Source organism: Flavobacterium sp., from assembly GCF_044349645.1.
Classification (GTDB): domain Bacteria; phylum Bacteroidota; class Bacteroidia; order Flavobacteriales; family Flavobacteriaceae; genus Flavobacterium.
In genome coordinates, this window is the sequence record NZ_JBIKQP010000015.1 from 1 (window position 1) to 47,233 (window position 47,233).

Consider the following 47,233-nt stretch of genomic DNA (forward strand, 5'->3'; position numbering starts at 1 on the left):
CATCGTCAGATTCAATATTGAAAACAGAAACGCAATTTTCTACTGCTTCTTCTGTTCCCACTCTTTGGATAGTATTGATAATTATTTTCTTAGCCTCTTGTTGTGCAGTTAACTTGGCTTCTTCAATGGTGTCTTGAATTTGTGCCATCGCCTTGGTTTTAGCTTCTGCTTTTAAACCTTCAATTAACTGGTTGCTTGCTTCTTCCGCCGATAAACCTGAAATTACTTCTAATTGGTTTAGCTGGCTTTTATGCATTTTATCAACTTCAATTTGCTTCTTGTCTAGAATTTCAATTTTAGAAGTGTATTCAGCTGTTTTTGCCTCAAAATCGTCGTTGACTTTTTTAGCTTTTGCCAACTCGTTTGAAACTTGAGATTCTTTATCTCGAATTCTTTTTTCTACTTCGGCAACCTTTCTTTCTCTTCCTAGAATTACTTCTTCGTGTTCCGATTTTAATTCGATAAATCTTTCTTTAGCTTGAAGAATTTTATCTTTTTTGATGTTTTCTCCTTCTAAATTTGCGTCTTTTAAGATCGAAGCGGCTTCCTTTTTAGCATTTTGAACTAAACTAGAAACACTGCTTTTTTCCATCACTTTTGCAAGAATAAAACCTCCTGCAATACCAACTATTCCCGAAATAATTATAATTAATGTACTGTCCATGTTTGTGTAAAATTTATATATAAAAAAAGCCCACATTAGATTTCTTGAATAAACTCGGAAATACAAGTTTTGAGCTAACTCATTGTTCAAGCTTTCACGCAATGGTGACATGCTATAGTAATGAAGATTCGCTCATTCTAAATTGTTAGTGTTGAGTTTACCAAATAGGAACTAATGTAGGCAGTATCTTAGTTATGTTAAGAACGTATTATTTATCAAGATAATTGGCTAATAATTCATTGATTTTCTTAAGTCGCTCGTTAGTTTCTACATTATCGACTGACTTGTCAATTTGCTTTTGTTCTAATTGAGAGGCAAATTGTAAGGCGCACATTGCCAATACATCTTGTTTATCTCGAACAGCATAATTTTCTTCAAATTGCTTAATCATAATATCAATTTTTTTAGAAGCACTTCTTAGTCCTTCCTCTTGAGACATATCTACCGTTAACGGATAAACTCTGTCTGCAATTGATAATTTAATTTTAAGCTTCTCATCCATAGTTTTCTAATCAGATAACTGCGATATACAGTAGTCAATTTCACGGATTAATGAATTTATTTTTAGCTTCGTATCTCTTTTGTTTTCTTCACTGCCAAGCAACGAATTAGCCATTTTGATTGAATTGTATTGCGATTTTAAAAGCTCAATCTCTTTAGATTGGTTTTTAATTGTCTGAGCAGAATCGTTTAATTCTCTACTTAAGATAGTATTATTTTTCTCTAAAGTATCTATTTTACTAAAGAGTTTTTCAATATTACTTTCTAGAGTTTTAATTATTTCTGCAAATTCACTCATTCTGAAACTAAATCATTACTTAATCTACAAAGTTACTATTCCTATTTAATTAATCTGCTATTTTGTCAATTTTTTTTTGCCAATTATTATAATATTTTTTAATATTTTGAAATTTAGTAGTTTATAGTACTTTTTCTTTTTTAGATGTGAAACTTTTTTTAATTTAGCGGAAACCTTTAAAATGAAATACAACCTCTTATTTTTACTTTTATCTGCCTCTGTTTTTTCGCAAATTAATTATCCTAAAGATTTTTTTTCTTCTCCTTTAGAAATTCCAACTCAGTTATCAGGAAATTTTGGTGAATTAAGACCCAACCATTTTCATGCGGGATTTGATTATAAAACTCAAAAAAAAGAAGGTTTAAATGTTCATGCGGCTGCTGAAGGGTATGTTTCTAGAATAAAAATTTCCACTTTTGGTTATGGAAAAGCAATTTACATCACCCATCCAAACGGCTTTACAACAGTTTACGGGCATTTAAGCTCGTTAAGTCCTAAAATTGATACTTATGTAAAAGCGGAACATTATAAATTAAAATCCTATGAAGTTGATTTGTATTTAAAACCAACAGATATTTTGATTTCAAAAAATGAAATTGTAGCACTATCCGGAAATACGGGAGGTTCTGAAGGGCCACATTTGCATTTTGAAATCAGAGATTCTCAAACTGAAAAAGTCATTAATCCTGCTTTTTTTGGTCTTGATGTCGATATTAAGGACACGCAAAAACCTGCTATTACCAATTTATTTGTTTACCCATTAGACGAAAATTCTGTTGTAAATAAATCGAAAAACCCCTTCATGATTAATCTATCTTTACAAAAAGATGGAAACTATAATTGCGATAAAATTTTAGCAAAAGGACCAATAGGTTTTGGAATTAACACCTACGATTTGTCGGATTTATCTTGGGATAGAAATGGCGTTTATAAAGTAGAAACTTTTTTAAACGGCAAAACAATTTTTGGGTATCAATTTGATACTTATGCCTTTGATGAAATGCGTTATATCAATGCTTTAATTGACTATGAAAGGTACAAAAAAACGGGTCAAAGAGCTCAAAAATTATTTATGAAAACTCCTTTTCCGTTGAGTATTATTAATAAATTCGATGAAAATGGGAAGATTGATGTTTCGCAAAATACCAACATAAATTACCGCATTGAAGTATCTGATTTATACTCAAATAAAACAACCATAACAATTCCAATTGAATTTTCTAATGAAGAAGCAACCGATACTTTAAAAGTAAAAAAGACTAAGTTTTTAGTAAAATCAGACAATGAATATAATTTTGAAAAGGGGAACTGGTCTTTTTATGTTCCAAAGGGTACTTTCTACGATGACTTTTATTTGAATTTTGAAGAAAAAAGCAATTCCTTATTATTAAATAATGAGAATATTCCTGTTCATTCTAATTTTTTAGTTTCTGTAATTGATTCTATTTCTTCTAAAGAAGATAAAGAAAAAATGTTTATCGGTTCTATCGACGATAAAAAAATTAATTTCAATTATACCAAATTAAAAGACAATACGTTTTCAACTTATACCAAAAATTGGGGTAAATTTTCATTAATAAAAGATGTAGTTCCGCCTACAATTAAAATTGCTAAAAGCATTGAAGGTAAATGGATTAGCGATAAAAAATCAATTGAATTTACAATATCCGATGCTTTATCTGGAATAAAAACATACGATGGATATTTAAACGGAAATTGGATTTTATTCGAATACGATTATAAAACAAAAAAAATAGTTCACTATTTTGACGATGGAATTGTGGCTGAAGGGCAAAATAATTTAAAAGTAGTAGTTTCCGATAATGTTGGAAATTCTACTATCTTTGAAACACAATTTTTCAGAAGTCAAATAAAAAAATAAATTTTCTTGAAAATCAAAAACCTACTTTTTACCATAGCGTTATTATTCATAGTAAATTCTGTTTTTGCTCAATTTGCTAGGGTAAAAGGAATAATTTTAGATGACAATAATAACCCTGTCGAAAATGTAAATATTTCATATCAAACGAAATCTACAATTACCAACGCAAATGGTTTTTATTCTTTGACTGTGCCAGCAAATAAAAAAATCACCCTTGTTTTTACTCATATTTCACTTAAAAAAGCCACAGCCACATTAGAATTAAAAACCAACGAGGATTTTGAATTCAATGTTACTATGAATGACAATGCTGAGCAAATGGGAGAGGTGATTATTACTGCAAAAAACAGAAAACGAATTCAAGGGATCACTACGATTGAACCTGAAATGATTCGAAAAATTCCAGGTGCAAATGCAGGTGTTGAAAATATTTTGAAAACACTACCTGGTGTATATTCAAACAATGAATTGAGTACACAATATGCTGTTCGTGGCGGAAATTACGATGAGAATTTAGTTTACGTTAATGAAATAGAAGTTTACCGACCGTTTTTAGTTCGATCAGGTCAACAAGAAGGGTTGAGTTTTACCAACACTGATTTGGTTCAAAATGTCGATTTTTCCGCTGGTGGTTTCCAATCTAAATATGGTGATAAATTATCTTCTGTTTTAGACATTACATATCGTCGACCAACAAAGTTTGGAATTACTGCCGAAGCAAGTTTATTAGGTGGAAGTTTGGCTATTGATGCCGTTTCAAAAAATCAAAAATGGTCAGCAATTACAGGAGTTCGTTACAGAGATAATAGTTTGTTAGTCAATAGCCAACAAACAGAAACTAATTTCAGACCTACCTTTGCCGATCTTCAAACGAATATCATTTATAATGCGTCAACCAAGTGGCAATGGAGTTTTTTAGGTAATATTTCTCAAAATAAATACAACTACCAACCGATTTCAAGACAAACAAATTTTGGAACTATAAATGAACCAATTGCGTTACAAGTATATTATGAAGGTCAAGAAAAAGATAAATACGACACTTTTTTTGGAGCTTTTAAAACAACTTATAAACCGACAGATAATTTCACATTAAAATTCATATCTTCTGCTTATCATACCCTAGAGCAAGAATATTTTGACATTTTTGCAGGATATTATTTAGGCGAAGTTGATACCAATATTGGCTCTGAAACCTTTGGTGGTGTAACTTTCAGTCGTGCAATTGGGACTCAATTAAATCATGCTCGAAATGATTTGGATGCCTTAATTGTTAATGCAGAGGTTAAAGGTTTTCATGATTTGAAAAAAAATCAAGTGGAATGGGGCTTCAAATATACTCGCGAAGATATTCGTGATAGAGTAGTGGAATGGGAAGTAATCGATTCTGCAGGTTTTTCAATCAACCCACCGAATTTGAATTTAACCATAAATGACCAACCTTATCATCCTTATATCGGTCCGTTAGTGCCATTTCAAAACGTTAGAGCTTTAAATTTTTCAACCATCGATAGACTTTCGGGTTACGTTCAGTTAAATAGAAAAACAAAGATAGGAAATCATGATTTTTGGTTTAATATAGGTTCTAGAATGCACCATTGGAAAGTAAATGTAGCCAATCAAGTGGGCAAAAGTCAAATAGAGTTTAGTCCACGAGCTCAATTTGCTATTAAACCCGACTGGGAAAAAGACATCGTTTTCCGATTTTCAACTGGTTTGTATGTTCAACCTCCATCCTATAGAGAACTTAGAGATTCAACAGGAACAGTACTTCCAAACGTAAAAGCTCAGAATTCAATGCATTTTGTTCTGAGTAGCGATTATAGTTTTAAGATGTGGAATCGCCCTTTCAAACTGGTTTCAGAAGCCTATTATAAGATATTAAATAATGTGAATACCTATACTTTGGATAATGTCCGAATTCGATATGCAGCAGATAATAATGCTGTTGCTTATGCTCAAGGTTTGGATCTTCGATTGAACGGTGAATTTGTTCCAGGAACAGAATCATGGTTTAGTTTTGGCTATTTAAAAACAGAAGAAAATATTGATAATAGAGGCTATATTTCAAGACCTACTGATCAAACCTTGAAATTCGGGATCTTATTCCAAGATTATATGCCGAACCTTCCAAGTGTTAAATTATACATGAATTTGGTTTATAATACTGGTCTTCCAGGTGGTTCGCCTTCTTATGCAGATCCGTATTTGTATCAAAATAAAATGAGAGATTACCGTCGTGCTGATGTTGGATTTTTTAAAGTATTCACTGATAACAACAAGAATTTACCAGATGGTCATTGGTTAAAAAAATTCAAGGATTTATCCGCGGGAATGGAAATTTTCAATTTGTTTAATAATATGAATGCAATTACCAATACTTGGGTTCGCGACGTTTATACTAAAAACCAGTATGGAATTCCTAATTATATGACTACTAGAGTTTTCAACTTTAAAATATCGGCTAAATTCTAAATTAGAATATCGCTTTCCAAATCGGATTTTTCTATTTTAAAATCAAATCCCAATCGTTGAACCAATTCAATTACTAGATTTTTATACCAGTTTTCGGATTTTGGATGGATGTAAATCTTTTCAATTAATTGGTTAATATCAACATCAATTTTCAAACCGTTATCAATTTTTAAATCAAATTCAGTAACGTCAGTAATTATTCGAATTTCTCGTTCGTATTGGAAACTCTTCCGTTTAAACAAAAATGGGAAAAAGGCATTATCAAAAGGGATGTACTCTTTTTTATAATCGATATAATTTACCTCACCGATGTGTTGTTCATAGGTTTTATCTAAATGTAAAGCCTCTTGAATTCTTCCAACAGTCGATTGAATTGCCAATCCTTCGCTTTTTTGAGTAAAAATTTGCCACATAGCAAAAGATTCATATTCATTTATGTGCCAACTACTTATCACCACATTTTCACGATGTGATTTATAATAATCTAAAAACGCTGGATTATTGATGGATAATTTCCGAATTTCTTCAAATGTAGGCTCGCTAAATGTGCCTTCATATTGGTCTTCAAATTTATCCGAACGAGAGAGAAATAATTTTCTATAAAGTAATAAATCAACAAATTTTGACAAGTCCAAATACTTCCAAACAATAGTGTCCGGATCTTCAGGAAGCTTGATATTTTTGTCGTTTATAAACATTTATTGAATTTAACATGAACAATATTTTACTCAAAACTCTGCATTGAAACCAGTTTGTTGTAAGTTCCATTTAAGGCAATTAATTCGTCGTGGGTCCCTTGTTCTACAATTTTTCCTTTTTGTAAAACCACAATTTTGTCTGCTTTTTGAATCGTAGAAAGTCGGTGCGCAATTACAATCGAAGTTCTGTTTTGCATCATATTTTCTAAAGCAACTTGAACAAATTTTTCACTTTCTGTATCTAATGCTGAGGTTGCTTCATCCAAAATCATAATTGGCGGATTTTTCAAAACTGCTCGTGCAATTGATAATCTTTGTTTTTGACCACCTGAAAGTTTGTTTCCGCTGTCGCCAATAGTAGTATAAATACCATTTGGTAACTCTTTTACAAATTCATAGGCATTTGCGATTTTCAATGCTTCGATAATTTCCTCATCTGTTGCGTCTAATTTACCTAACGAAATATTTGCTTTTATTGTATCGTTAAACAAAATACTATCTTGAGTAACTAATCCCATTAAACCACGTAAAGATTGTAAATTCATGTCTTTAATTGCAACAGAATCAATTTCTATTTTACCATCATTTACATCATAAAAACGAGTCAGTAAATTAGCAATAGTACTTTTTCCGCTTCCCGATTGCCCTACTAAAGCTACTGTTTGTCCTTTTTTTACTTCCAATGAAAAGTCTTTTAAAACATATTCCTCTTCATATTTGAAATTGATGTTTTCAATATTGATTTTATCATCAAAACTCGATTTTTCAATTGCATTTTCTTTATTTACAATTGGATTTTCTTGTTCCAATATTTCTAGAATTCGTTCTGCTGCGGCATTTCCTCTTTTAATATTATAGGAAGCTTTTGAAATTGATTTTGCTGGTGTTAAAATATTGTAGGCCAATCCCATATAGGTAATAAAAGCAGCCCCATTTAATGTATGTTCGATTAATACCATATGTCCGCCAAACCACAATAATACCGCGATAACCATAATGCCCATAAATTCACTCATTGGAGATGCAAGATTTTGTCTATTGCCAATGGTGTTTGATAAACTAAAAAATTTATCTGTTGAATTTTGAAATACTTTCCCGAAGTACTTTTCTGAATTATAGCCTTTTACTACTTTAAGACCTCCAAGGGTTTCTTCAATAATTGAAAGAAAAATCCCCTGTTCTTCTTGCGCTTTAGTAGATTGCTTCTTTAATTTTTTTCCAATAAGTGAAATTACCGTTCCTGAGATTGGAATAAAAATAAATACAAAAATCGTCAGTTTCACACTGATGGTAAACATAGCTATAATCGTAAATAGAATAGTTAATGGTTCTTTTACAATTAATTCCAATATTGATAAAAAGGAACTTTGAACTTCATTTACATCACCGGCAATTCTTGAAATAGTGTCTCCTTTACGTTTTTCTGAAAAGAAGGCTAATGGCAAATCAAGGGTTTTCTTGTACATCGCATTACGGATATCTTTTAGAACACCATTTCTAAGAAAAGTAATAAAAAATAAAGCTAAATAATCAGAGAGGTTTTTTAATAAAAATATGGTAATAATTCCCGCTACTAGTACTCCTAAAGTATAACCAATTCCATAAGTGTCGGTCATGTTTGTTAAATAGTAACTTGAATAATCAGAAAGATATTTTTTTAATTCAAAAATTCCGGAATAAGTAGGTTCAATATAATTTTGCTTTGCTTGACCAAACAACACATCCATCATTGGCATCAATGATATAAAGGAAAGTGTTCCAAAAAGAGCGTATAAAACATTAAAAAAGATGTTTAAATAAGCGTACTTTTTATAAGGAAGTACAAAGGGAACTATTTTCTTAAAATTACTCATTAATCAATATTTAAATCCTCTAAAATCCTCTTGATTTTAGTATCTAATTGTAAGTTTACTTCTTTAAAATCATCAACTGAATCCAAAGTGGTATTGACACTTACATAAAATTTTATTTTAGGTTCTGTTCCACTTGGTCTAGCAGCAATTTTCGAACCTTCATCGGTATAATAAATCAACACATCTGATTTTGGAATGGACATGGTTTCTTTTTCACCCGTCAATAAATTGGTTGCTACAGAAGTTTGATAATCTTCCATCATAATGATACGTTCACCATTAATTTCCTTCAGTGGATTGGTTCGCATGTCAACCATCATTTGCTTAATTTCCTCTAAACCTTCAATACCTTTTTTGGTAATTGAAACCAAAAATTCTTTATAAAAACCGAAATCTACATATAAATTTAATAATTCTTGATAAACCGAACTTCCATTTGCTTTAGCGATTGCAGCAATTTCGCAAATTAGTAGTGTAGAAGCAACGGCATCTTTATCGCGAACGGCGTCTCCAACCATAAATCCAAAACTTTCTTCACCACCACCGATGAATTCTAGTTCAGGAAAATCGTTAATCATTTTTGCAATCCATTTAAATCCTGTTAATCCCACTTTGCATTCTACGTTGTAAGCTGTTGCTAATTCCATCATCATCGGTGTAGAAACAATTGTAGTTCCGACAAATTGATTTCCAGTTATTTTTCCTGCATTTTGCCATTTTTCTAATAAAAAACCAGTCATCAAAACCATTGTTTGATTTCCGTTTAAAAGCATCATTTCTCCTTCATTATTTCTTACAGCAACTCCCAATCTATCACAATCTGGATCGGTTCCTATGACAATATCGGCTTGAATTTTATCGGCTAATTCCAGTGCCATTTTCAACGCTTCTGGCTCTTCAGGATTCGGAGATTTAACGGTTGGAAAATCACCATTTGGCTCTGATTGTTCGGCAACCAAATTCACATTGGTATAACCGGCTTGTGCTAAAGTTTCAGGAACAGACATTATTGATGTTCCGTGTAATGAAGTGAAAACAATTTTCAAATCACTTTTTGCAGCAGCAGGAATATTGAAGCTTGCGTTTTCAATGGATGATTTAATAAAAGCTGCATCTATTTCTGAATCGATGTATTCAATTAAATCTTCGTTTGCGGCAAACTTAATTTCGTCGTATTTAAGTTCTTCAATTACATTAATTATTTCGGCATCTTGCGGTGGAACTAGTTGTCCGCCATCTTCCCAATACACTTTGTATCCATTGTATTCCGGAGGATTGTGAGATGCAGTTAAAACAATTCCAGCTTGACAATTTAAATATTTTAGGGCGAAACTCAATTCAGGTGTTGGTCGCAAATCGGAGAACAAATAGACTTTTATTCCATTGGCAGAGAAAACATCAGCAACTACTTTTGCTAACGATTTACTATTATGACGACAGTCGAATGCAATCGCCACTTTTAAATCTTTGTTTGGAAACACTTTTCGCATGTAGTTTGAAAGTCCTTGCGTGTTTTTTCCCAAAGTATATTTATTGATTCTGTTGGTTCCAATGCCCATAATTCCGCGCATTCCTCCAGTTCCAAATTCTAAATTTTTATAGAAACTCTCCTCTAAATTTTTTGGTGATGAGGTCATCATTTCTTTGATTTCATCGTGAGTTTCTTTATCGAAAATGGGTGTTAACCATTCGTTTACGGCAGTTAGTATTTTTGTTGGTAGTTCCATTAATTTATGAGTTTAACTCAATACTTTTGAAATTTTATATCGTTCTTCGTTATTCTTTGTTCTTAAAATGATTTCACCTAAAAATCCAGCTAAAAATAATTGTGTTCCAATAATCATGGTGGTTAATGAAATGTAAAACCAAGGATTATTTGTTACCAATTCATAAGGCATTCCGTGGTATAATTTATATAACTTGAAAAACCCGATAAATCCGGCAGCTAAAAACCCAATCAGGAACATAATTGAACCTAAAGCGCCAAATAAGTGCATGGGTCTTTTTCCAAAACGAGAAAGAAACCAAATGGTTATTAAATCTAAAAAGCCATTGATAAATCGTTCCATTCCGAATTTAGTTTCACCATATTTTCTGGCTTGGTGCAAAACCACTTTTTCGCCAATTTTTCCAAAACCAGCATTTTTAGCTAAAACGGGAATATATCGGTGCATCTCACCTGAAACTTCGATGTTTTTTACTACCACATTTTTATAGGCTTTCAATCCGCAATTAAAATCATTTAGTTTTACTCCTGAGGTTCTTCTTGCGGCCCAATTGAATAATTTTGAAGGTAAATTTTTAGCAAAAACTGAATCGTATCTTTTCTTTTTCCACCCAGATACCAAATCATATTGTTGATTGGTAATCATATCGATTAAGCCAGGAATTTCTTCTGGACTGTCTTGTAAATCGGCATCCATAGTAATTACGATATCACCTTGCGCTTTTGCAAAACCTGCATGAAGCGCTTGCGATTTTCCGTAATTTCTTAAAAAACGAATCCCTTTAATATTCTGATTTTCAGATGATAATTGCTCAATAATATCCCATGATTTATCGGTGCTACCATCGTCTATGAAAATAACTTCGTAGGAATAATTATTAGATTTCATTACAGAAACAATCCAATTATGGAGTTCTTGTAATGATTCTTCTTCGTTGAGAAGTGGAATAATAATGGATAGATTCATTATTTATTATACTTGGTTTGTTTGCTTAGTTTTGAAAAATGCTGCCATTATTAATCCAAAAATTGAATTAATAACAATATATGTTAATGAGCCTTTTAATAAACCTACTATCGAAAATTGATCGTTTTCTTGAAGGTTTTTCACTGCTTCATTGATTGCTTCAGTTGGGGAGTTAAATTTTTGCAAGGTGCTAATCATGTATTTTATTGTCAGCTCTTTAATAGTTTCTTTTGCAGAGGGATCAATAAAATTAAATAAAATTATATTAAAGCCTACAGAAATTGCGATTCCAACAAGTCCGCAAATAAAATAGGTTGTAAATGCCTCTTTGAAACTAAAGATTCCGTTCAATTCTTTTTTGGTTTTTGAAAGAAGTATAATTGCAATCGTGATATAAAAAGCAGCACTTACTAAACCAGTCCACCATGCTATAAATAATTCTAAGTCTATTACATAAATTAAAGTTGTAATTAATGCAGAACCAATTCCCATGAAAATACCAAAAGTGATGGCGTTTTTCTTAATAATCTCGTTTATCATAATACTATTGTTTTAAATTAATTTACAAATATAGTAATTCCCAATTTACCTATGTTACTATTTGTAAATTCCTTATAAATAAAAAAAAAGAAGCAATAGGTTTGTTTATTGAAAAATAAGTGTAAATTTGCAGACTCAAAATAATAAAGTTACAACAAAAAGTTATAATGAGTTGATACCTTTTCTGAGAAATGAAAAGCTTCGCAACAACTTATAATTGAAACAAATAAAAAAAAGATTTAAGATGAAAAAAGGTGTACACCCAGAAAATTACAGATTAGTTGCTTTTAAAGACATGTCAAACGAAGACGTTTTTATAACTAAATCTACTGCTGAAACAAGAGAAACAATCGTTCACGAAGGTGTTGAATATCCAGTTGTAAAAATGGAGATTTCTAGAACTTCTCACCCTTTTTATACAGGTAAATCTAAACTTATTGATACTGCAGGACGTATCGATAAATTTAAAACTAAATACGCTAAACACGGTAAATAATTATTATCGGTGTTCAAATTATATAAAGCCTCGCAATTCGCGAGGTTTTTTTATAACATAACTTTTCCTTTTTCTTATTAATCTTTGTAACTTTGATTTTTATAGTTTTTAAATGGTTTTTTTTATCGAATAAACAAATAACCAAATCAACAAATAACCAATTCTATGAATTACATTCTTTTTGACGGACCTGCAAGAACTGCTCTTTTGCCATTTACCTATACTCGTCCTGTTGCCGATATCAGAATCGGAATTTTGACAATTCGTGAAAAATGGGAGAAGTATTTGGGTTCAACCACAACTACATTAACCGAAGAATATTTATCTGATAAATATCCAATGGTAGAATTAGAAGAGAATGTAATGATCAATGCTTCTTATTTGCCAAATGAAAAATTAGTAGAAATTATATCCAATTTAAAGTCCAATCAAGCGATTTTTAAAGACGATGCGGTTATCGCTTTTTTTGCCAATGATTCTCAGGAAGAAGTAGATTTTGATCAATATGAAATAATTGAATATACAGGTAATTGCCTAACAGTGGAACACACTTGGGATATTTTTGCCAAAAATGACAGTGCAATTAGAGAAGATTTCGCTCTATTAACTGAAGGTAGATCCTCTCAGCCAATTCCGAAAAGTGTTAATGTAATTTCTGCTGAAAACATTTTTATTGAAGAAGGTGTAAAAATGGAATTTGTGACATTAAATGCTTCCACGGGGCCAATTTATATCGGTAAGAATGCTGAAATCATGGAAGGTTCTGTTATTCGTGGTCCATTTGCATTGTGTGAGGAAGCACAAGTAAAATTAGCTACAAAAGTGTATGGTGCGACCACTGTTGGTCCGCATTGTAGAATAGGAGGAGAAGTTAATAATTCGGTTTTATTTGGTTATTCCAATAAAGGTCACGACGGTTTTTTAGGAAATTCTGTGTTGGGAGAGTGGTGTAATATTGGAGCCGATTCTAATAATTCGAATATGAAGAACAATTATGAAGAAGTAAAATTGTGGAGTTTTGAAACCGAAAGTTTCGCTAAAACGGGATTGCAATTTTGTGGGTTAATGATGGGAGATCACAGTAAATGTGGAATCAATACCATGTTTAATACTGGAACTGTTGTGGGCATAAGCGCCAATATTTTTGGTAGTGGTTTTCCTAGAAATTTTGTTCCTAGTTTTTCTTGGGGCGGCGCATCAGGATTTGTAACGTATCAAACCCACAAAGCGTTTGAGGTTGCAAAAAAAGCAATGATCAGAAGACAAGTTGAATTTACCGATCAAGATAAAGCTATTTTAGAACACGTTTTTGAATTATCGAAAAAGTGGAGAAATGAATAATTTGATTTAAAAAATAAATAAAGCCACAATTGATTTTTTCGGTTGTGGCTTTTTTGATTCCAATAAGAATTTCATAATAACGAATATTGTGTGTAAATTTGCCTCGTGTTTGCGAAAGGGATAGTAGCGGCATCCCACGCTTTTTTGCGTGGATACAGCGAATAGCCCGACCCGGATGGATTCGCCCAAAAAATACAAATATGACAGAAAGAAAAAAAGTTGCTTTTTATACCTTGGGTTGCAAACTGAATTTTTCGGAAACTTCTACTATAGCTAGAAATTTTACGGAGGAGGGTTTTGACCGCGTTGATTTTGAAGAAGTTGCCGATATTTATGTGATAAATACGTGTTCGGTGACTGAAAATGCCGATAAACAATTCAAGCAGGTAGTTCGAAAAGCGATGAAATTGAATGATAAAGCATTTGTTGCGGCAGTAGGTTGTTATGCGCAATTGAAACCCGAAGAATTGGCAAATGTGGAGGGTGTGGATTTGGTTTTGGGTGCTACAGAAAAGTTTAAAATCACCGATTATATTAATGATTTGTCTAAAAATGACATGGGAGAAGTGCATTCTTGTGAGATTTCTGAGGCTGATTTTTATGTTGGAAGTTACTCAATTGGAGATAGAACTCGTGCATTTTTAAAGGTTCAAGACGGATGCGATTATAAATGTACTTATTGTACCATTCCCTTAGCACGCGGTATTTCTAGAAGTGATGCTTTGGAAAATGTTTTGAAAAATGCCAAGGAAATTTCGGAACAAAACATAAAAGAAATTGTTTTGACAGGAGTGAATATTGGGGATTATGGAAAGGGAGAATTTGGGAATAAAAAACACGAGCATACTTTTTTAGAATTGGTTCAAGAATTGGATAAAGTGGAAGGAATTGAGCGTTTACGAATTTCGTCGATTGAGCCTAATTTATTGAAAAATGAAACGATAGAATTTGTATCTAAAAGTAGGACTTTTGTTCCTCATTTTCATATTCCGTTGCAATCGGGGAGTAATGAAATTTTGAAATTAATGAAGCGTCGTTATTTGAGAGAGGTTTATACGGAGCGTGTAAATAAAATTCGAGAAGTGATGCCTCACGCTTGTATTGGTGTGGATGTAATTGTAGGTTTTCCTGGTGAAACCGACGAACATTTTCTTGAAACCTATCATTTTTTAAATGACTTAGATATTTCGTATTTGCATGTATTTACGTATTCTGAGCGTGACAATACGGAGGCTGCGAATATGCCAGGTGTTGTTCCTGCCGCTGTTCGAGCAAAAAGAAGTAAGATGTTACGTGGATTATCAGTTAAAAAACGCAGAGCTTTTTATGAAAGCCAGCTAGGAACTGATCGAATTGTATTGTTTGAGAGTGAAAATAAAGAAGGCTACATTCATGGGTTTACAGAGAATTATGTAAAAGTAAAAACGCCTTGGAATCCCGAATTAGTTAACACGTTACATCCAATAAATTTAACCAAAATAGACGAAGACGGTAGCGTGAGAATGGAATTTTTGAACGCTACAATTACAACTTAATTCCTGGAGGAAGCAAATCTTTATAAATAGCATTTTTTCTAAAAAAGGCTGCTATTTTTGGCAATATTGGAACTACCTTCAGTTTTCTTTCGTAGGCAATTTCCATAATATTTTTCAGGAAATCATTTATAAAATCTTCATTATCGAAATGATCAGGAGTGTGGATTTTTGTCAGAAATATCTTTTTCTCTTGGAAAGAATATTCTAAGGAAATCAATTTACCGTCTAAAAAAGTTTCAAATTGTCTTGAAAAGGTATTGTCTTTAATTTCCATTTTTTGTTTAAGCTCCTTTAATTAATTTGTTTTATTTGGTAGGTATTTCGATGATTAGAATTTTGGCTTTTTCTAATATTTCAATCTCAAATTCATTTAAATTTGAAATTCCTATCGCATCTTTTGAAGATAATATTTGATTGTCTATCAGTATTTTACCTTCAATAAGAAACAAATATACGTTATTATCGGTAAAGTTATTTTTATAGGAAGTTTTACCTGTTTCGAAAATTCCCAAATTAAAAAATGTTTTTTGGTGAACCCAAAGTGCATTTCCATCGTTGGAATCTTTCGGGGAAACGATATTCACGAAAGAATTTATATTTTTTTCTAAATCAAAGGCTTTTTGGTCGTATCTCGGAGTAACATTTTCGGTATCTGGGAAAATCCAAATTTGTAACAACTTTAAGTATTCAGTTGTACTTGCATTCACTTCAGAATGTTGAACACCAGTTCCAGCGCTCATTACTTGGACTTCGCCATAGGTAATTGTGCCTTCATTTCCCATGCTGTCAATGTGCTTTAAAGCGCCTTCCAATGGAATCGTAATAATTTCCATATTTTCATGTGGATGCATTCCAAAACCCATTGCCGGTGCAATTGTATCATCGTTTAAAACTCGTAGCATTCCAAATTGAATTCTTTGAGGGTTATAATAATTTGCAAATGAGAAAGAATAATTGGCATTTAACCAACCAAAATTAGCAGTTCCACGTTCAGAAGCTTTAAATAATTGAGTGCTCATAACTTTGTAAAATTAATTATTGAGAAAAGAATATTATTTCCAATTAAATGATATAATTTTATGCAAATTTCGTGATAATTTTCTTTTAATTCTTATAATATCAATAAAACATTTACCATGGAAAAAATCTCGGTTTATTTTATGCCAGGTTTAGCTGCAAATGCTTCTATATTTGAGAGAATTTCACTTCCTGAAAATCAGTTTGACACTTATTTTATGGAATGGGAAATTCCATTGGATAATGAAACTTTGAGTGAATATGCACAAAGAATTTCTAAGAAAGTTACACATGATAACCCAGTATTAGTTGGAGTCTCTTTTGGTGGAATTTTAGTTCAAGAAATAGCTCAATTTTTAAACCCTAGGAAAATAATTATTATTTCGAGTGTTAAGAGTAATTTGGAATTTCCAACTGCTTTTAAATTGGCAAAACAAACCAAAGCCTACAAATTAATACCTACAAGTTTAATTGATAATGTATATAATTTGGCTAAATTTACTTTTGGAGAAAAAGTGATAAAACGCCTAAAATTATACCAGATGTTCCTGACAGTTCGAGATAAAAAATACCTTGATTGGTCAATTGAGTGTATAATTTTATGGGATAGAAAAAAAGCAGATCCAAATGTAGTTCATATTCATGGTGATGCTGATGAGGTATTCCCAATTAAATATATTAAAGATTGTATCGTTGTTAAAGGAGGAACACACATCATGATTCTAACAAAATACAAATGGATTAATGCTAATTTACCTAAAATTATCATTGAAAAGTAGATGTCAAATTGTAATTTTATAAATATTAAAATAAATAAAAATGAATTGGATTAAAAAAGGAGCTTCATTATTACTGATAATTACTTTATGTAGCCTATTGATATTTGCCATTTCTAATGAAGATAAAAACAAAATCACCCATGAAGGAACAACTTTTTATTTCCCAACAGAAGTTGATTTTGCAGGTGAAAATATGCCATTGGAAATCCCTGATGTTAGAGAGCGTTTTGATAGAGAATTATTGGTGAATGCCAACTTACATGCATCTACAATATTGATAATTAAAAGAGCGAATAGGGCTTTTAAGGTCATCGAACCTATATTAGAAAAAAACGGAGTGCCTAATGATTTCAAGTATTTAGCTGTTATTGAAAGTTCATTAATCAATGCTGTTTCGCCAGCGGGAGCAAAAGGAGTTTGGCAATTTATGCCGGCTACCGCAAAGGAAATTGGTTTGGAAGTTAATGAATGCGTGGATGAAAGATACCATCTGGAAAAATCAACAGAAGCTGCATGTAAATTTTTATTGGCTGCAAAAGAAAAATTTGGTTCTTGGACACTAGCAGCTGCTTCCTATAATGGAGGAATTACTGGTGTAAACAAGCAAATTGATATACAAAAAGTATCCAATTATTATGATTTATTATTAAATGATGAAACTTCAAGATATGTATTTAGAATTTTAGCTTTAAAAGAAATAATGAAGGCTCCACATAAATTTGGTTTTGAAATTCCAAAACAAGATTTATATGAATTGTATCCAACTCGTAAAATAGAAATTGACAGTTCGGTTAATAATCTTGCTGATTTTGCGATTCGTCAAGGAGTAAATTATAAGATTTTAAAATTATATAATCCTTGGTTGAGAGATACTAAATTGGATAATAAAACTAGAAAAAAATACCTAATTGAACTTCCAAATAAATAAAGAGTAGCATTTTCTATTTAAATAAAGGGTTAAATTCCTTTTGAGAATTTAATATCTACTAAAATTTCCAAAAAATAAAATAGTAATTACTACTCTTTAATAAAGTTATAAATTACTTTATAAATAGTTTAATTTACAAACGCGAAGTAATATTCGGCTGTTATTTGAAATAATCGGGAAATTTATGGGTTAATTATGTAACTCTTGGTCAGTATTTTATTTTTAGGATAAAATAGCACTTTGAAGTAGAAGATTATTTGGATGAATCGGATCTATAAAGAATGATGCTATTTATTTAGGTTCAATAAATAATTAAATACTTTGTCGGTTGGCATTCCCATTACATTTGCATACGAGCCTTCGATTTTTGAAACTCCAATAAAACCAATCCATTCTTGAATCCCATATGCTCCCGCTTTGTCAAATGGTTTGTAATTTTTTAAATAATAATCAATGCTTTCGTCACTTAAAGTTGAAAAAGTAACTTTAGTAATTTCATGAAAAACGCTGCTGTTTTTAGTTGTTTTAAAGCACACAGAAGTGATAACTTCATGCGTTTCATTGGAAAGCGTTTTTAATATTTGAAAAGCGTCATCGTGGTCTTTTGGTTTTCCCAATGCTCTGTTTTTGTGCCAAACAATAGTATCGCTAGTCACTAATATTTCATTTTCTAGTAATTCTCCTTCGAATGCATTTGCTTTAAGCACAGCTAAATAATCTGTTATTTCATGGGTTTTTAGATGATCTGGATAAATCTCCTCAATTTCCTTTATGCGTATTTCGAAATCTAAATCTAAATCTTTAAAAAATTGTTGTCTTCTCGGAGATCCCGATGCTAAAATTATCTTGTGATTTTTCAATTTTTCCTTAAGCATTGTATCGAATGTTTAGATTTATTACAACTATTGATAGATAAGTAAAAAATAATATCCATTTCAAAATCACATTTAAATGGCGAAATTTTTTAGTTTCATTTGCCTTAACTATTTTTATCGCAAAATAGATTAATGGAATTAGGGTGAAAATTATCCCGTAAATTAAACTGTAAAAAAGTTTTGCGTCAAATAGGTAAACTTTTAAATAGTAAATTACTAAAAATATAGGAATTAAACTTAGAATAAAAACTACTTTCTTGGCTTTATTTATTCCAAATGCAATCGCTGAAGTACTTAATCCTTGACTTTTATCTCCTTCGATATTTTTAATATCTGAAACCATTTCTTGTAATAGTGTAATTATAAAAGTAAAAATGGCATAGTCAATCAATATGCTAAAATTAATTCCCATTACAGTTTGATTTACATCAAATGTCACAGGCAATAAATCGAAAAGGCCAATGATTAAAACATAAATTGAACTCACAAATGCGATAATTATATTGCCAACCAAAATACTATTTTTCATACTTGATGCATAAAAATAGAGTGTTGAAGCAATTAAAATAAATAAAATTGCAAAATTTGGTTTCTGAATTACATTTGATAAATAAAAACCGATCAATACTCCTATAAATGTAAAAGCTGCATATAAATTATACGCGGTATTTTCAGATACATATTTGCCTACTACTTGAAACTCAGGTTGGTTTTCTACATCAGAATCTTGTTGGAAAATAGCATTAATTATTGCTCCTCCTGCTGCTAAACAAACCGTAGAAAGCACCAATAAAATGTATTGCCAATCGATGAGAGCTAAAGGAATATTTTGAAGTTTTAAATAACCGTATCTGAATATTAATTGCATGAAAGCAAGAAGTAATAAATGACGGTAATGTATTAATTTTAAGTAATTTATCATTGAAATAAAAGGTTTAATCGTGTTTTCCATTATAGTAAAGATGCCATTTTCCTTGAACTTTCATTACTTGTTCAATTACATCGCGAACGGCGCCTTTTCCTCCATTTATGTGAGAAATATAATTGGAAATCGACTTAATTTCTGGAGCAGAATCTTGAGGACAGGTTGGTAATCCTACTAATTGCATCACATGAAAATCGGGAATATCGTCACCCATGTAAAGCACTTTTTCAGGAGAAATGGAATACAATTCACAATATTCTTTGAAGGTTTCTACTTTGTCTGGCGAACCTAAATAAATATCTGTAATTCCTAAATTTCTCAATCGGATGCGAACTCCTTCATTGCTTCCTCCAGAAATAATACACACATTGTAACCACTTTCAATGGCAGCTTTCATGGCATAGCCGTCACGAATATTCATTTTACGAAGCATTTCACCGGTAGGAGAAATATTTACAGAACCATCAGTAAGTACACCATCTACGTCGAAAACGAATGTAGTAATATCATTCATTATTTCTTTATAACTTTTTGCCATTATTTTGAATAGATTGGGTTAATATTTTATAAATGTTTTTTTGATTTTCATCAGATAAAAATTCCAAATGGGAGTTTATAGTTTCAACATCATTCCTTATTGCAGGTCCTGTTTGGGCGTGTTCAGGTGACAATCGAGTAATTTTTTCTGATGTTTCTTTAATCAAAGGAAATAAAATTTCAAATGGAATATTATTTTCTTTACAAATGTCATTTCCAATTTTGTAAAGATTATTTGTGAAATTATTTACAAAAACAGCCGCTACATGCAACGCTTTTCTTTGTTTAGAATTAATTTCATAAACTGAATCTGAAATTGAATTTGCCACTTTTTTTAAGAGTTCAATATCAGCTGGGTTTTCACTTTCGATGCAAATAGGAATGGATTTAAAATCGACAGCTACATTCTTTGAAAATGTTTGTAAAGGATAAAAAACGCCTCTTCTATTATTTGAATTAATAGCGTCTATTGAAACTGCTCCTGAAGTATGGACAACCAATTTATTTTTAAATGGTATTTTTTCAGAAACTTCAGTGATTGCGGTGTCTGAAACTGCAATTATAAACAAATCAGCTTCTTTTAAATTGTTCCAATCCGTGCAAATAATTTCAGAATTCAGTAGGTTTGAAAGTGCATTTTTTTGTCTTGAAAAAACGGTTGTTATTTCTATTTCAGCACCTTCTAAAATAGATTTCTGAAGTGCTACAATCAAATGTTGTGCTACATTTCCAGATCCAATTATGCCTATTTTTATCATTTTGCTAAATTATTGATTTTTTTTAAACTATATCCTATTTCAGTATTTAAAAAACATCACTTAAAAAATACTTAAATAAGAGATCAAAACTAAGAATTTAACAAAATTGAATTACTTTTGTATCACTTTTGAAAAAACATCATCTATAACATGGATAAAAAAATACTTTCGTTTTTGTTTTCAACGCGATTAATGGCGTTTTTATTTTTGTCATTCGCATTAGCGATGATTTGTGGAACTTTTATTGAAAGTAAATACAATACCGATACCGCTAGAATTTGGATTTATAATGCCTGGTGGTTTGAGGCAATTATGGGGGTTTTCTTAATAAATTTTGCAGGTAATATTAAAAGATACCAACTTTTGAAAAAAGAGAAATGGGCTACTTTATTACTTCACATTTCATTTATTTTTATCATTTCTGGGGCGTTCATCACCCGTTATATAAGTTATGAAGGCGTAATGCCAATTCGTGAAGGAGCTTCTGAAAATCAGTTTTATTCAGATAAAATGTATTTAACTGTTTTTGTTGATGGTGATTATCAAGGACAAATGAGACGCCGAGTTTTTGAAAAATCTTTGTTATTATCGCCAGTTGCGAATAATAATTTTACTATTTCAAATAATTTTGCTGACACCCAGTTTGAGATTTCTTACAAAGATTATCTGTTAGGTGCAACCAAAACTATAAAACCAGATCCAAAAGGAGAGTTGTATTTAAAAATGGTTGAATCTGGCGATGGAACCCGCCACGAGCATTATTTGAAAGAAGGCGAAGTTCAGAATATTCACAACATGCTTTTTTCATTAAATAAATTTGTAATAGGAGCTACAAATATTACTATAAATGAAAATTCGTCAACCATTCAAACTCCATTTGAAGGTCAATTTATGCGAATGGCTGATCAATTTAAGGGAAGAGTAGCTAAAGATTCTGTTCAACCGTTAATGATGCGTTCTTTATATAATGTAGGAGGCACACAATTTGTTTTTCCTGATCCAGCAACGAAAGGTTCAATTAGTTACGTTGCAAAAAATGATTATAAAGCTAAAACACATGAAGATGCTTTAACTTTAAATTTGATAGCCGAAGGTCAAAATAAAGAAGTTACCTTATTGGGAACTAAAGGATCGGTTGGCGAATCAAAAATGGTAAAAATCGGAAATTTAGAATATACATTTTTCTTTGGTAGCAAAGCTCATATCCTACCATTTAATATAAAACTTAACGATTTTAAAGCGATGAAGTACCCTGGGACAGAAAAAAGTTATTCTGCTTTTGAAAGCGATGTAACCGTTTTGGACGGGCAAAATAAATTTGATGCTAAAATTTATATGAATCATATTTTAGATCATAAAGGCTACCGTTTTTTCCAATCTTCATTTGATCCAGATGAAAAAGGAACTGTTTTATCCGTCAATCATGATTTTTGGGGAACTTTAATTACCTATATTGGTTATTTCATGTTGTTTTTTGGAATGATGGCAATTTTATTTACCAAACATTCTCGTTTTGCAGACTTAAAAAGAAAATTAGAAGTAATTAAATCAAAGAAATCGAAGTTGGTTACGATACTATTATTGTTACTTAGTTTTAATTCGTTTTCACAGCACAAAGAAGAGCCATTAACGGTAAAACAGATAGATTCTCTATTATTGAAATTCAAAGTTTCTGAGGCACATGCAGCAAAATTTGGACGATTAGTAATTCAAGATGCTGGCGGAAGAATGAAGCCGGTAAATACATTTTCTTCAGAATTATTGCGAAAAGTGAGTCATAAAGACACATATAATGGAATGAATTCTGATCAAGTATTTTTGTCAATGACTCAATTTCCAACAGCCTGGTACGAAATTCCTTTGATCTATATTAAATCGGGAAATGATAGTATTCGAAAGATCATTGGTATAGAAAAATCGGCTCAATATGCTCCTTTTATTGCGTTTTTTGATAAAGCTGGAAATTATAAATTATCACCTTACTTAGATGAAGCTTACAAAACTGCAAACCCAAATAATTTTGAAAAAGATTTTGTTGAAACCGATAAAAAAGTCAATTTATTAAATCAAGCAACTTCTGGAAGTATTCTTAGAATTTTCCCAATACCAAGAGATGAAAATAATAAATGGGTTTCTCATTTAGAGTTAAGTCACGCAGGATTAAAAGGAATGGATTCTATTTTTGCCTCTCAAATTGTGCCTTTGTACATCAATTCTTTGCAAAATGCAGCCATAAACAATAATTATAAAGATGTTGATTTTTATTTGAATGGAATAAAAAAATACCAAAGTAAATTTGGAACTAAAGTAATTCCTTCTGAAGATAAAATCACAGCAGAAATAATATACAATAAGTATGATATTTTCAAAAAACTATTTTACTTGTATATGACTGCAGGATTTTTAATGTTGCTATTTACTATAATTAAAATATTCAAAGACAATAAGTTTACTCGAATTTCTGTTGATGTGATGCATGTTGTTATTGGGGTTTTATTTGGCTTGCATACTTTAGGATTGATAGCGCGTTGGTATATTTCTGGTCATGCGCCTTGGAGTAATGCTTACGAATCTATAATTTACGTGGCCTGGGCTACTATGTTTTTCGGATTGGCATTCGATAGAAAATCTAAATTAACAGTAGCGTCTTCTGCATTTGTAACTTCTATGATTTTGATGGCAGCCTATATGAATTGGGTAGATCCTGAAATTGCAAATTTACAGCCAGTATTAAATTCCTATTGGTTGATGATTCACGTGGCGGTTATCGTTGCTAGTTATGGGCCTTTTGCTTTAGGAATGATTTTGGGATTTGTTTCCTTACTGCTTATTTTCTTTACCAATGAAAAGAATAAAGAGGTAATGGCTTTAAATATAAAAGAGATTACTTATATCAATGAAATGGCATTGACTATTGGATTGGTCATGTTAACAATTGGAAACTTTCTTGGCGGACAGTGGGCCAATGAAAGCTGGGGACGTTATTGGGGTTGGGACCCAAAAGAAACTTGGGCTTTAATTAGTATAATGGTTTATGCTTTTGTAATTCATTCTCGTTTTGTACCCTTGTTCCGTGGAAAATGGGTTTTTAATTTGATGAGTATGTATGCTTTTATAGCCATATTATTTACTTATTATGGAGTAAATTTCCACCTAGTAGGGCTGCATTCGTATGCTAGTGGTGAGGCTACTTCATTAGATTGGATTTGGCAAACATTTTTAGTTATTTCAATAATTGGATTAGTATCTTACCCTAAATATAAAAAGTACTATAAGTAAAATATAAAATATACAAAGTTCTTCTCAATTTTTATTTTATTCTCAAATAAATAAAGACTTTTAGTGATAAATTATATCACTTTTAAATAAGTTTTTAAAAATATTTTATTAATAATTTATTTTTTTAATTTAAATTTTTATATTTGTGAATTATTCATATAAAATAAACTTGCTTTGAAAATAATTTTATTTTTATTTATTACATTTACTGGGTTTTCACAAAGTTTGCATCATCAGATGTTATCTTCTCAAGGTACTTCTACTACTGCAGGCGGTTTAAAAGTTTCCCAGACTATAGGACAGCTGAGTGTGACTGGTAATTACAGAGGTTCTGATGTTATTGTTGGTCAAGGATTTCAACAAAGTTTAATGATGAAAACAGTAAAAGCCCCGGTTATTACTGTTACTACTACTACCTATCCAAACCCATTTGTTGATCAAATTAACTTTGAGTTTTCGTCTGTGATTTCAGGGCCAATTAAATTTTCATTATATGATGTAATGGGAAGATTAGTAGCTTTTCAAGAAAAACCAGCCAACGATAATGTATTAACTATAAATGAACTTTCTTTAACAGAAGGGGTATATTTTGTTAAGTTATCCGCAAAAAATTATAACTATTCCACTAATTTATTAAAATCAAAATGAGAAAATTTTACCTACTATTAATTGTTTTATTGGCTTTAACCAATTCTTACTCTCAAGAAGTTTACTTTTTAACAGGTACTAACTTCACTAAATATAATTTTAACAGCCAAGGTGAAACTATGGCAACTCCTCTTCAAGCTGGAACAGGTTCTTTTTATGAAGTAGGTTATGATTTTTCATTAAATAGTGATGCATTATCTTATTCAGGAGCTTTAACTTTAAATGAATACAACGCAGTTGCAGGTTCATCAGCAAATTCATACAGCTGGCAAACGAAATATGCAGGAGCTCAAATGTCATTAAATTATTTACATAAAGTAACAAAGAGATTTAAATTAGGTTTAAGAGCTGGGGTAAATGTTTCCAAAATTGTTTACGGAAAACAAAACCTTAATGGCGTAGTTTACGATCTATTAGATCAGAAAGAATTTTCAGGACTTTATTTCTCTTATTTCGGAGGAGCTAGTGCTAACTACAAATTAAATGACTCAGGTTATTTAAGTTTTGGATATGGTTATAGCAATGGTTTCAACACTGCTAACAGCACCCAAGAAAAAGTTATATTTAATAATCAACAAATACTATTTGGTATTCACTTCAATATCAATAAATAATTAGCAATATGAAAAAGATAACATTACTTTTATTATTATTCGTTTCTTCAGCATTCTATGCTCAATCAACAGGAATTAGCTATCAAGCTATTATATACAATCCAAACGGGGAAGTTATTCCTGGATATAATAATTCAAATTCACCATTAGCCAACAAAGATATTTGCTTGCAGTTTACAATTGTTGATAGTGCGAATTTAACTGAATACCAAGAAAAAATCACTGTTAGAACAGATGAATTTGGAATGGTTAATACTGTAATTGGTACTGGAACAAGAACTGGAGGATATGCTACTTCTTTTGGAAATATTAATTGGAGTTTTCCAAATAAAAGCATGAAAGTTGGATTAGATACTTTTGGTCTTTGTACTAATTTTATTGAAATAAGTAATCAATTTTTTACAGGTGTTCCTTATTCATTTAATGCCTTTAGAGCAGATAATGTTACTGGGATTGTTCAAATTCAAAATGGTGGAACTGGAGCAAATAGCGTAATAGGTGCTAAAACTAATTTAGGATTAGAGAATGTTGATAATACTCGGGATATCAATAAACCAATAAGCATAGCAACTCAAGCAGCCTTAAACTTAAAAGAGGATTTATCAAATAAATCTACTAACGTTGCAACTGATGCAGCTTCAAATACTAAATACCCTTCTGTAAAAGCAGTAAAAGACTATGTTGACACAAATATCAATTTAGGTGGAACAGCATTAACAAATGAAGCTAATATTAGAGCAGCTGCCGATTTATTAAAAGAAGATTTAATTAACAAATCTACCAACGTTACAACTGATGGAGCTTCAAATACAAAATATCCTTCTGTAAAAGCAGTTAAAGATTATGTTGATTCAAGTATTAATTTAGGTGGAACAGCTTTAACTAACGAGGCAAATATTAGAGCAGCTGCAGATCTTGCTTTAAACAATGCATTAAATACTGAAATTACAAGTAGAATTAACTTTGATTTATTGAAAGAAGATGTAGCTAACAAGTCATCAAACGTAACTACAGATGCATCATCTACTACAAAATACCCATCTGTTAGAGCAATCAAAACGTATGTTGATGCAAGTGATTCTTCTCTAACAACCAATTTAAATGCAGAAGTAGCTGCAAGAATTGCAGGAGATAATTCTTTAATAGCTAATATATCTGCTGAGGTTTCAAGAGCTACCTCAGTTGATAATACTTTAACTAATAACTTATTACAAGAATTAACAAGAGCTACAGCTGCAGAAAATGCGTTGAGCTCAACGGTAACATCAAATGCTGCAACTGCTGCAGCGGCTACCGCCTTGAAAGAAAATTCAGCAAATAAATCTACAGATGTAACTTTGTCTGATGCAACCAACGTTAAGTTTCCAACAGAACTAGCAGTAAAAACCTATGTTAACAATCAAATTGCTTCAGGAACTGCGACTAATGTTTCGGGTGTTGTTGCTATTGCAAATGGAGGAACGGGATCTTCAACTCAAAATTTTGTTGATTTAACAACTGCACAAACAGTTTCTGGTGTAAAAACTTTTTCAAATAATTTAGTTGTGAATGGTACTTTAACTACAGGAAATATAACCTATCCAACAGCTGCTGGAACAAATGGTCAAGTATTAACTTCTAATGGAAGTGGGGCTGCAACTTGGACAACCCTTCCTGCAAGTCCAAAGTTTGTAAGATCATTTACTCAAACTTTTAACAATTTTGTTAATTGCACTGCACAATCGGAGGTTTCAATCGGAAATTTAACATTCTCAATTGTACCAACATCTGCAACAAACGGAGCTGGAGTAAAATTGGTTGTAAAATCATCAACCACTGGTGATTATCAATGTGTTTCCTATTTGGGAAATACAAATGATAATAAAATAGTAAGTGTATCAACAACAAATCAGAATGTAAGTGATTTAGTTTTAAACTATTATTCTACTCTTACATCAACAATTTTTCAATATTATAATGATGGTATTCATTCTTATGAAGTTAAAGCAACAATGGACGGAGGACAAAGTGTGCTTTTAGTGGTTACTTACTATTAATTATTTTTAGATTGTTAAAATTGCTTTGATTTTAAAAAAATATTAATTTTATTTAGTATAAAAAAGGCTCAACATAAGTTGGGCCTTTTTTATAAAACTATTTATCAATTATTTAACGTTGGTTTTCATTTATAAATTTTACATTTACAATTCATTTAAAACTTATACTAATGAAACTAGCTGCTTTAACCTGTTGTATCGCATTATTGTTTAGTTGTCAAAACAAGGCACAATCAACTATGGCTACAACTACAAATACTTCAAGGCCTATGACAACTCAATCCATCTATGAATTTAAAGTGGAAGATTTATCAGGTAATACTTTTGATTTTGCTTCATTAAAAGGAAAAAAGATCTTAATAGTGAATACTGCTTCAAAGTGTGGTTATACTCCTCAATACGAACAATTAGAAGCTGTTTATAATAAATACAAAAATAAAAACTTAATCATTATTGGGTTTCCAGCTAATAATTTTATGTGGCAAGAACCAGGAACCAATGCTGAAATAGCTACTTTTTGTAAAAGTAAATACGGAGTAACTTTCCCAATGATGGCGAAAATTTCTGTTAAAGGAAAAGATATCCATCCAATATATCAATTTCTTACTCAAAAGAAATTAAATGGTGTTTTAGATTCAAAAGTAGAATGGAATTTTCAAAAATACCTAATTAACGAAAAAGGACAACTAGAACAAGTTTATATGTCGGGGGTTAAACCAAATGATGAAAAAATAATAAACTGGATAGAAAAGTAATTATTCTAATAGCAATTGCATAATTACAGAATCCAACCAACGATCAAATTTATATCCTGATTCCTTAATTATTCCCACAGTTTTAAATCCAAATTTCTCGTGGAAAATAATACTGCTCTTGTTTTCTGAATCGATAACGCCAATCATAGTGTGAAGGCCTTGAGCTTTAGCAATAATAATCAATTGAGTCATTATCTTTTTACCAATGCCTTTCCCCATTTCATCTGAAGAAACATAAACGGAATGTTCAACTGTAAATTTATAGGCCTCACGAAATCTAAATTCGCTATACATCCCGAAGCCAACTATTTTTCCATCACTTTCTGCAACAATTACTGGAAATCCCTTCTCAATCTTATCTTCTAATATCGTTTTTTGAGTTTCGAAATCCCTAGTTTTATAATCGTATAAAGCCGTTGAATTAAGAATATTATAGTTGATAATTTCTAAAATTGATTGTGTATCTTTAATTTCGAAGGATCTAATTTGAACTTCCATAAGGTAAAATAGTTTCTCAAAAATAATAAAACTATTTGTAGTTTCTAGTATAAACCTTTACAACTTTGTACCTTTGTAATCTAATTTGAACCTAATAATGATATATCCAAAAATACCCTTAGCGCAAAGCATAATTGAAATTTGTCTTGCTCAAGGTTTAACACATATCGTAATTTCTCCTGGTTCAAGAAATGCACCATTGACGATTGGTTTTGTAAACAATCCAAAATTTAAATGTTATAGTGTTGCAGATGAAAGGAGTGCCGCGTTTTTTGCTTTGGGTATTGCTCAGCAAACCAAAAAGCCAGTAGCGCTTATTTGTACTTCTGGATCTGCTTTGTTAAATTATTACCCTGCTTTTGCGGAAGCTTTTTATAGCCAAATCCCATTGGTGGTTATTAGTGCTGACCGTCCTTCTGATAAAATTGATATTGGTGAGGGTCAAACCATTCGTCAAGAAAATGTATTTCAAAATCATTCATTATTCAATGCCAATTTAGTTGGGGATTCCACTATTGAAAACGATCTTAAAATTACAGAAGCAATTCATTTTTCAATCATAAAAAAAGGCCCAGTTCATATAAACGCTCCTTTTGAAGAACCTTTGTATGAGACCGTAAACGAGCTTTCTGTTAATGTAACTACTTCCGCTATTGCAAATGTTACTCCAACAGGTGAAATGAAAAATGTTAATGATTTTGCTGCTATTTGGAATTCATCAAAAAGGAAATTAGTACTTGTTGGGGTTAATGATCCCAATTCAATTGATACCTCAATAGTTGATTTTTTGGCAAATGATACTTCTGTTGTAGTGATGACGGAAACCACTTCCAATTTACATCATCCAAGTTTTATAAATAACATTGACACCATAATTACTCCATTTTCACAATCTGATTTTGAGAAATTTCAACCGGAAATATTGATAACTTTTGGAGGAATGGTAGTTTCAAAAAGAATAAAAGCCGCTTTACGCAAATACCAACCACAGCACCATTGGCACATAGATTCACTTCGAGCCTATGATACTTATGGTTGTTTGACGGAACATTTTCAGGTTAATCCAAATGTTTTTTTCAAAAATTTCATTCCATTTTTAAAGCCTATTGAAAGTGATTATTTTGATCATTTTGAAGTTCTAAACCAACTTCGAAAACATAAAACAGCAACTTATTTATCTAAAATTCCTTTTTCTGATTTTAAAGTTTTTGAAAAAATAATTCAAAGTTTACCAATTAATTCTCATTTGCAAATAGGAAATAGTTCTGCTATCCGTTATGCTCAATTAATAGATATTCATCCTTCAATCGAAGTATTTTGCAATCGTGGCACAAGTGGAATTGATGGAAGTACTTCAACTGCAATTGGTGCTGCTGTCGCCAATGAGAAACAAACCGTTTTAATTACAGGAGATATTAGTTTCCTTTATGATTCTAATGGATTATGGAATGATTATATACCCAAAAACTTCAAGATTATATTAATTAATAACGGAGGAGGTGGGATCTTTAGAATTTTACCAGGACATGATGAAACCCCAGTTTTCAATACATTTTTTGAAACTTCTCACTGTTTAACAGCTAAAAACTTAGCCAAAATGTATGATTTTAATTATGCAATTGCAAGTGATGAAGCAACCCTTGTAAAAGGAATTGTGAATTTGTATTCAAATAATAACAAGCCATTTATTTTAGAAGTATTTACCCCAACTCGTGAAAACGATAAAATATTACTGCAGTTTTTTAAAGAGTTAGTTTAATATTAAATAATTAACGAATTGGTACTGGAAAAATAGGCAAACTAGAATGTCCCAATTCATCAACAGATTGTACGGCAAAGAAATAATTATCTTTTGAATACGGTATTTCTGCTTTTGTATCTTTTACAAAAATTGATTTTTCCCAAATTGGAGATGAAGTTTCTCTAATTAGAATGTTATAACCATATATTGGTTTTCCATCGGGTTTATTCCAATTCAAAACGCTGAAATTGGTTACCTCTTTCACTTCAATTCCAACATTTTTTGGTGCTTTTGGAGACCAAGCTAAATTGCTTAAAGTGGCTAAGTTCGAACATGCCACTTTTTTCATGTATTCGAAATCCATAAATTCTGGAAGATCTCCATATTGAATATTATTCTCTTTTCTAACCGTTTGGTGTTGGTGATCAAAATTTTCGTTCATTTCACAAAAACGAATTGCTGTAAATCCATTTTGACTAAACGGAGTATGATCGCCACCTCTTAAAAAACGGTCGTTTCGATAAACTAATTTAATATCTAATTGTTCAACATATTGATTGGTTACCGTTTTAATATAGCGTGCTAATTGTCGTGAAGGACTGTCGTTGTCTCTATTGGTTGATTTTCTGATTTTCGCTTCAGCTTCAGTTTCTAAATAGGGAATGGTTTCACTAAATACACGAACTTGTGTGTTGTCTCTTAATTGGGTGCCACTTGACAAACTATTTCCAATCATGTCGTTGTTAATCATAGCAATTACATTCCAATTTTGATCCTTAGCTTTATCGGCAAGATATTTTGCACCATACAATCCTTGTTCTTCTCCTACAACAGCAACAAAAATAATTGTAAATGGAAACTCTCTTTTGCACATTATTTTTGCCAATTCCATCATAGCGGCAACTCCCGATCCATCATCATTAGCACCTGGCGCATCAATGGTACTGTCCATAACATCTGTGGCTCTTGAATCTAAGTGTCCACTTATAATTAATACTCTATCGTCAGTTGCGTCAGTTCCTTTTAATGTGGCCATTACATTACCCAATTGACTGTCGTTTTTTATACGTCTTCCATCGGCTTTTATTGTAAAATAATCAATTTCCGAAGTTAATCTTCCATTTGATGCTTTGGCATAGTTGTCAAATTCAGATTTTACCCAACGTTGTGCTGCTCCAATTCCTCGGGTGGAACTTTTGGTGTCGCTTAAAGTGTGTCGAGTCCCAAAAGAAACTAATTTTTTTACTGTTGCTTCCATATTCTCTGAACTAACCTCAGAAACCATTTTTTTTATTTCGGGGTCATAAATTGCAACTTGACCAAAAGTGGTATTAATAGTTATGAATAGAAGTAAGATATTTAAAACAGAAATTGATTTCATTTTTTAGTTGTTACCTTTTAATAAAGTGGTTAGAATTCAAATATACAAATAATTAAGAATCTATATTTAAATGGAATTATTTTGTTTCTCAATAATCCAAATCTTTAATTCTATTTCGATAGCATTCAATTTCGTACCTTTGTACTTTAGAAAATTTGAATAATGATTGAAATAGGAAAATACAATACGCTCACTATATTAAGAGATACTAAAGTTGGTTTATTTTTAGGAAATCCTCAAGAAGATCCTGAAGGAATAAACGATATTCTTTTACCAAATAAATATGTGCCAAATAAATTTGAAATTGGTGATGAATTAACTGTTTTTGTTTATTTAGATCATGAAGAAAGACCAGTTTCAACAACACTTGAACCTTACATTCTACTTAATGAATTTGCCCTATTACGTGTTAACTATGTAAATCAAATAGGGGCATTTATGGATTGGGGAATGGAGAAAGACATTTTAGTTCCTTTCAAAGAACAAGCTCGTCCAATGGAAAAAGGAAAACGCTATTTGGTTTACCTTTATATGGACGAAAAAACAAATCGTTTGGTAGCTTCAAGTAAAACCAATCAGTTTTTAAGCAACGATCATTTAACCGTTGCAAAAGGCGAAGAAGTTGACTTAATTGTTTCTCATATAACAGAAATTGGGATAAATGTAATTATAAACGAGCAACACAAAGGCCTGATTTATAAAGATGAAGTTTATGACGATTCTATTCGAACTGGGGATAGATTGCGTGGCTATATTAAAACAATTCGTCCCGACAATAAAATAGACGTAGCCCTACAAATTCAAGGATATCAGAGTATTGAGCCGAACGCACAATTAATATTAGAAGAGTTAAAAGCGAGTAGAGGTTTTTTAAGATTGACCGATAATTCTCACCCTGAGGATATTAAAACAGTTTTAAAAATGAGTAAAAAAACCTTTAAAAAAGCAATTGGTGCACTTTATCGTGAAAAAGTAATTGAAATTAAAGAAGACGGAATATATTTAATTAAAGAATAATCCTAAAGCCATATAATCAATTAACCACTGTTATATTTGGATTAATTTTCAACAACTCTTCAAGAAATACATCTTCTTCTTCTGGAGAAATATAAATATCATCAAAACTATCATAATGAATTATTAATCCTTTAGTATCTAATGCAGGTTTATAGGTTACTGGCACAATTAAGCCAGAATGATGTTCGATTTTTCTAATGGAATTAATATTGATTTTTCCTCGAAAGGGACCTGAATAAAAACACAAAATTTCCTCATTAATACTGTATTTTGTATCTAACAAAATCCAAATTATCATGGAAATAATTCCTATCATAATTGTATTAAAAATGTAAATCGGAGGTGCTTCAGCTTCTGGTTTTTCAATAAAAACAATAATAAGTAGCCCAATGGATATTATCCACAATAATGCACATGAATAGCTATTTTTAGAAGAAACAAAAGTTTTCAATTTAGAAAGATTTTGTCAAAGATAAAGTGACTCCGCTACTTGGTGGAACAAATCTGCAAATACCTCCAGCGCAAACTAATCCACCTCGTTGTCTTCCATAGCTCAAAGCTATTCTGGTGCTACCTTTAGTATATGCTGTCCCTAAATTGTAGAAATGAATCTTAAAATGATCGCTGACATCATCAATTAAATTAGAGCTTTTATCAAATCCATAATTGTACATGTCCGAAACATAAAACGACCAGTTTAAATTATGATTGTACTCAACCATCATTGCAGCCCAATTTTTTCTATCCGAATCGGCCCACATATGTTCTGCAGCAATTCTCACAGACTTTGTATTTGTTAATTTATAGGATATTTCGGGTGCAATAATAAACGAATTTACCTGAATATTCAATGAAGCTGCGATTAAACGGTGATTGTAAAATTGATTTATAAATACTACACTTCCTTGTAAATTTGAATTGAATTTTTTTGAAATTTCAAGATTGTAATCCGAAAAATATTTCTCTCCTGTTCCAAAAAAATCAGTTTTATAATCAGGCGGATATAAAGTATAATCCCCACTCAAGTTAAACCAATTGGATGCATTTATTGCGATTTTTGTACCGTATTTTCCGCCAAGTGAAGTACCTTTCTTAAATTCATAGAAAAAATCAATTTGTCCACCAATTTCACCTGCCTTTGTAATTCCATTATCAGAAACGATACTTGCACTTTTTTGCGCTTGGAAGACATAGATATTTGCTAAATTGGAGTGATGTTGTTTTGTTAAACTAGGAACAAAATTCATCATTCGGTCATTGTAAGCTAAACTTGTTTGTTCAGGTGAAAATACTTCCGGATTTCTTTCTGATAGAAAATTCAGGTTTTCTATCCTTCTAAGCGATACGTCTAAGCCAAATCCTTTTTTTGTATAACCAAAATTCGTAAGTAGCGCACTTCCGGGCTTTACAAATATATTGCTAACTGTTATTGGATATAATATAGCATCATCAGTTTTGTAATTGTACTCTGAATTTATGTAAAATGATTGGTTACTATAATTAAATCTCCCAGCGAATGAATTGGTAAGTTCTTTAAAAACCGGATTGTCGAAGTTTATTTTCTCATCTCTTCCAACATAGGAAAATCCTAAGGAGAATTCAGAATTACCCATATTTAGAATCCCCGATAGATTAATGTCAGAGTCAAATCCGTAAATTGTACCTTTTGAAACATCAAATCCTGTTCTTTGGTTCCCGTATAAACCCGTAAAAGATAAATTTTCTGCTGGGCGTAACACAATTTTTCCTCCTCGAATAGCATTATTTATTCCTAGAGATCGATCTTCCCAGCTTCTTAATAAAAGGCCACTTCCAAATTGTTCGTAAAAATATCCTGCAGTTACGTCTATTTTTTCAGTTTTATAATTTAGATAATAAGTCCCTAAATTGGTTTTTATATATTTTGGATTGAAATTCAAAAGAGGTTGCGGATCGTATGATTCTACTTGGATTCCAGCTGTCCATTTTCCGTAATTATAATTAACCAATAAATAATTGTTTGATCTAATAGGATTATCGGGGTGATTAATTCCTCTTTCCACATCATTTAAATACCATTGAGAATTAGATTCTAAACCTCCAAAAAATCTCCCTTTTGTCTTTTCTTCTTTAGGAGTATTTTGTGAAAATATAGATATTGAACTGCAAATTGAAATTAATAGCAACAACTTTTTCATCTTAAAAACTTTTTAATTTTTCAAAAAACTCACTTTCTCCCCCTGGGGAGTGGCCATTTTGAACGTATACTATTTCATTGTTTTTAACTACAACTGTATAAGGTACATTTGCAATTGATAAACTTCTTTTGAATTCTTGATTCGTGTCTAATAAAACCGTGTACTCCCAATCTTTTCCATTAACCATTGGCTTTACTCTTTTTTCTGTTCTTGAATCATCTACAGAAACTGCAATTAATTCAATATTTATTTTTTGTTTCCAATCGCCATAAACTTCACTAATTGCATCTAATTCTTGAACACAAGGCGCACACCATGTTGCCCAAAAAGCATAAACATATAGAACATCTTTTTTTTGAAAATCTAAATTTGAATTCACTAATTCTCCTTTAAGGTTTTTGATTTTAACATTTGGAAGTTGGTGTTGTGAATGTCCTGCTAAACTGATTAAAGTAAATAGAACTAAAAGTGTTTTTTTCATTTTTCTGGCGGAATTTTGATTATGTAAATGCAAATAAAGAATAAATATTGCATTTATTTAAAAAAAATTAGTTTATTTGTAATATTAAATAATTAAAATTTCTTACATATGAAAAAATTACATTTATTATTTGCACTATTAACTTTCGGATTATTTATTTCTTGTAGTAAAGAAGAAAATAATAATGGGGGTTCAACAATTCAGTCAATTACAATTACGGCCAATCCAACTGAAGCATATGTTGGTGACAATATTCAATTTACAGTTAAAGGAAACAATAATGTTGATGTGACTGGTACAGCAGTAATTTATGTTAATGCTTCACCTATTGTAAACAATTTCTTTACCACTACAGCTGCCGGAACACTTTCAGTTTATGCTGTATATCAAGTTTCTAGTACAGTTTCTTTGACTTCTCCTACAATTCAAATTCCAGTAACACAAGGAATTAATTTTAATAAAAGAGTATTAGTTGAAGATTACACAGGAACTTGGTGTCAATATTGTCCTCGTGTATCTTATGCTATTAGTCAAGTTCGTGCACAAACCAACGATGCAGTAGTAGTTGCTATTCACAGAGGTGCTTCTGATCCATATAATTTTAGCGCTGCTTCTGTATTAGAAACTATGATAGGACTTACAGGATATCCAACAGCAATGTTAAATAGAAAAACGGATTGGACCTATCCAGAGAATAATAATGTAAATCAAGTTGTTAATTTAACAAGCGGAACAAATCCTAGAATTGGATTAGCAATGACCAACTCAGTCAATTCATCAAATGGAAATGTTACTGTTCAAGTTAATGTTAAATTTGGTAAAAACTTCTCAGGTTTAAAATTAGTTGTATATGCATTAGAAGATAATTTATTATACAATCAAACTAATTCTACCAGCTTTTATGGTGGTGTAAATCCAATTGTTGGTTTTAATCACAAAGATGTTTTAAGAGCCTTTTTAACAACTAATATTTTAGGTGATGATATTCCTGGAGCAACTACTGTTAACGGAGTATACACAAGATCTTTTGTTTATAATTTAGGTGGTGCTCAAGCAGCAAATATTCATTTTGCAGCTTTTGTTGTTGATTCTGCTGGTAATACTTTAAATTCAAGAGATGCTTTAGCTAACGAAACTCAAACTTTTGAGGTTCAATAAATAGAATATTAAATATATAAAGAGAGGCTTTTAAGCCTCTTTTTTTATGAACTAAATTCTTTATGAATATGCGAATCAATTATTATTTAATCAGCATGCAATAAAAAGTAAAAAATGACTTAATTTTACACAAAATAGTTTGATCATGAATAATATAGACTGGAAAACAGTAAAAGATTTTGAAGATATTACCTATAAAAAATGCAACGGAGTAGCCAGAATTGCTTTCAATCGCCCTGATGTTAGAAATGCATTCCGTCCTAAAACAACTTCGGAATTGTATCAAGCATTTTACGATGCTCAAGAAGATACTTCAATTGGTGTAGTTTTGCTTTCCGCAGAAGGGCCTTCGAGTAAAGATGGAGTCTACTCTTTTTGTAGTGGTGGTGATCAAAATGCTCGTGGGCATCAAGGATACGTGGGTGATGATGGCCAACACCGATTAAATATTTTAGAAGTTCAGAGATTAATTCGATTTATGCCTAAAGTGGTAATTGCTGTGGTTCCTGGATGGGCAGTTGGTGGCGGACATAGTTTACATGTTGTTTGTGACATGACTTTAGCTAGTAAAGAGCACGCAATTTTTAAACAAACTGATGCGGATGTAACCAGCTTTGATGGTGGTTATGGGTCGGCATATTTGGCTAAAATGGTTGGTCAAAAAAAAGCACGTGAAATTTTCTTTTTAGGAAGAAATTACTCCGCACAAGAAGCAATGGATATGGGAATGGTAAATGCAGTAATTCCGCATAATGATTTAGAAACAACCGCTTATGAGTGGGCGCAAGAAATATTACAAAAATCTCCAACATCTATAAAAATGCTAAAATTTGCTATGAATCTTACCGATGACGGGATGGTTGGTCAGCAAGTCTTCGCCGGAGAAGCAACAAGATTGGCTTACATGACCGAAGAAGCTAAAGAAGGTAGAAACGCATTTCTTGAAAAAAGAAAACCCAATTTCGAGAAAAAATGGTTGCCATAATTAGTTTTAAATACGGACTTTCAACAAGTATATGTTTATAATATCTTTAATTTTATATTTATGAAGAAAATAATAATTTTTTCTTTTGTCTTGTTGACGGTTATTGCTTCTTATTCTCAAGATAAGAATGTAATTAAAGATAATAAAGTTTTTATTTCAATTCATTACGTCGGAAATAACCGTAACAATAATTTTGTAAGTGATAATTTTAATGGAATTGTAGGAGTGGATGCTAAATACAAGTTTTACAACAATCATTATTTTAGTATTCTAGCCGGATTGGGATTGGATTATTTCGAAGGAAGAGAAATTGTCAACCAATTTAAATTAGAGAATTCATTAATGATTAATCCAAATATTGGGATTACTTTGGAAGGAAGTAAAGTTCTTCATCCTTATTTAAATTTAGGATATTCCTTATTTACTGCTAAATATCAAATTCAACAGTCGTTCAGTGTGTTCGATCCTTTTGATCCAATTTTTTCGCCGATTCCAAGTACATTAGCCTTCAACTTTGACAGTTTTTCAATTAATCCCGGTTTGAGAATTTTTCTTAATAAAAAAATATATTTTCAAACAGATTATAAGTACTTACCTATTGAATCGAATGTTAATGTTCATTTAATTTCAATAGGATTTGGATTAACATTATAATATTATAAACAAAATGAAACACTGGATTCAAGCAGCACGTTTAAGAACTTTGCCATTATCGGTATCAGGTATTATAGTGGGTAGTTTTTACGCTATGTCACAAGCTTTGTTCAATTGGAATATTGTTATTTTGGCGCTTTTAACTACTTTAGGATTTCAGATATTGTCCAATTTTGCTAACGACTACGGAGATGGAATCAAAGGAACTGATAATGAAGATCGTGTTGGGCCCAAGCGAGCCATTCAAAGCGGCGTCATTTCTCCTAAACAGATGAAAAATGCCTTAATTATCACTTCATTATTAACGCTACTGTCTGCAATTGCACTAATTTATGTTGCATTTAAAGATCATAATCTGCTTTTTTCATTTATATATTTACTTCTTGGAATTCTAGCAATTGCCTCTGCAATTCGATATACTGTTGGAAATTCAGCTTATGGATACAGAGGTTTCGGAGATTTATTTGTTTTTATTTTTTTTGGTCTTGTTAGTACTCTAGGAATCTATTTTATGTTTGCTAAAGAAATGGATTGGTTGTTACTTTTTCCAGCAACTTCAATAGGTTTATTAAGTGTGGCTGTCTTAAATTTAAATAATATGAGAGATGAAGAATCGGATAGGAAGTCAAATAAGAATACTATTGTTGTAAAAATGGGAGCTAGTAATGCAAAAATTTACCATTACTTCCTTATCATTTCAGCGATGATCTTAATGTTAGAATTCTCTTATTTTAAAGATTTTACATTTGATCAATATTTATATGCTATTGCTTTTATTCCACTAATAAAACACTTAAAAACAGTTTACAATAATAATAATCCTAAAGAATTAGATCCAGAATTAAAAAAAGTGGCTTTAAGCACATTTGGTTTATCCATTTTATTATCACTGAGTATGATTTATTTTTTCCAAGATTTATTCGTAAACCTATTTTTAGGAGGTAGATAATAATTTAATTTATAATAAAATGAAAATTACTTTTTACGGACATGCCTCATTAGGTATTACAATTGCTGATATTCACATCATTGTTGATCCATTCATTTCTGCGAATCCAAAAGCATCACATATCGATATAAACAGTTTGGAAGCTGATTATATTTTGCTCACTCATGCTCATCAAGATCATATTTTAGATGTTGAAGCTATCGCAAAACGAACCAATGCTGTAATTGTTTCCAATGCTGAAATTGCTACTTATTACGGTAAAAAAGGATTTCAATCTCATCCTATGAATCATGGCGGGAGTTGGAATTTTGAATTTGGAAATTTAAAATATGTAAATGCAATCCACTCTAGCTTATTTCCCGATGGAACTTATGGAGGAAATCCTGGTGGTTTTGTAATTGAAGGAGAAAGAAAAAACGTCTATATAGCTGGTGATACTGCGCTTACCATGGATATGAAGCTAATCCCTATGCGAACCAAACTAGATTTAGCTATTTTGCCAATAGGAAATAACTTTACTATGGATATTGAGGATGCAATTATAGCTTCTGATTTTTTGCAATGCGATAAAATTCTAGGTTATCATTACGATACTTTCGGTTATATCGAAATAAATAAAGAACAAGCAATCAAGAAATTTTTCGATAAAGGCAAGGATTTAATGCTTTTAAATATCGGAGATGGTATAGAATTGTAATTTAATTTGAAAATTTGAAAGCTTATTACCATAAATATATATTAGATTTTAAAGAACCTGCAGGGACTTCTCGTGGGGTAATGACGCATAAAGAAACGTGGTTTATTATCATTGAAAATAACCATAAAAAAGGAGTAGGTGAGTGCGGAATTCTTCGTGGATTAAGTTGCGACGACCGACATGATTATGAAGAGAAATTAGCTTGGACTTGTGAGAATATTGATCTTGGTGTTGAACAACTTTGGGACGCGTTAATTGAGTTTCCATCAATACAATTTGGTGTCGAAATGGCATTCCTATCATTGGCAAGTGAGAACCCTTTTTTGCTCTTTCCTTCTTTCTTTACAAATGGTCTAAAATCCATTCCAATTAACGGATTAATTTGGATGGGAAACGAAGCTTTCATGAAGCAACAAATCGAGGTAAAATTAGCTGAAGGTTTTCACTGTCTAAAACTCAAAATTGGAGCTATTGATTTTGATGAAGAATTGAAATTATTAGGTTATATTCGACAGAATTTTACTCCGGAAGAAGTCGAAATTAGAGTAGATGCAAACGGCGCTTTTGATAAAAGTGAAGCTTTAAATAAATTAAATCAATTATCTGGTTTTAAATTACATAGTATCGAACAACCGATACAAAAAAACAACACTGACAGTATGTCAGAGTTGTGTAAATCAACCCCAATTCCTATCGCATTAGACGAAGAGCTAATTGGCGTGTTTTCATATAACGATAAAGAACAATTGTTACTTAAAATAATGCCCCAATACATCATTTTAAAGCCAAGTTTTGTTGGTGGTTTTCGCGGTACAAACGAGTGGATTTTATTGGCTGAAAAATATAATATTAAATGGTGGATTACTTCTGCTTTAGAAAGCAATATTGGTTTAAATGCTATTGCACAATGGACTTTTTTAAAGGAAAATAAAATGCCTCAAGGTCTCGGAACAGGAGCGTTATTCACTAATAATTTTGATTGCCAATTGGAAGTTTCGAAAGGGCAATTGTGGTTTAATAGTGATAAAGAATTTCATTTCGATTTTATAGAATATTAATTTGTATATTTGAATTTATTAATCCTAAAATTTTATGTTTTTATGAAGAATTTATTTTGGTCCCTAGGTTTAGTTTTTTGTTCTATTTCATTTTGTAATGCTCAAAAAGTATTTGTAACTGAATATGAAAATCAAGCAGCTGTGAAAGTTTTTGCTGTAGATTATGAAAACCAAGCTGATTTATTAGTTTACAAAGTTAATTATGAAAATCAAGCTGGTAAGAATAACGGCAAATGGTTTTTTACAAAATATGAAAATCAAGCCAAAAAGAAATTGTACTTCGTGAGATATGAAAATCAAGCTGAATTAAAAATCTTTTTCGTGGAATATGAAAATCAAGCGGGTTGGAGAAATAAATCCAAACAATACTTACTTTACTAATAATTTCTAATCAAAAATATCATTTATAAAAAATGGGTTTAATAAAAATATTTTCTGGAAGCGAAGTTTTGGCTTTAGCTCTTCAAGAAAAAATCGAAGCGGTAGGTGTTGCAACAGTTAAAAAAGACAACATTCAATCGGCTAGATTGGCTGGTTTTGGAAATTCTGATTTGGCTGTGGAACTATTTATCCAAGAAGTAGATTTCGGAAAAGCCAATCCTGTTATTGAAGAATTCAGAATGAGTATTTAATTGCCCCTTATTTTTCAATTGACCATATCTGATTTTAAACTATCTTTGCGCCTTTAAAATCAAAAAATAAAAAATGATTACAGTTAATGATATTTCTGTTCAGTTTGGTGGAACTACCCTTTTTAGCGATGTAACTTTCTCGATTAATGAAAATGATAAAATTGCCCTTATGGGTAAAAATGGTGCTGGAAAATCTACATTACTAAAAATAATTTCTGGACAAAGTAAACCCTCAACCGGAAATATCTCTGCACCAAAAGAAGCTGTAATTGCCTATTTGCCTCAGCATTTACTTACCACTGATGGAGCTACTGTTGTGGAAGAAGCTTCTAAAGCGTTTGGTGAAATTTTTTCAATGAAATCAGAAATCGATGCTATTAACGAGCAGTTAACTGTTCGTACCGATTATGAAAGTGATGATTACATGAAATTGATAGAAAGAGTTTCTGACCTTAGTGAAAAATACTATGCAATTGAAGAAGTGAATTATGAAGCTGAAGTAGAGAAAATCTTATTCGGGTTAGGTTTTATGCGTGAAGATTTTACGCGCCAAACATCAGAATTTTCGGGTGGTTGGAGAATGAGAATCGAATTAGCGAAAATTCTTTTAAAAAAACCAGATCTGATTTTGCTTGATGAGCCCACCAATCACATGGATATTGAAAGTATTCAATGGCTGGAAGATTTCTTGATAAATTCTGCGAAAGCGGTTGTGGTTATTTCTCACGACAGAGCTTTTGTAGACAATATTACCAATAGAACTATTGAGGTGACTATGGGAAGAATCTACGACTACAAAGCCAAATATTCTCATTACTTAGAACTTAGAAAAGACCGCCGAATTCACCAACAAAAAGCCTATGATGAGCAACAAAAAATGATCGCTGACAATAGAGCATTTATCGATCGTTTTAAAGGTACGTTTTCTAAAACTGACGCCGTTCAATCTAGAGTGAAAATGCTTGAAAAACTAGTGATTGTTCAAGTGGATGAAGTAGATACGTCAGCACTAAAATTAAAATTCCCACCAGCCGCTCGTTCAGGTCAATATCCTGTAATTGTAAAAGAATTGTCCAAATCATATGGCGATCATGTGGTTTTTGAAAATGCCAATATGGTAATTGAACGCGGTCAAAAAGTGGCATTTGTAGGTAAAAATGGAGAAGGTAAATCAACAATGATTAAAGCCATCATGAAGCAAATTGAAATAAACGGTGGTAGTGTTGAAATTGGTCATAATGCTCAAATTGGTTACTTTGCTCAAAATCAAGCCGCTTTATTAGATGAAAATGCAACTATTTTTGAAACAATAGATAATATCGCAGTGGGTGATGTTCGAACAAAAATTAAAGATATTTTGGGAGCTTTTATGTTTCATGGTGATGATGTAACCAAAAAAGTAAAAGTACTTTCTGGAGGTGAAAAAACGCGTTTGGCAATGATAAAATTATTGCTTGAACCGGTTAATTTACTTATTCTGGATGAGCCTTCTAATCACTTAGACATGAAAACCAAAGACATCATAAAAGACGCTCTTCGTGATTTTGATGGAACTTTAATTCTAGTGTCTCACGATAGAGATTTTCTTGATGGTTTAGCAACTAAAGTATTCGAATTCGGGAATAAAAGAGTAAAAGAACATTTTGAAGATATTACAGGTTTCCTCGCTCACAAAAAAATGGAGTCATTGCGAGAAATCGAAAAATAATTTGAATTTAATATAAAAAAAGCCCAGCAATTGCAGGGCTTTTTTTTGTTTATGTTAGTTTTACTCTACATAAATTTTCTGATTGGAATTTACTCCGTTACCTTTTATTGAAACGATATAAACCCCGCTATTTTGAATTGGATTAATAGCAATCGAATTTTCAGAATCTATTATACTAATGTTTCTATTTTCTATTAATTTTCCATCTAAACTATAAATTGAAAGTGATGCATTTTCTAAATTGGTATTGGAATTAATGATTAACAAACCGTCTTTTGCATTTTTTGAATTCACGATAAAGCTAGAATTAAATTCTAAATTTGAAGTTTCTAAAGTCAAATCATTCCAAGATTTTGAACTTTTAACCAATCCGATAACTCCTGTGGGAATTGTAGAATAATTAGCTCTAAAATTCATTCTATCTATTGCAGTCAAATAATCCGTTGTTCCAGCTCCACCATCTGAAGTTTGAATTGTAGTTGTTGGTTCTGAAGCAGCCATATTTGAATCAACAAATAAGCTTACTAAATCGTCATTTAAACCTGGATTAAAGGTATATTTCATCACCAAAAGATGATTTTGGTTATAAGTCAATGCGGAAGAGAGTACTTTAGCTCCGGATCCTTTTTGCATAAAAATTACAAACCCACCACCTGAATTGTAAGCCCCAATTCTAAATGCAGTATTGTAATTTCCAGAACTCATTACTCTAAAAAAATCTTGGGATGCAGAACCACCTGGGTCATTTACTGCAGCTGAAAAATTAACTACAAAACTAATGTAAATAGTGCCGCTAGAAACTCCTGTAAATGTTGTGCCAACTGCATCTTGATTGCTTGAAATTGATAAAGATTTTGTTGCTGTACCATAATTCGGATACGAAACAGTATTGTTAACAATTGATGAACTTACGCATCCAAATCCGGAGCAAGAGCCTAATCCCCCATTTAATGAAGAATTATTGGTCCAAGAACCTTGTCCACTTAACGGTTGTCCACTGCTATAGCTCGAAAAATCGTCGTTAAAAATAATTTGAGAAAACATTGCAAAACTATTTAGTAATGCTAATAATAGTAATTTTTTAGACATATATTTTTAATTTTAGTTAAACAAAAGTAGGAAAAATAAATTAATTTGGATAAATCCTTACAAAAAGTATGGAATTCTAATTACTTTTGTTGAAAATAAAATTAATTGAATTTATCTCAATACACTAAGGAGTTTTCCTACAATATTAAACTGGCTTATCCTGTAATTTTAGGGATGCTTGGCCATACCTTAATTTCAATTGTGGACAATATGATGGTCGGTAATTTAGGTTCCACCGAATTGGCTGCAGTTTCCCTTGGTGGTAGTTTCGTTTTTATTGGAATGTCACTTGGAATAGGATTTTCAACTGCTATAACTCCGCTAGTTTCAATGGCAGATGCCGAAAAAGACGACAATAAATTACGTTCTGTTTTTCATCACGGACTTCTTTCATGTGTCATTTTAGGAATTTTTATTTTTACTCTAATTGTTTTGGCTAAGCCAATAATGTATTTAATGCATCAACCAAAAGAAGTAATTGATTTAGCAAGTCCTTATATAGATTGGGTAGCTTTTTCGTTAATTCCTGTAATCATTTTTCAAGGTTACAAGCAATTTGCCGACGGATTATCAAGAACTAAATATTCCATGTATGCCATATTTATGGCTAATATTGTCCATATATTCATTAATTATATGCTAATTTATGGTGTTTGGATATTTCCAAAATTAGGAATTATAGGAGCTGCACTTGGAACCGTAATATCTAGAATATTAATGGTCATTTTCATGCATTTTATCATGAAAAATAATGCTCAATTGAATCCCTATTTCAAGAATTTTAGTTTCCGAGAAATAAAAAAATCAATTCTCAAAAAAATTGCTAGTCTCGGAATTCCCTCTGCAATGCAAATGTTATTTGAAGTAGCACTATTCACAGCTGCAATTTGGTTGTGTGGATCTATTGGTAAAACAACTCAAGCAGCCAATCAAATCGCACTTACTTTGGCCACAACCACTTTTATGTTTGCAATGGGACTAAGTGTTACTGCAACCATTCGCGTAGGAAATAATAAAGGTTTAATGGATTATAAAAATCTAATCATCGTAGCAAGATCAGTTTTTCTACTTGCAATTATTTTGGAAACGATCTTCGGAATCCTATTTGTTATTTTACACAACTTTTTGCCGCATTTGTTTCTAAATATGGAGAATGTAAATCAAGTAATCGAAAATAAAGAAGTCATAATCATTGCTTCAAAATTGCTATTAGTAGCCGCAGTTTTCCAAATTTCCGATGGTATTCAAGTAGTAGTATTGGGTGCTTTGCGAGGGCTGCAAGACGTTAAAGTACCCATGTATATTACCTTTGTTGCCTATTGGGTGGTTGGATTTCCAATCTCTTTTTTCCTAGGAAAATACACCGAATTGAAAGCAGTAGGGGTCTGGATCGGACTTTTAGCAGGATTGTCAACCGCAGCTTTATTTTTGTATCTTCGCTTTCACAAATTAACAAAACAACAACTTCAAAAATCAATTAATTAAATTTATATAAAATGGTAATCTTAATCATAATTATTGGAATTATTTTATTCTTAATAGGTTCTTCATTGTCGAATAGCACTTCAACAATATCAAAATTTGCTCGCCCGTTCAAAGTGGGAGCTATCTTAGCAATAGCAATAGGATTAATGTCTTCAATGTTCAAGCAAATTGATGCCGGTGAAGTTGGGGTACAAGCACTTTATGGAAACGTTCAGCCCGATATTTTAGAAAGTGGTTTGCATGTTATTAACCCTCTTATGGACATCACTGAATTTGACATTCAAACTCAAAATTATACCATGTCAGCAATCCACACTGAAGGTGCTCAAGAAGGCGACGACGCCATTCGAGTATTATCAAACGACGGACTTGAAGTAGTTATAGACTTAACCGTTCTATACCGTGTTTCGCCTTCTGAATCTCCAAAAATTTACAAACAAATTGGTGTCAATTACATCGATAAAATTGTACGCCCTGTAACTAGAACCCGTATTCGTGATAACGCAGTTTATTATGATGCAGTAGCTTTGTATTCTACAAAAAGAAACGAATTCCAACAACGAATTTATAAAAGTATTGAGGACGATTTCAAAACGAGAGGTCTTGTCTTAGAGCAACTTTTAATTAGAAATATCAACCTTCCAGCGTCTGTTAAATTGTCTATTGAAAGTAAAATTAATGCAGAACAAGATGCTCAAAAAATGACATTCGTACTTCAAAAAGAAAAACAAGAAGCCGAACGTAAAAGAGTGGAAGCACAAGGTATAGCCGACTATCAAAGGATAATCTCGCTTGGTTTGACTGAAAAGCAATTGCAATATGAACAAATAAAATCCCAAAAAGAATTGGCCGCTTCACCAAATACTAAGATAATTTTTATGAATGGAAAAAATTCTCCAGTCATTTTATCAGATAAATAAAATTTAAAGAAATAAACATGGAATTACCTAAATTTTTACTTGGCGACAACACCGATTTCCCAGACGATATCTTTGTTATTCACCTTGATTATCCTCGATTTATCATCAATCTAAACGATGATGAGGTTGAATTTATGGAAGAACCAGAAGACCTTGACGAAGCAGAACTCAATGCCGAAATGGAAGGTTTAATCGTTCAAGCCAATGAATTTTATGACCGTGAAATGGAACGATACGAAAATGAATAACAATTCAATTCTAAACTAAGCTGCATCCATTTGCAGCTTTTTTTGAAGCCACCTCCGGCTTTCCACTCCAAGCCCTTGTTTAAAAAACGAGATTTGCTAGAGTAAAAAGGAGCTTCCTTTGGTCGCTCTTTTTCCTCTGCAAAACTAGGTTTTTTTAATCTTCGGGGCTTTCGTTGCACTCCGGGCTAGGGCATTTAGTATCCCTACACCATCCACTTAGCTTTGTGC

46 protein-coding genes are annotated in these 47,233 nt (G+C 31.6%); 26 read left to right on the top strand and 20 right to left on the bottom strand.

The features are described from left to right. The 3 genes from AC9UFV_RS04520 to AC9UFV_RS04530 form a co-directional block, all read right to left on the bottom strand. On the bottom strand, positions 1-664 hold a 664-nt coding region (locus AC9UFV_RS04520; protein WP_509573237.1), incomplete at its 3' end, for an Rnase Y domain-containing protein. A gap of 208 nt (positions 665-872) precedes the next feature. Next, positions 873-1,166: a cell division protein ZapA gene (locus tag AC9UFV_RS04525; protein WP_509520873.1), complete on the bottom strand. Its 294-nt coding sequence runs from the start codon at positions 1,164-1,166 to the stop codon at positions 873-875. 6 nt (positions 1,167-1,172) lie between these two features. Beyond that, positions 1,173-1,463 carry a coiled-coil domain-containing protein gene (locus AC9UFV_RS04530; protein WP_509573240.1) on the bottom strand — a complete coding sequence of 97 codons (291 nt, stop codon included), beginning with the start codon at positions 1,461-1,463 and terminating at the stop codon, positions 1,173-1,175. A 181-nt stretch (positions 1,464-1,644) separates the two neighbouring features. Here AC9UFV_RS04530 and AC9UFV_RS04535 point away from each other — a divergent pair, with 181 nt between their 5' ends. Beyond that, positions 1,645-3,345, top strand: a complete 1,701-nt coding sequence (locus tag AC9UFV_RS04535; RefSeq protein ID WP_509573242.1) for a M23 family metallopeptidase — start codon at positions 1,645-1,647, stop codon at positions 3,343-3,345. 6 nt (positions 3,346-3,351) lie between these two features. Next, positions 3,352-5,820, top strand: coding sequence for a TonB-dependent receptor (locus tag AC9UFV_RS04540; protein ID WP_509573244.1), 2,469 nt, complete (start codon positions 3,352-3,354; stop codon positions 5,818-5,820). Here AC9UFV_RS04540 and AC9UFV_RS04545 read toward each other — a convergent pair. From AC9UFV_RS04545 to AC9UFV_RS04565, 5 genes are read right to left on the bottom strand one after another with little or no spacing between them, the layout of a single operon-like run. Continuing rightward, on the bottom strand, positions 5,817-6,518 hold the full coding sequence (locus tag AC9UFV_RS04545) for a hypothetical protein (protein ID WP_509573246.1): 702 nt from the start codon (positions 6,516-6,518) through the stop codon (positions 5,817-5,819). The genes AC9UFV_RS04540 and AC9UFV_RS04545 overlap by 4 nt on opposite strands. A 26-nt stretch (positions 6,519-6,544) precedes the next feature. Further along, complete coding sequence (locus tag AC9UFV_RS04550) at positions 6,545-8,371, bottom strand: ABC transporter ATP-binding protein (protein ID WP_509573248.1); 1,827 nt, start codon at positions 8,369-8,371, stop codon at positions 6,545-6,547. Then, positions 8,371-10,098, bottom strand: a complete 1,728-nt coding sequence (locus AC9UFV_RS04555) for a phospho-sugar mutase (protein ID WP_509573250.1) — start codon at positions 10,096-10,098, stop codon at positions 8,371-8,373. Before AC9UFV_RS04555 ends, AC9UFV_RS04550 begins: the two co-directional genes overlap by 1 nt. Positions 10,099-10,110: 12 nt before the next feature. Then, on the bottom strand, positions 10,111-11,064 hold the full coding sequence (locus tag AC9UFV_RS04560) for a glycosyltransferase family 2 protein (RefSeq protein WP_509573252.1): 954 nt from the start codon (positions 11,062-11,064) through the stop codon (positions 10,111-10,113). A gap of 6 nt (positions 11,065-11,070) precedes the next feature. Next, positions 11,071-11,604 carry a DUF4199 domain-containing protein gene (locus AC9UFV_RS04565; RefSeq protein ID WP_509573254.1) on the bottom strand — a complete coding sequence of 178 codons (534 nt, stop codon included), beginning with the start codon at positions 11,602-11,604 and terminating at the stop codon, positions 11,071-11,073. Between the two features lie 244 nt (positions 11,605-11,848). On the opposite strand from AC9UFV_RS04565, the gene AC9UFV_RS04570 reads away from it, so the two are divergent. The 3 genes from AC9UFV_RS04570 to mtaB all read left to right on the top strand — a co-directional run bounded on the left by AC9UFV_RS04570 (position 11,849) and on the right by mtaB (position 14,976). Then, positions 11,849-12,100 carry a type B 50S ribosomal protein L31 gene (locus AC9UFV_RS04570; RefSeq protein WP_509522725.1) on the top strand — a complete coding sequence of 84 codons (252 nt, stop codon included), beginning with the start codon at positions 11,849-11,851 and terminating at the stop codon, positions 12,098-12,100. Positions 12,101-12,265: 165 nt separating this feature from the next. Then, on the top strand, positions 12,266-13,441 hold the full coding sequence (locus AC9UFV_RS04575) for a GlmU family protein (protein WP_509573256.1): 1,176 nt from the start codon (positions 12,266-12,268) through the stop codon (positions 13,439-13,441). Between the two features lie 200 nt (positions 13,442-13,641). After that, positions 13,642-14,976, top strand: coding sequence for a tRNA (N(6)-L-threonylcarbamoyladenosine(37)-C(2))-methylthiotransferase MtaB (mtaB, locus tag AC9UFV_RS04580; RefSeq protein ID WP_509573258.1), 1,335 nt, complete (start codon positions 13,642-13,644; stop codon positions 14,974-14,976). Here the strand turns inward: mtaB and AC9UFV_RS04585 are convergent. Then, a complete protein-coding gene (locus AC9UFV_RS04585) occupies positions 14,966-15,250 on the bottom strand; it encodes a GNAT family N-acetyltransferase (RefSeq protein ID WP_509573260.1) in 285 nt (94 codons plus the stop codon). The genes mtaB and AC9UFV_RS04585 overlap by 11 nt on opposite strands. Before the next feature lie 31 nt (positions 15,251-15,281). Beyond that, on the bottom strand, positions 15,282-15,995 hold the full coding sequence (locus AC9UFV_RS04590) for a pirin family protein (protein ID WP_509573262.1): 714 nt from the start codon (positions 15,993-15,995) through the stop codon (positions 15,282-15,284). A gap of 117 nt (positions 15,996-16,112) precedes the next feature. On the opposite strand from AC9UFV_RS04590, the gene AC9UFV_RS04595 reads away from it, so the two are divergent. Both AC9UFV_RS04595 and AC9UFV_RS04600 read left to right on the top strand, forming a co-directional pair. Further along, positions 16,113-16,772, top strand: a complete 660-nt coding sequence (locus AC9UFV_RS04595; protein WP_509573263.1) for an alpha/beta hydrolase — start codon at positions 16,113-16,115, stop codon at positions 16,770-16,772. Between the two features lie 40 nt (positions 16,773-16,812). Then, complete coding sequence (locus AC9UFV_RS04600; RefSeq protein ID WP_509573266.1) at positions 16,813-17,700, top strand: lytic transglycosylase domain-containing protein; 888 nt, start codon at positions 16,813-16,815, stop codon at positions 17,698-17,700. 287 nt (positions 17,701-17,987) lie between these two features. Here AC9UFV_RS04600 and AC9UFV_RS04605 read toward each other — a convergent pair whose 3' ends face one another. Genes AC9UFV_RS04605 through AC9UFV_RS04620 form a run of 4 tightly spaced genes read right to left on the bottom strand, consistent with a single transcriptional unit; the run spans position 17,988 to position 20,795 of the window. Further along, on the bottom strand, positions 17,988-18,575 hold the full coding sequence (locus tag AC9UFV_RS04605; RefSeq protein ID WP_509573268.1) for a Maf-like protein: 588 nt from the start codon (positions 18,573-18,575) through the stop codon (positions 17,988-17,990). After that, positions 18,568-19,497, bottom strand: coding sequence for a geranylgeranylglycerol-phosphate geranylgeranyltransferase (locus tag AC9UFV_RS04610; protein WP_509573270.1), 930 nt, complete (start codon positions 19,495-19,497; stop codon positions 18,568-18,570). The genes AC9UFV_RS04605 and AC9UFV_RS04610 overlap by 8 nt, the downstream gene beginning before the upstream one ends. 13 nt (positions 19,498-19,510) lie before the next feature. Continuing rightward, positions 19,511-20,038 (bottom strand): KdsC family phosphatase, encoded by a 528-nt coding sequence (locus AC9UFV_RS04615; protein WP_509573272.1) that lies wholly within the window; start codon positions 20,036-20,038, stop codon positions 19,511-19,513. After that, positions 20,022-20,795 carry a Rossmann-like and DUF2520 domain-containing protein gene (locus AC9UFV_RS04620; protein ID WP_509573274.1) on the bottom strand — a complete coding sequence of 258 codons (774 nt, stop codon included), beginning with the start codon at positions 20,793-20,795 and terminating at the stop codon, positions 20,022-20,024. The genes AC9UFV_RS04615 and AC9UFV_RS04620 overlap by 17 nt, the downstream gene beginning before the upstream one ends. Positions 20,796-20,945: 150 nt before the next feature. Between AC9UFV_RS04620 and AC9UFV_RS04625 the strand changes: the two genes are divergently transcribed. From AC9UFV_RS04625 to AC9UFV_RS04645, 5 genes are all read left to right on the top strand, one after another. Next, positions 20,946-24,074 carry a cytochrome c biogenesis protein gene (locus AC9UFV_RS04625; RefSeq protein WP_509573277.1) on the top strand — a complete coding sequence of 1,043 codons (3,129 nt, stop codon included), beginning with the start codon at positions 20,946-20,948 and terminating at the stop codon, positions 24,072-24,074. A 174-nt stretch (positions 24,075-24,248) separates the two neighbouring features. Beyond that, positions 24,249-24,722, top strand: coding sequence for a T9SS type A sorting domain-containing protein (locus tag AC9UFV_RS04630; protein WP_509573280.1), 474 nt, complete (start codon positions 24,249-24,251; stop codon positions 24,720-24,722). Then, a complete protein-coding gene (locus tag AC9UFV_RS04635) occupies positions 24,719-25,336 on the top strand; it encodes a hypothetical protein (protein ID WP_509522743.1) in 618 nt (205 codons plus the stop codon). Before AC9UFV_RS04630 ends, AC9UFV_RS04635 begins: the two co-directional genes overlap by 4 nt. An 8-nt stretch (positions 25,337-25,344) precedes the next feature. Next, complete coding sequence (locus AC9UFV_RS04640) at positions 25,345-27,372, top strand: hypothetical protein (RefSeq protein ID WP_509573282.1); 2,028 nt, start codon at positions 25,345-25,347, stop codon at positions 27,370-27,372. 170 nt (positions 27,373-27,542) lie between these two features. Beyond that, positions 27,543-28,127, top strand: a complete 585-nt coding sequence (locus AC9UFV_RS04645; RefSeq protein ID WP_509573284.1) for a glutathione peroxidase — start codon at positions 27,543-27,545, stop codon at positions 28,125-28,127. Here the strand turns inward: AC9UFV_RS04645 and AC9UFV_RS04650 are convergent, their stop codons facing one another. Next, positions 28,128-28,625, bottom strand: coding sequence for a GNAT family N-acetyltransferase (locus tag AC9UFV_RS04650; protein WP_509573286.1), 498 nt, complete (start codon positions 28,623-28,625; stop codon positions 28,128-28,130). It lies immediately after the preceding gene. A 97-nt stretch (positions 28,626-28,722) separates the two neighbouring features. Between AC9UFV_RS04650 and menD the strand changes: the two genes are divergently transcribed. After that, positions 28,723-30,384: a 2-succinyl-5-enolpyruvyl-6-hydroxy-3-cyclohexene-1-carboxylic-acid synthase gene (gene menD, locus AC9UFV_RS04655; RefSeq protein ID WP_509573288.1), complete on the top strand. Its 1,662-nt coding sequence runs from the start codon at positions 28,723-28,725 to the stop codon at positions 30,382-30,384. A 10-nt stretch (positions 30,385-30,394) separates the two neighbouring features. On the opposite strand, the gene AC9UFV_RS04660 is transcribed toward menD, so the two are convergent. After that, positions 30,395-31,747, bottom strand: a complete 1,353-nt coding sequence (locus AC9UFV_RS04660; protein ID WP_509573290.1) for a M28 family metallopeptidase — start codon at positions 31,745-31,747, stop codon at positions 30,395-30,397. A gap of 162 nt (positions 31,748-31,909) precedes the next feature. Here AC9UFV_RS04660 and AC9UFV_RS04665 point away from each other — a divergent pair, with 162 nt between their 5' ends. Beyond that, complete coding sequence (locus AC9UFV_RS04665) at positions 31,910-32,764, top strand: CvfB family protein (RefSeq protein WP_509573292.1); 855 nt, start codon at positions 31,910-31,912, stop codon at positions 32,762-32,764. Positions 32,765-32,780: 16 nt separating this feature from the next. Here AC9UFV_RS04665 and AC9UFV_RS04670 read toward each other — a convergent pair whose 3' ends face one another. The 3 genes from AC9UFV_RS04670 to AC9UFV_RS04680 are packed head-to-tail and all read right to left on the bottom strand — an operon-like array spanning position 32,781 to position 35,422. After that, the gene (locus AC9UFV_RS04670) at positions 32,781-33,215 is read right to left on the bottom strand and encodes a PH domain-containing protein (RefSeq protein ID WP_509573294.1); all 435 of its coding nucleotides are present in this window, start codon (positions 33,213-33,215) and stop codon (positions 32,781-32,783) included. A gap of 1 nt (position 33,216) precedes the next feature. After that, positions 33,217-34,941, bottom strand: coding sequence for a DUF6029 family protein (locus AC9UFV_RS04675; protein ID WP_509573296.1), 1,725 nt, complete (start codon positions 34,939-34,941; stop codon positions 33,217-33,219). A gap of 1 nt (position 34,942) precedes the next feature. Beyond that, positions 34,943-35,422: a TlpA family protein disulfide reductase gene (locus AC9UFV_RS04680; protein WP_509573299.1), complete on the bottom strand. Its 480-nt coding sequence runs from the start codon at positions 35,420-35,422 to the stop codon at positions 34,943-34,945. Between the two features lie 108 nt (positions 35,423-35,530). Here AC9UFV_RS04680 and AC9UFV_RS04685 point away from each other — a divergent pair, with 108 nt between their 5' ends. From AC9UFV_RS04685 to AC9UFV_RS04725, 9 genes are all read left to right on the top strand, one after another. Further along, on the top strand, positions 35,531-36,580 hold the full coding sequence (locus AC9UFV_RS04685; RefSeq protein WP_509573301.1) for an Omp28-related outer membrane protein: 1,050 nt from the start codon (positions 35,531-35,533) through the stop codon (positions 36,578-36,580). A gap of 145 nt (positions 36,581-36,725) precedes the next feature. Further along, the gene (locus AC9UFV_RS04690) at positions 36,726-37,565 is read left to right on the top strand and encodes a 1,4-dihydroxy-2-naphthoyl-CoA synthase (protein WP_509573303.1); all 840 of its coding nucleotides are present in this window, start codon (positions 36,726-36,728) and stop codon (positions 37,563-37,565) included. Positions 37,566-37,625: 60 nt separating this feature from the next. After that, the gene (locus tag AC9UFV_RS04695; protein WP_509573306.1) at positions 37,626-38,219 is read left to right on the top strand and encodes an outer membrane beta-barrel protein; all 594 of its coding nucleotides are present in this window, start codon (positions 37,626-37,628) and stop codon (positions 38,217-38,219) included. 13 nt (positions 38,220-38,232) lie between these two features. Then, complete coding sequence (locus tag AC9UFV_RS04700; protein WP_509573308.1) at positions 38,233-39,168, top strand: 1,4-dihydroxy-2-naphthoate polyprenyltransferase; 936 nt, start codon at positions 38,233-38,235, stop codon at positions 39,166-39,168. A 19-nt stretch (positions 39,169-39,187) separates the two neighbouring features. Next, positions 39,188-39,865 carry a metal-dependent hydrolase gene (locus AC9UFV_RS04705; RefSeq protein ID WP_509573310.1) on the top strand — a complete coding sequence of 226 codons (678 nt, stop codon included), beginning with the start codon at positions 39,188-39,190 and terminating at the stop codon, positions 39,863-39,865. A 14-nt stretch (positions 39,866-39,879) separates the two neighbouring features. Beyond that, positions 39,880-40,923 carry an o-succinylbenzoate synthase gene (locus tag AC9UFV_RS04710; protein ID WP_509573312.1) on the top strand — a complete coding sequence of 348 codons (1,044 nt, stop codon included), beginning with the start codon at positions 39,880-39,882 and terminating at the stop codon, positions 40,921-40,923. A gap of 42 nt (positions 40,924-40,965) precedes the next feature. Further along, the gene (locus AC9UFV_RS04715) at positions 40,966-41,304 is read left to right on the top strand and encodes a 7(1) septoil knot domain-containing protein (RefSeq protein WP_509573314.1); all 339 of its coding nucleotides are present in this window, start codon (positions 40,966-40,968) and stop codon (positions 41,302-41,304) included. A 32-nt stretch (positions 41,305-41,336) separates the two neighbouring features. Further along, positions 41,337-41,555 carry a putative signal transducing protein gene (locus AC9UFV_RS04720; RefSeq protein ID WP_509573316.1) on the top strand — a complete coding sequence of 73 codons (219 nt, stop codon included), beginning with the start codon at positions 41,337-41,339 and terminating at the stop codon, positions 41,553-41,555. A gap of 73 nt (positions 41,556-41,628) precedes the next feature. Next, a complete protein-coding gene (locus AC9UFV_RS04725) occupies positions 41,629-43,263 on the top strand; it encodes an ABC-F family ATP-binding cassette domain-containing protein (protein ID WP_509573319.1) in 1,635 nt (544 codons plus the stop codon). A gap of 60 nt (positions 43,264-43,323) precedes the next feature. On the opposite strand, the gene AC9UFV_RS04730 is transcribed toward AC9UFV_RS04725, so the two are convergent. Further along, positions 43,324-44,352 (bottom strand): T9SS type A sorting domain-containing protein, encoded by a 1,029-nt coding sequence (locus AC9UFV_RS04730; RefSeq protein ID WP_509573321.1) that lies wholly within the window; start codon positions 44,350-44,352, stop codon positions 43,324-43,326. Positions 44,353-44,457: 105 nt separating this feature from the next. On the opposite strand from AC9UFV_RS04730, the gene AC9UFV_RS04735 reads away from it, so the two are divergent. The 3 genes from AC9UFV_RS04735 to AC9UFV_RS04745 are packed head-to-tail and all read left to right on the top strand — an operon-like array spanning position 44,458 to position 47,005. Further along, positions 44,458-45,837, top strand: coding sequence for an MATE family efflux transporter (locus tag AC9UFV_RS04735; RefSeq protein ID WP_509573322.1), 1,380 nt, complete (start codon positions 44,458-44,460; stop codon positions 45,835-45,837). Between the two features lie 11 nt (positions 45,838-45,848). Continuing rightward, positions 45,849-46,757: a prohibitin family protein gene (locus tag AC9UFV_RS04740; protein ID WP_509573324.1), complete on the top strand. Its 909-nt coding sequence runs from the start codon at positions 45,849-45,851 to the stop codon at positions 46,755-46,757. A 17-nt stretch (positions 46,758-46,774) separates the two neighbouring features. After that, entirely contained in the window at positions 46,775-47,005 is a 231-nt protein-coding gene (locus AC9UFV_RS04745; RefSeq protein ID WP_509573326.1) for a DUF8828 family protein, read from the top strand. Positions 47,006-47,233: the final 228 nt, after the last annotated feature.

Bases quoted from the DNA above. Each gene is read 5' to 3' on its own strand.
- AC9UFV_RS04525 (WP_509520873.1), bottom strand. From the start codon at position 1,166: ATGGATGAGAAGCTTAAAATTAAATTATCAATTGCAGACAGAGTTTAT.
- AC9UFV_RS04530 (WP_509573240.1), bottom strand. From the start codon at position 1,463: ATGAGTGAATTTGCAGAAATAATTAAAACTCTAGAAAGTAATATTGAA.
- AC9UFV_RS04535 (WP_509573242.1), top strand. From the start codon at position 1,645: ATGAAATACAACCTCTTATTTTTACTTTTATCTGCCTCTGTTTTTTCG.
- AC9UFV_RS04545 (WP_509573246.1), bottom strand. From the start codon at position 6,518: ATGTTTATAAACGACAAAAATATCAAGCTTCCTGAAGATCCGGACACT.
- AC9UFV_RS04550 (WP_509573248.1), bottom strand. From the start codon at position 8,371: ATGAGTAATTTTAAGAAAATAGTTCCCTTTGTACTTCCTTATAAAAAG.
- AC9UFV_RS04555 (WP_509573250.1), bottom strand. From the start codon at position 10,098: ATGGAACTACCAACAAAAATACTAACTGCCGTAAACGAATGGTTAACA.
- AC9UFV_RS04560 (WP_509573252.1), bottom strand. From the start codon at position 11,064: ATGAATCTATCCATTATTATTCCACTTCTCAACGAAGAAGAATCATTA.
- AC9UFV_RS04565 (WP_509573254.1), bottom strand. From the start codon at position 11,604: ATGATAAACGAGATTATTAAGAAAAACGCCATCACTTTTGGTATTTTC.
- AC9UFV_RS04570 (WP_509522725.1), top strand. From the start codon at position 11,849: ATGAAAAAAGGTGTACACCCAGAAAATTACAGATTAGTTGCTTTTAAA.
- AC9UFV_RS04575 (WP_509573256.1), top strand. From the start codon at position 12,266: ATGAATTACATTCTTTTTGACGGACCTGCAAGAACTGCTCTTTTGCCA.
- mtaB (WP_509573258.1), top strand. From the start codon at position 13,642: ATGACAGAAAGAAAAAAAGTTGCTTTTTATACCTTGGGTTGCAAACTG.
- AC9UFV_RS04585 (WP_509573260.1), bottom strand. From the start codon at position 15,250: ATGGAAATTAAAGACAATACCTTTTCAAGACAATTTGAAACTTTTTTA.
- AC9UFV_RS04590 (WP_509573262.1), bottom strand. From the start codon at position 15,995: ATGAGCACTCAATTATTTAAAGCTTCTGAACGTGGAACTGCTAATTTT.
- AC9UFV_RS04595 (WP_509573263.1), top strand. From the start codon at position 16,113: ATGGAAAAAATCTCGGTTTATTTTATGCCAGGTTTAGCTGCAAATGCT.
- AC9UFV_RS04600 (WP_509573266.1), top strand. From the start codon at position 16,813: ATGAATTGGATTAAAAAAGGAGCTTCATTATTACTGATAATTACTTTA.
- AC9UFV_RS04605 (WP_509573268.1), bottom strand. From the start codon at position 18,575: ATGCTTAAGGAAAAATTGAAAAATCACAAGATAATTTTAGCATCGGGA.
- AC9UFV_RS04610 (WP_509573270.1), bottom strand. From the start codon at position 19,497: ATGATAAATTACTTAAAATTAATACATTACCGTCATTTATTACTTCTT.
- AC9UFV_RS04615 (WP_509573272.1), bottom strand. From the start codon at position 20,038: ATGGCAAAAAGTTATAAAGAAATAATGAATGATATTACTACATTCGTT.
- AC9UFV_RS04620 (WP_509573274.1), bottom strand. From the start codon at position 20,795: ATGATAAAAATAGGCATAATTGGATCTGGAAATGTAGCACAACATTTG.
- AC9UFV_RS04625 (WP_509573277.1), top strand. From the start codon at position 20,946: ATGGATAAAAAAATACTTTCGTTTTTGTTTTCAACGCGATTAATGGCG.
- AC9UFV_RS04635 (WP_509522743.1), top strand. From the start codon at position 24,719: ATGAGAAAATTTTACCTACTATTAATTGTTTTATTGGCTTTAACCAAT.
- AC9UFV_RS04640 (WP_509573282.1), top strand. From the start codon at position 25,345: ATGAAAAAGATAACATTACTTTTATTATTATTCGTTTCTTCAGCATTC.
- AC9UFV_RS04645 (WP_509573284.1), top strand. From the start codon at position 27,543: ATGAAACTAGCTGCTTTAACCTGTTGTATCGCATTATTGTTTAGTTGT.
- AC9UFV_RS04650 (WP_509573286.1), bottom strand. From the start codon at position 28,625: ATGGAAGTTCAAATTAGATCCTTCGAAATTAAAGATACACAATCAATT.
- menD (WP_509573288.1), top strand. From the start codon at position 28,723: ATGATATATCCAAAAATACCCTTAGCGCAAAGCATAATTGAAATTTGT.
- AC9UFV_RS04660 (WP_509573290.1), bottom strand. From the start codon at position 31,747: ATGAAATCAATTTCTGTTTTAAATATCTTACTTCTATTCATAACTATT.
- AC9UFV_RS04665 (WP_509573292.1), top strand. From the start codon at position 31,910: ATGATTGAAATAGGAAAATACAATACGCTCACTATATTAAGAGATACT.
- AC9UFV_RS04675 (WP_509573296.1), bottom strand. From the start codon at position 34,941: ATGAAAAAGTTGTTGCTATTAATTTCAATTTGCAGTTCAATATCTATA.
- AC9UFV_RS04680 (WP_509573299.1), bottom strand. From the start codon at position 35,422: ATGAAAAAAACACTTTTAGTTCTATTTACTTTAATCAGTTTAGCAGGA.
- AC9UFV_RS04685 (WP_509573301.1), top strand. From the start codon at position 35,531: ATGAAAAAATTACATTTATTATTTGCACTATTAACTTTCGGATTATTT.
- AC9UFV_RS04690 (WP_509573303.1), top strand. From the start codon at position 36,726: ATGAATAATATAGACTGGAAAACAGTAAAAGATTTTGAAGATATTACC.
- AC9UFV_RS04695 (WP_509573306.1), top strand. From the start codon at position 37,626: ATGAAGAAAATAATAATTTTTTCTTTTGTCTTGTTGACGGTTATTGCT.
- AC9UFV_RS04700 (WP_509573308.1), top strand. From the start codon at position 38,233: ATGAAACACTGGATTCAAGCAGCACGTTTAAGAACTTTGCCATTATCG.
- AC9UFV_RS04705 (WP_509573310.1), top strand. From the start codon at position 39,188: ATGAAAATTACTTTTTACGGACATGCCTCATTAGGTATTACAATTGCT.
- AC9UFV_RS04715 (WP_509573314.1), top strand. From the start codon at position 40,966: ATGAAGAATTTATTTTGGTCCCTAGGTTTAGTTTTTTGTTCTATTTCA.
- AC9UFV_RS04720 (WP_509573316.1), top strand. From the start codon at position 41,337: ATGGGTTTAATAAAAATATTTTCTGGAAGCGAAGTTTTGGCTTTAGCT.
- AC9UFV_RS04725 (WP_509573319.1), top strand. From the start codon at position 41,629: ATGATTACAGTTAATGATATTTCTGTTCAGTTTGGTGGAACTACCCTT.
- AC9UFV_RS04730 (WP_509573321.1), bottom strand. From the start codon at position 44,352: ATGTCTAAAAAATTACTATTATTAGCATTACTAAATAGTTTTGCAATG.
- AC9UFV_RS04740 (WP_509573324.1), top strand. From the start codon at position 45,849: ATGGTAATCTTAATCATAATTATTGGAATTATTTTATTCTTAATAGGT.
- AC9UFV_RS04745 (WP_509573326.1), top strand. From the start codon at position 46,775: ATGGAATTACCTAAATTTTTACTTGGCGACAACACCGATTTCCCAGAC.